This window comes from Roseateles sp. GW821-FHT09B06 (assembly GCF_059418245.1).
The window spans coordinates 1-54,662 of sequence record NZ_JBWKPM010000012.1 but is presented as its reverse complement, the minus strand read 5'-3'; the positions used below and the strand labels follow the sequence as shown (position 1 = coordinate 54,662).

Annotated in this window: 55 protein-coding genes, 1 tRNA gene, 1 other RNA gene and 1 pseudogene (1 of these 58 running past the window's edge); 41 read left to right on the top strand and 17 right to left on the bottom strand. The window is 67.2% G+C overall.

What is annotated here, in order from left to right; genetic code table 11:
• The 3 genes from rpsU to AC07OQ_RS12610 all read right to left on the bottom strand — a co-directional run.
• Positions 1–165 carry the 5' portion of a 30S ribosomal protein S21 gene (rpsU, locus tag AC07OQ_RS12620; RefSeq protein WP_007833691.1) on the bottom strand. The gene continues 48 nt to the left of window position 1, outside the view, so only the first 165 of its 213 coding nucleotides appear in the window; it begins with the start codon at positions 163–165; the stop codon falls past the left edge of the window.
• A gap of 145 nt (positions 166–310) precedes the next feature.
• On the bottom strand, positions 311–1,537 hold the full coding sequence (locus AC07OQ_RS12615; RefSeq protein ID WP_495053477.1) for a BaiN/RdsA family NAD(P)/FAD-dependent oxidoreductase: 1,227 nt from the start codon (positions 1,535–1,537) through the stop codon (positions 311–313).
• Between the two features lie 6 nt (positions 1,538–1,543).
• On the bottom strand, positions 1,544–1,990 hold the full coding sequence (locus tag AC07OQ_RS12610) for an OsmC family protein (protein WP_495053476.1): 447 nt from the start codon (positions 1,988–1,990) through the stop codon (positions 1,544–1,546).
• A 301-nt stretch (positions 1,991–2,291) separates the two neighbouring features.
• Here AC07OQ_RS12610 and AC07OQ_RS12605 point away from each other — a divergent pair, with 301 nt between their 5' ends.
• A complete protein-coding gene (locus tag AC07OQ_RS12605; protein WP_495053475.1) occupies positions 2,292–3,326 on the top strand; it encodes a GGDEF domain-containing protein in 1,035 nt (344 codons plus the stop codon).
• A 10-nt stretch (positions 3,327–3,336) separates the two neighbouring features.
• On the opposite strand, the gene AC07OQ_RS12600 is transcribed toward AC07OQ_RS12605, so the two are convergent.
• The 9 genes from AC07OQ_RS12600 to AC07OQ_RS12560 all read right to left on the bottom strand — a co-directional run bounded on the left by AC07OQ_RS12600 (position 3,337) and on the right by AC07OQ_RS12560 (position 9,413).
• The gene (locus tag AC07OQ_RS12600; RefSeq protein WP_495053474.1) at positions 3,337–4,152 is read right to left on the bottom strand and encodes a sulfite exporter TauE/SafE family protein; all 816 of its coding nucleotides are present in this window, start codon (positions 4,150–4,152) and stop codon (positions 3,337–3,339) included.
• Entirely contained in the window at positions 4,149–4,622 is a 474-nt protein-coding gene (locus AC07OQ_RS12595) for an EVE domain-containing protein (RefSeq protein ID WP_495053473.1), read from the bottom strand. Before AC07OQ_RS12595 ends, AC07OQ_RS12600 begins: the two co-directional genes overlap by 4 nt.
• Positions 4,623–4,643: 21 nt before the next feature.
• Positions 4,644–4,822, bottom strand: a non-coding RNA gene (ssrS, locus tag AC07OQ_RS12590) — 6S RNA.
• A 14-nt stretch (positions 4,823–4,836) separates the two neighbouring features.
• On the bottom strand, positions 4,837–5,172 hold the full coding sequence (locus AC07OQ_RS12585) for a cell division protein ZapA (protein WP_495053472.1): 336 nt from the start codon (positions 5,170–5,172) through the stop codon (positions 4,837–4,839).
• Entirely contained in the window at positions 5,169–5,387 is a 219-nt protein-coding gene (locus tag AC07OQ_RS12580) for a DUF904 domain-containing protein (RefSeq protein ID WP_495053471.1), read from the bottom strand. The genes AC07OQ_RS12585 and AC07OQ_RS12580 overlap by 4 nt, the downstream gene beginning before the upstream one ends.
• An 11-nt stretch (positions 5,388–5,398) precedes the next feature.
• Positions 5,399–6,046, bottom strand: a complete 648-nt coding sequence (gene nth / locus AC07OQ_RS12575) for an endonuclease III (protein WP_495053470.1) — start codon at positions 6,044–6,046, stop codon at positions 5,399–5,401.
• Positions 6,047–6,086: 40 nt separating this feature from the next.
• Positions 6,087–6,779 (bottom strand): electron transport complex subunit RsxB, encoded by a 693-nt coding sequence (rsxB, locus tag AC07OQ_RS12570; RefSeq protein WP_495053469.1) that lies wholly within the window; start codon positions 6,777–6,779, stop codon positions 6,087–6,089.
• Complete coding sequence (locus AC07OQ_RS12565; protein ID WP_495053468.1) at positions 6,776–8,068, bottom strand: polyhydroxyalkanoate depolymerase; 1,293 nt, start codon at positions 8,066–8,068, stop codon at positions 6,776–6,778. Before AC07OQ_RS12565 ends, rsxB begins: the two co-directional genes overlap by 4 nt.
• A 142-nt stretch (positions 8,069–8,210) precedes the next feature.
• Complete coding sequence (locus AC07OQ_RS12560; RefSeq protein WP_495053467.1) at positions 8,211–9,413, bottom strand: amino acid aminotransferase; 1,203 nt, start codon at positions 9,411–9,413, stop codon at positions 8,211–8,213.
• 147 nt (positions 9,414–9,560) lie between these two features.
• Here AC07OQ_RS12560 and uvrB point away from each other — a divergent pair, with 147 nt between their 5' ends.
• The 9 genes from uvrB (at position 9,561) to tsaD (ending at position 18,423) form a co-directional block, all read left to right on the top strand.
• Positions 9,561–11,690, top strand: coding sequence for an excinuclease ABC subunit UvrB (gene uvrB / locus AC07OQ_RS12555; RefSeq protein WP_495053466.1), 2,130 nt, complete (start codon positions 9,561–9,563; stop codon positions 11,688–11,690).
• A 237-nt stretch (positions 11,691–11,927) separates the two neighbouring features.
• Complete coding sequence (gene iscR / locus AC07OQ_RS12550; RefSeq protein ID WP_495053465.1) at positions 11,928–12,461, top strand: Fe-S cluster assembly transcriptional regulator IscR; 534 nt, start codon at positions 11,928–11,930, stop codon at positions 12,459–12,461.
• Between the two features lie 18 nt (positions 12,462–12,479).
• Positions 12,480–13,700, top strand: coding sequence for an IscS subfamily cysteine desulfurase (locus AC07OQ_RS12545; RefSeq protein WP_495053464.1), 1,221 nt, complete (start codon positions 12,480–12,482; stop codon positions 13,698–13,700).
• A gap of 24 nt (positions 13,701–13,724) precedes the next feature.
• Positions 13,725–14,111: a Fe-S cluster assembly scaffold IscU gene (gene iscU / locus AC07OQ_RS12540; protein ID WP_495053463.1), complete on the top strand. Its 387-nt coding sequence runs from the start codon at positions 13,725–13,727 to the stop codon at positions 14,109–14,111.
• A 10-nt stretch (positions 14,112–14,121) separates the two neighbouring features.
• The gene (gene iscA, locus AC07OQ_RS12535) at positions 14,122–14,445 is read left to right on the top strand and encodes an iron-sulfur cluster assembly protein IscA (RefSeq protein ID WP_495053462.1); all 324 of its coding nucleotides are present in this window, start codon (positions 14,122–14,124) and stop codon (positions 14,443–14,445) included.
• 62 nt (positions 14,446–14,507) lie between these two features.
• Positions 14,508–15,026 carry a Fe-S protein assembly co-chaperone HscB gene (gene hscB, locus AC07OQ_RS12530; RefSeq protein WP_495053461.1) on the top strand — a complete coding sequence of 173 codons (519 nt, stop codon included), beginning with the start codon at positions 14,508–14,510 and terminating at the stop codon, positions 15,024–15,026.
• A 4-nt stretch (positions 15,027–15,030) separates the two neighbouring features.
• Entirely contained in the window at positions 15,031–16,887 is a 1,857-nt protein-coding gene (gene hscA / locus AC07OQ_RS12525) for a Fe-S protein assembly chaperone HscA (RefSeq protein ID WP_495053460.1), read from the top strand.
• A gap of 14 nt (positions 16,888–16,901) precedes the next feature.
• The gene (gene fdx, locus AC07OQ_RS12520) at positions 16,902–17,240 is read left to right on the top strand and encodes an ISC system 2Fe-2S type ferredoxin (protein WP_495053459.1); all 339 of its coding nucleotides are present in this window, start codon (positions 16,902–16,904) and stop codon (positions 17,238–17,240) included.
• Between the two features lie 139 nt (positions 17,241–17,379).
• Positions 17,380–18,423 (top strand): tRNA (adenosine(37)-N6)-threonylcarbamoyltransferase complex transferase subunit TsaD, encoded by a 1,044-nt coding sequence (gene tsaD / locus AC07OQ_RS12515; protein WP_495053458.1) that lies wholly within the window; start codon positions 17,380–17,382, stop codon positions 18,421–18,423.
• Here tsaD and AC07OQ_RS12510 read toward each other — a convergent pair.
• Positions 18,420–18,839 carry an Hsp20/alpha crystallin family protein gene (locus AC07OQ_RS12510; protein ID WP_495053457.1) on the bottom strand — a complete coding sequence of 140 codons (420 nt, stop codon included), beginning with the start codon at positions 18,837–18,839 and terminating at the stop codon, positions 18,420–18,422. The genes tsaD and AC07OQ_RS12510 overlap by 4 nt on opposite strands.
• A 118-nt stretch (positions 18,840–18,957) precedes the next feature.
• Here AC07OQ_RS12510 and AC07OQ_RS12505 point away from each other — a divergent pair, with 118 nt between their 5' ends.
• The 27 genes from AC07OQ_RS12505 (at position 18,958) to AC07OQ_RS12375 (ending at position 47,535) form a co-directional block, all read left to right on the top strand.
• On the top strand, positions 18,958–20,241 hold the full coding sequence (locus tag AC07OQ_RS12505) for a branched-chain amino acid ABC transporter substrate-binding protein (RefSeq protein ID WP_495053456.1): 1,284 nt from the start codon (positions 18,958–18,960) through the stop codon (positions 20,239–20,241).
• A 39-nt stretch (positions 20,242–20,280) separates the two neighbouring features.
• Positions 20,281–21,441, top strand: a complete 1,161-nt coding sequence (locus tag AC07OQ_RS12500) for a pyridoxal phosphate-dependent aminotransferase (protein WP_495053455.1) — start codon at positions 20,281–20,283, stop codon at positions 21,439–21,441.
• A gap of 163 nt (positions 21,442–21,604) precedes the next feature.
• A complete protein-coding gene (gene rpsO, locus AC07OQ_RS12495) occupies positions 21,605–21,865 on the top strand; it encodes a 30S ribosomal protein S15 (RefSeq protein WP_495053454.1) in 261 nt (86 codons plus the stop codon).
• A gap of 235 nt (positions 21,866–22,100) precedes the next feature.
• Positions 22,101–24,245: a polyribonucleotide nucleotidyltransferase gene (pnp, locus tag AC07OQ_RS12490; protein WP_495053453.1), complete on the top strand. Its 2,145-nt coding sequence runs from the start codon at positions 22,101–22,103 to the stop codon at positions 24,243–24,245.
• Positions 24,246–24,258: 13 nt separating this feature from the next.
• A complete protein-coding gene (locus AC07OQ_RS12485) occupies positions 24,259–25,245 on the top strand; it encodes an NAD(P)H-quinone oxidoreductase (protein ID WP_495053452.1) in 987 nt (328 codons plus the stop codon).
• A gap of 15 nt (positions 25,246–25,260) precedes the next feature.
• On the top strand, positions 25,261–26,001 hold the full coding sequence (gene tpiA, locus AC07OQ_RS12480) for a triose-phosphate isomerase (RefSeq protein ID WP_495053451.1): 741 nt from the start codon (positions 25,261–25,263) through the stop codon (positions 25,999–26,001).
• 34 nt (positions 26,002–26,035) lie between these two features.
• Entirely contained in the window at positions 26,036–26,419 is a 384-nt protein-coding gene (gene secG / locus AC07OQ_RS12475) for a preprotein translocase subunit SecG (protein WP_495053450.1), read from the top strand.
• Between the two features lie 152 nt (positions 26,420–26,571).
• Positions 26,572–26,656: transfer RNA gene (locus AC07OQ_RS12470), tRNA-Leu, on the top strand.
• 196 nt (positions 26,657–26,852) lie between these two features.
• The gene (locus tag AC07OQ_RS12465; protein WP_495053449.1) at positions 26,853–27,212 is read left to right on the top strand and encodes an NADH-quinone oxidoreductase subunit A; all 360 of its coding nucleotides are present in this window, start codon (positions 26,853–26,855) and stop codon (positions 27,210–27,212) included.
• A 27-nt stretch (positions 27,213–27,239) separates the two neighbouring features.
• The gene (locus AC07OQ_RS12460) at positions 27,240–27,716 is read left to right on the top strand and encodes a NuoB/complex I 20 kDa subunit family protein (protein WP_046113908.1); all 477 of its coding nucleotides are present in this window, start codon (positions 27,240–27,242) and stop codon (positions 27,714–27,716) included.
• A gap of 8 nt (positions 27,717–27,724) precedes the next feature.
• Positions 27,725–28,327, top strand: a complete 603-nt coding sequence (locus AC07OQ_RS12455) for an NADH-quinone oxidoreductase subunit C (protein WP_495053448.1) — start codon at positions 27,725–27,727, stop codon at positions 28,325–28,327.
• 3 nt (positions 28,328–28,330) lie between these two features.
• Positions 28,331–29,584 carry an NADH-quinone oxidoreductase subunit D gene (locus AC07OQ_RS12450; protein WP_495053447.1) on the top strand — a complete coding sequence of 418 codons (1,254 nt, stop codon included), beginning with the start codon at positions 28,331–28,333 and terminating at the stop codon, positions 29,582–29,584.
• A gap of 8 nt (positions 29,585–29,592) precedes the next feature.
• Positions 29,593–30,111: an NADH-quinone oxidoreductase subunit NuoE family protein gene (locus AC07OQ_RS12445; RefSeq protein ID WP_495053446.1), complete on the top strand. Its 519-nt coding sequence runs from the start codon at positions 29,593–29,595 to the stop codon at positions 30,109–30,111.
• Positions 30,112–30,123: 12 nt separating this feature from the next.
• On the top strand, positions 30,124–31,470 hold the full coding sequence (gene nuoF / locus AC07OQ_RS12440; protein WP_495053445.1) for an NADH-quinone oxidoreductase subunit NuoF: 1,347 nt from the start codon (positions 30,124–30,126) through the stop codon (positions 31,468–31,470).
• A gap of 23 nt (positions 31,471–31,493) precedes the next feature.
• On the top strand, positions 31,494–33,848 hold the full coding sequence (gene nuoG / locus AC07OQ_RS12435; RefSeq protein WP_495053444.1) for an NADH-quinone oxidoreductase subunit NuoG: 2,355 nt from the start codon (positions 31,494–31,496) through the stop codon (positions 33,846–33,848).
• A 16-nt stretch (positions 33,849–33,864) separates the two neighbouring features.
• The gene (gene nuoH, locus AC07OQ_RS12430; protein ID WP_495053443.1) at positions 33,865–34,962 is read left to right on the top strand and encodes an NADH-quinone oxidoreductase subunit NuoH; all 1,098 of its coding nucleotides are present in this window, start codon (positions 33,865–33,867) and stop codon (positions 34,960–34,962) included.
• 7 nt (positions 34,963–34,969) lie between these two features.
• A complete protein-coding gene (gene nuoI / locus AC07OQ_RS12425) occupies positions 34,970–35,452 on the top strand; it encodes an NADH-quinone oxidoreductase subunit NuoI (RefSeq protein ID WP_495053442.1) in 483 nt (160 codons plus the stop codon).
• A gap of 142 nt (positions 35,453–35,594) precedes the next feature.
• A complete protein-coding gene (locus AC07OQ_RS12420; RefSeq protein ID WP_495053441.1) occupies positions 35,595–36,251 on the top strand; it encodes an NADH-quinone oxidoreductase subunit J in 657 nt (218 codons plus the stop codon).
• A 1-nt stretch (position 36,252) separates the two neighbouring features.
• Positions 36,253–36,573, top strand: a complete 321-nt coding sequence (gene nuoK, locus AC07OQ_RS12415) for an NADH-quinone oxidoreductase subunit NuoK (RefSeq protein ID WP_495053440.1) — start codon at positions 36,253–36,255, stop codon at positions 36,571–36,573.
• A gap of 7 nt (positions 36,574–36,580) precedes the next feature.
• Entirely contained in the window at positions 36,581–38,638 is a 2,058-nt protein-coding gene (nuoL, locus tag AC07OQ_RS12410) for an NADH-quinone oxidoreductase subunit L (RefSeq protein ID WP_495053439.1), read from the top strand.
• A 20-nt stretch (positions 38,639–38,658) separates the two neighbouring features.
• On the top strand, positions 38,659–40,137 hold the full coding sequence (locus tag AC07OQ_RS12405; RefSeq protein ID WP_495053438.1) for an NADH-quinone oxidoreductase subunit M: 1,479 nt from the start codon (positions 38,659–38,661) through the stop codon (positions 40,135–40,137).
• Between the two features lie 20 nt (positions 40,138–40,157).
• Positions 40,158–41,639, top strand: coding sequence for an NADH-quinone oxidoreductase subunit NuoN (gene nuoN, locus AC07OQ_RS12400; protein WP_495053437.1), 1,482 nt, complete (start codon positions 40,158–40,160; stop codon positions 41,637–41,639).
• 10 nt (positions 41,640–41,649) lie between these two features.
• Positions 41,650–41,955, top strand: coding sequence for a DUF2818 family protein (locus AC07OQ_RS12395; protein ID WP_495053436.1), 306 nt, complete (start codon positions 41,650–41,652; stop codon positions 41,953–41,955).
• Entirely contained in the window at positions 41,948–42,538 is a 591-nt protein-coding gene (locus AC07OQ_RS12390; RefSeq protein ID WP_495053435.1) for an NUDIX domain-containing protein, read from the top strand. Before AC07OQ_RS12395 ends, AC07OQ_RS12390 begins: the two co-directional genes overlap by 8 nt.
• Positions 42,539–42,562: 24 nt before the next feature.
• Entirely contained in the window at positions 42,563–42,988 is a 426-nt protein-coding gene (locus AC07OQ_RS12385) for a DUF1178 family protein (RefSeq protein WP_495053434.1), read from the top strand.
• A gap of 220 nt (positions 42,989–43,208) precedes the next feature.
• On the top strand, positions 43,209–44,318 hold the full coding sequence (locus tag AC07OQ_RS12380; RefSeq protein ID WP_495053433.1) for an efflux RND transporter periplasmic adaptor subunit: 1,110 nt from the start codon (positions 43,209–43,211) through the stop codon (positions 44,316–44,318).
• 1 nt (position 44,319) lies between these two features.
• Entirely contained in the window at positions 44,320–47,535 is a 3,216-nt protein-coding gene (locus tag AC07OQ_RS12375) for an efflux RND transporter permease subunit (protein ID WP_495053432.1), read from the top strand.
• A 3-nt stretch (positions 47,536–47,538) separates the two neighbouring features.
• On the opposite strand, the gene AC07OQ_RS12370 is transcribed toward AC07OQ_RS12375, so the two are convergent.
• A complete protein-coding gene (locus tag AC07OQ_RS12370; RefSeq protein ID WP_495053431.1) occupies positions 47,539–48,945 on the bottom strand; it encodes an FAD-binding oxidoreductase in 1,407 nt (468 codons plus the stop codon).
• The gene (locus AC07OQ_RS12365; RefSeq protein ID WP_495053552.1) at positions 48,942–49,358 is read right to left on the bottom strand and encodes a DUF2069 domain-containing protein; all 417 of its coding nucleotides are present in this window, start codon (positions 49,356–49,358) and stop codon (positions 48,942–48,944) included. The genes AC07OQ_RS12370 and AC07OQ_RS12365 overlap by 4 nt, the downstream gene beginning before the upstream one ends.
• Before the next feature lie 10 nt (positions 49,359–49,368).
• Here AC07OQ_RS12365 and AC07OQ_RS12360 point away from each other — a divergent pair, with 10 nt between their 5' ends.
• Entirely contained in the window at positions 49,369–50,601 is a 1,233-nt protein-coding gene (locus AC07OQ_RS12360) for a YihY family inner membrane protein (RefSeq protein ID WP_495053430.1), read from the top strand.
• Here AC07OQ_RS12360 and AC07OQ_RS12355 read toward each other — a convergent pair.
• Positions 50,578–51,156: a helix-turn-helix domain-containing protein gene (locus tag AC07OQ_RS12355; RefSeq protein WP_495053429.1), complete on the bottom strand. Its 579-nt coding sequence runs from the start codon at positions 51,154–51,156 to the stop codon at positions 50,578–50,580. The two genes, AC07OQ_RS12360 and AC07OQ_RS12355, sit on opposite strands and share 24 nt — an antisense overlap.
• Before the next feature lie 108 nt (positions 51,157–51,264).
• On the opposite strand from AC07OQ_RS12355, the gene kbl reads away from it, so the two are divergent.
• A complete protein-coding gene (kbl, locus tag AC07OQ_RS12350; RefSeq protein ID WP_495053428.1) occupies positions 51,265–52,470 on the top strand; it encodes a glycine C-acetyltransferase in 1,206 nt (401 codons plus the stop codon).
• 12 nt (positions 52,471–52,482) lie between these two features.
• Positions 52,483–53,430 carry an NAD-dependent epimerase/dehydratase family protein gene (locus AC07OQ_RS12345; RefSeq protein ID WP_495053427.1) on the top strand — a complete coding sequence of 316 codons (948 nt, stop codon included), beginning with the start codon at positions 52,483–52,485 and terminating at the stop codon, positions 53,428–53,430.
• A 135-nt stretch (positions 53,431–53,565) separates the two neighbouring features.
• Here the strand turns inward: AC07OQ_RS12345 and AC07OQ_RS12340 are convergent, their stop codons facing one another.
• Positions 53,566–53,892, bottom strand: a complete 327-nt coding sequence (locus AC07OQ_RS12340; RefSeq protein WP_495053426.1) for an Mpo1-like protein — start codon at positions 53,890–53,892, stop codon at positions 53,566–53,568.
• A 174-nt stretch (positions 53,893–54,066) separates the two neighbouring features.
• Between AC07OQ_RS12340 and AC07OQ_RS12335 the strand changes: the two are divergent.
• Positions 54,067–54,662: pseudogene (locus AC07OQ_RS12335) on the top strand (hypothetical protein); the annotation flags it as partial.

Genomic DNA, 54,662 nt, shown 5'->3' with positions numbered 1-54,662 from the left:
GCGCTTGACGGCGGCGGCCTTCTTGCGCTTGCGCTCGGCGGTGGGCTTCTCGTAGAACTCGCGGGCGCGCAGATCGGTCAGCAGGCCCAGCTTTTCGATGGTGCGCTTGAAGCGGCGCAGGGCAACATCAAACGGCTCGTTCTCTTTGACGCGAATGGTGGTCATGAAACTCAGTTTCCTTCATTAAGCGCTCGGTGTTCGCTAAGCCTTGGTACTCGGTTCGAGCAGGCCTTAAGCAGAAGTATCCGGATTCTGCTTCCGAATCGACGCGCAGGGTTTGCTAGCAAAGACGGCGAGTATAACCATAATTTCAGGACGTGGCCAGGGTTTCTGTCTGGGGTGCCAGCGCGCGGGCGCAGGCGGCAGCGCTGGACCATGCCCATTGGAAGTTGTAGCCGCCCAGCCAGCCGGTCACGTCCACCACCTCGCCGATGAAATGCAGGCCTGGCACCTTTTTGCTTTCCAGGGTCTGGGAGCTGAGTTCGCGGGTGTCGACGCCGCCACGCATCACCTCGGCCTTGCGCCAGCCCTCGCTGCCGTCGGGCGCCAGTTGCCAGGCCTGCAGCTGTTCGGCCAGGCGCAGCAGGTCCTTGTCCTTGCTTTCGGCCATCGGCCGGTTGCCGGGCAGCTCCAGCCGGGCCAGCCAGGCCTGGGCCAGGCGGGTCGGGAGCAACTCGGCCAGCTCGTTGCCGAGCTGGCGCTTCGAGCCGTTCTTGGCCGCCAGCAGGGCCGGGGCCAGTGCCTGCTCGGGGGCCAGGTCGAGGTTCAGGGCCTGGCCTTCCTGCCAGAAGCTGGAGATCTGCAGGATGGCCGGGCCGCTCAGGCCGCGGTGGGTGAACAGCAGATCCTCATGGAAGCGGCCGCGCTGCTTGCCGGTGCCGGTGCTGACGACGACCGGTAGCGACAGACCGGCCAGTTCGGCGAACGGCGCCCAGTCGGCCGGTGCGAAGGTCAGCGGCACCAGGGCCGGACGCGGCTCGACGATGCGGTGGCCCCAGCGCTGGGCCAGGCGCAGGCCCCAGTCGCTGGCGCCGATCTTCGGGATCGACAGGCCGCCGGTGGCAACCACCAGCCGGCTGGTGAGCAACGGCCCGGCGCTGCTGTCCAGCTCGAAACCGCCACTTGCCAGCGGGCGTACGTCGGCCACGCTGCAGGGCTGCCAGCGCTGCACGCCGCCCGCCTCGCATTCGCGCAGCAGCATCTGGATGATCTGCTCGCTGGAGTCGTCGCAGAACAGCTGGCCCTTGTGCTTCTCGTGAAAGGCGATGCCGTGCTGCCTCACCAGCGCGATGAAGTCCTGCGCGGTATAGCGGGCCAGTGCCGAGCGGCAGAAACTCGGGTTCTCCGACAGGAAATTGGCCGGCCCGGCCTCGCGGTTGGTGAAGTTGCAGCGCCCGCCGCCCGAGATACGGATCTTCTCGGCCAGGCGCGGCGCGTGGTCCAGCAGCAGCACGCGCAGGCCCCGTTGTCCAGCAATGCCGGCGCAGAGCAGGCCGGCCGCGCCGGCGCCGACCACGATCAGATCGAAACGTTGCATGCCGGGCTACTTCAGCTGCACGCCGTCGGCGTCGAACACGCTGACCGTGACGGGAATGGCGGTGCGCACGCTTTGCGTCACCGTGCAATAGCTTTCGAACTGCTCCAGCACCCGGTCCAGGTGCGCCAGGCTGGCGGCGGGCACGCCCAGGCGCAGGCGCGCAACAATGGCCAGCACGCGCACCCGGCCCTCGGCGTTGCGGCCGACGCTTGTCTCCAGTTCGCAACCCACCGGCTCGGGAGCCTGCTTGAACTTTCGCAGAGCGAACAGCAACGAATTGCTCAGGCAGCTGCCGACGGCCGAGCTCAACAGCTGCACCGGCGACGGGCCGCCGGCCTGACCCAGCGGTGGCGCTTCATCGGACAGCAGGGGCGGCACGCTGCCGTCGAACTGGGCTTCGAACTGGTGATCGCGGTGCTGCTGCAGGCGCACATGGATCGTCTCATCGGCCATGGTTTTCCTTCATCCTCGGTGCTGGGCGAGCGCGGATTGTAGTTTTGCGCCGTTCCGGTCGCCTTGCTGGACGGAGGTGGCCGGTGCCCTACCATTCGGGAGAGCCGCCCCCACGGATAGGGTGAGCCAGGCCGCAGAGCGCCGGGTTCTTCGCTAACATCACTCTTCAAGCTAGGGAGGGATTGTCGAACAGGGGGTGCCGCGCACTTGCCGCTGTTTGGGCTCGCCCTCTACATTGCTCGAAACCCAACCGAATCCAAGCCGCGACCGGCTCCGCATCTTGCCCGCCAGCCAGGACCCCATGCAAACACCCGCAGCCACGCACCCCGGTGCCCCGCCCCAAGCCGGCACTCCCGAGGGGTGGCTGGCAGGATTGAACCTGACCCCCGGTGAACTGGCCGGCGGCCTGCCGGGCCTGGTCGAGCCCCTGGGTCTGTTCGCGGCAGTCAAGTCGCTGGCCACCGGTCGCTATGTCCATGCCAGTCCGGCGATGAATGCCTTGTTCGGGCGCGTCGAGGCCGGCATCGTCGGCTGCAACGACGGTGAGCTGATGCGTGCCGACGAGGTGCTGGCGATGCGCCGGGCCGAGCAGGCCGTGATGGCGCAGCGTACGGTGGTGCTGAGCGAGCACCGGCTGGAGCTGGACGGGCGGCGGCGCGAATTCGCGGTCACGCGCATGCCGCTGGGCGGCGAACACCTGATGGCCCTCTGGGTGGAGCGCACCGAGGAACGCCACCGCGAGACGCATCTGCAGCGCGCGCTGACCCAGATCGAGCAGCAGCAGAAGGCGCTGGAGCAGGCCCGTCGCGAGATGCAGCAGGGCAGCGGCCGGGACGAGGTATCGGGCCTGTATCTGCGCGCCCAGTTCGACGACCAGCTGCTGCGCGAGATCGACCTGTCGACCCGCGAACATCGGGAGTTCGCGCTGGTGCTGATTGCGCTGGATCCGGCCCCGGCCGCCGTGCAGGAATTGGGGCCCGAGGCGCATCAGCGCATGCTGGAAGGCTTGGGTCGCATGCTGCGCGCCAACACGCGGGCGATGGACGCGGCCTGCCGCATCGGTGAACAGACCTTCGCGGTGCTGCTGTCGGGCGTGGGTCTGGCGACGGCCCATGCGCGCATGGAGCAGTTGCGCCGCCAGTGCACCGCGCAGATCGTGGTGCTCAACGGCCAGGACCTGGGCCTGTCGCTGTCGATGGGCGTGGCCAGCTTCCCGCATACCGCGGCCAAGCAGGAAGAGCTGCTGAGTGCCAGCGAGACGGCGGTGCAGGAAGCCCAGCGCCGCGGCGGCAATCAGGTGGTGCTGGCGCCCATTCCCTTCGGGAATCTGGCCTGAGGGCCAAGGATCAGGCCGCGAGGCCCTTGTAGAACATATAGGCCGCGAGCACGAAGAGCAGCAGCGCGAAGATGCGCTTGAGCTGCTTCACGTTCATCGCGTGGGCCGCCTTCGCACCCAGCGGCGCCATCGTGATGCTGGCCGCGCCAATCACCACCAGCGCGGGCAGGAACAGGTAGCCCAGCGCGCCCGGCAGGGCCGGCGGCAGGTGCCAGCCCCCGACCACATAGCCGAGGGTGTTGGCCAGCGCGATCGGGAAGCCCAGGGCGGCGCTGGTGGCCACCGCGTTATGCATGGCCACATTGCACCAGGTCATGAAGGGCACCGAGACGAAGCCGCCGCCCGCGCCGACCAGGCCGGACAGCAGGCCGATGCCGGTGCCGGCACCGATCTGGCCCGCGGTGCCCGGCATCTGGCGGCTGGGTGCAGGCTTCTTGTCCCGCAGCATCTGGAAGGCCGAGAAGCTGACGAAGCCGGCGAAGATCAGCGCCAGCCAAGCGCCCTTGAGCAGGGCGAAGATGCCGGCGCCGGCGATCAGGCCGCCGATCAGGATGCCCGGCGCCAGGCCGCGCACCAGGTCCCAGCGCACCGCGCCGCGCTTGTGATGGGCGCGCACGCTGGAGATCGAGGTGAACATGATGGTGGCCATCGAGGTGGCGATCGCCATCTTGACCGCAAGGTCGGCGCTCACACCCTGCGTGGACAGCATCCAGGTCAGGAAGGGCACCATCAGCATGCCGCCGCCGATGCCCAAGAGGCCGGCGAGGAAACCGGAGCACAGGCCGAGTGCCAGCAGCTCGGCCAGAAACAAGGGGTCGAGATTCATCGGGAAGGGACGGCTAGCAGTTGCAGGATCTGGGCCCATTCGGCCGGCGTTACCGGCGTGATCGACAGCCGGTTGCCGGGCCGCAGCACGCGCATCTGCGCCAGACCGGGTTCGGCGCGCAACTCTGCGAGGCTCAGCAGCCGGGTCTTGCGCAGGAAGCGCACGTCCACATGCAGCCAGCGCGGCGCCTCGGGATCCGACTTGGGATCGTGATACGGGCTGGCCGGGTCGAACTGGGTGGCGTCCGGGTAGGCGGTGCTGCAGACCTCGGCCAGGCCGGCTATTCCAATGTCAGCGGGCTGGGGGCAGGAGGAGTGATAGAACAGCACGCCATCGCCGATGCGCATGCCGTCGCGCATGAAGTTGCGGGCCTGGTAGTTGCGGACCCCGGTCCAGGGCACGCTGCCGAGCCGGGCCAGATCGTCGATCGAGACCTCGTCGGGCTCGGACTTCATCAACCAGTAGTTCATGCGCCCCGTTGTTCTTATGAGGGTGTCCACCGCAAACCGTGAGCCGCATTCCTGAACCCAGGGGATTCAGGTGGGCGAGGTCAACCGGGCTTCGGGTTCATCTGACGCGAGACGATCACGCCCGCCGGGTATTTTCCAAGCCCTTGCTCGTAGAGCATCGGTTCAAGGAACTATAGAACTCACGCGAATGCGATGGACGCGTTCATTCTAAGCCTCAGAGCAGTTGGCCGTCGTGTCCCAATGCTTCATCCAGGCGGCGAATCAGGGCTTCCAGTTCGGGCGACGAGGCCTCGGTGGAGGCTTCGGTCTTGGCGGCCGCCGGAGCCGCGGCCGTGGCCGGTGCGGCGCTCGGGCCTTCGGCCAGCTGGTAGGCCAGGTTCAGCGCGGCCAGCACGGCGATGCGCTCGCGCGCCTTCACCTTGCCGGCGTCGCGGATCGCACTCATCTCGCGGTCCACCTGGGCCACGGCGCGCGTCAGCGTCGCCTCACCGCCTTCGGGGCAACCGAGCAGATAGCTCTGACCCATGATGGTGACTTCCATTTGTTTCATGACTTCTCGTTCTTTGCAGGTTCGCCTTCGACCGGCAGCCGCTCCAGCAGCGCATCGATGCGCTGGCGTGCCGCGCCCAGGCGCGAGCGCAGGCTGTCACGTTCCTGCGTCACGATGTGCAACTGCTCTTGCAGCAGGTCATTGGTGCGCTTGAGTTCATCGTGGCGCAGCAGCAGGCGCTCAACCCGCTCGAGCAGATCGGTGATGCTAGGCATGGCTTCCTATGTCAAGACGCAGTGCGGCCCATTGTAGAGGCCGGGTAGTCGCAGTACGGCCGCACCTGGCAGCGTTCGCACAGCGGCTTGCGGGCCTGGCAGATATAGCGGCCGTGCAGGATCAGCCAATGATGCGCGTCCACCAGATACTCGGCCGGCACGCGCCGCATCAGCGCCTGCTCGACCGCCAGCGGCGTCTTGCCCGGCGCCAGGCCGGTGCGGTTGCCGAGGCGGAAGATGTGCGTGTCCACCGCCATCGTCGGCTCGCCGAAGGCGACGTTGAGCACCACGTTGGCGGTCTTGCGGCCGACGCCCGGCAGGGCCTCCAGCGCCTCGCGCGAGCGCGGCACCTGGCCGCCATGCTGCTCCAGCAGGATGCGGCAGGTCTTGATCAGATTGGCCGCCTTGGTGCGGTACAGACCGATGGTCTTGATGTGCCGGGCCAGGCCCTCCTCGCCCAGCGCCAGAACCTTGGCCGGCGTGTTGGCCACCGGAAAGAGCTTGCGCGTGGCCTTGTTGACGCCCACGTCGGTGGCCTGGGCCGACAGCAGCACGGCGGCCAGCAGCTCGAACACGCTGCTGTATTCCAGCTCGGTCTGCGGCGAGGGATTGGCGGCCTTCAGGGTGGCGAAGAAGCCCTCGATGTCTTGCTTGTTCATGCGGACATTGTGCCCGCTGATCCAGGGCAGGGTGCGGGGGTCAGGTCTTGCCTTGGTCGTCACCGCGCTTGGCGCGGGCGCGCGCCAGCGCGGCCTCGATCACGGCGCGCTTGGCCGCCAGCGCGGCCGGATCGCTCAGCTTGCTGGCTTCGGCCAGGTTGGCGAGCTTGGCCTCTGCCTTGGTCTGCAGGCGCGCGTCGTTCTCGCGCTTGTCGCGCAGCAGGCGCTGCTGGCGGAAGCGGTAGCGATCCCGCGCCTCGTCGGCCTGGCGCTGGCTCCAGGCCTGCCAGCCGGAGGCGTCGCCGCTGGCATTGACCAGCGAGATGCAGTCCACCGGGCAGGCGGGAATGCAGAGCTCGCAACCGGTGCACTGGCTGGCCACGATCAGGTGCATGGCCTTGGGGGCGCCGACGATGCAGTCGGCCGGACAGGCCTTGATGCACAAGGTGCAGCCGATGCACCAGTCCTCGTCGATCACCGCCAACTGGCGCGGCGCCTCCGGCCCGTACTCGGGGTTCAGCGGCAGGGCGGGGCGGCCGGTCAGTGCGGCCAGGCGCGCGACGCCTTCGGCCCCGCCGGGCGGGCATTGATTGATTTCGGCGCTGCCCGCGGCGATCGCCTCGGCATAGGCCTGGCAATCGGGGTAGCCGCAGCGGGTGCACTGGGTCTGGGGCAGGGCTCGAGCAAGGCGCTCGGCCAGGCCCGTGGCTGTCTCGGTCGTGGTGGGGCTCAAGCGCTCCTCTTGCTGCGCGACTTGCGCGTCGCCGGCACGGCCTGCGCATGGTCGTACTTGGCGATGAAGTCGCGGATGGCCGGATAGACCTTCTCGCGCCAGCGGCGGCCCGAGAAGATGCCGTAATGGCCGGCGCCGATCGCGTCGTAGTGGTACTGGTGTTCGGGCAGGATGCCCGAGCAAAGCTCGTGCGCGGCGCGGGTCTGGCCGGCGCCGGAGATGTCGTCCAGCTCGCCTTCGACGGTCAGGAGGGCCGTGCCCTGGATGTCCTGCGGGCGCACCAGCTGGCCGTCCACCTCCCAGGTGCCGTTGACCAGCGCGAAGTCCTGGAACACGGTCTTGATCGTGTCCAGGTAATACTCGGCCGGCATGTCCAGCACGGCGTTGTACTCGTCGTAGAAGGTGCGGTGGGCCTCGGCGCTGTCGTCGTCGCCGCGCACCAGGTCCAGGAAGTAGTCGTAGTGCGAGCTCAGGTGGCGGTCGGGGTTCATCGCCACGAAGCCCGTGTGCTGCAGGAAGCCGGGATAGACCGCGCGACCGGCGCCCGGGTAATTGGTGGGCACGCGATAGATCACATTGGTCTCGAACCAGCCGAAGCTGCGGTTCATCGCCAGGTTGTTCACCGCGGTGGGGCTCTTGCGAGCGTCGATCGGGCCGCCCATCATGGTCATCGAGCGCGGCGTGGTTTCGCCGCTCGAGGCCATTAGCGAGATCGCGGCCAGCACCGGCACGGTGGGCTGGCAGACCGAAATCACGTGGCAGTCGTCGGCGCCGACATGGCGGATGAATTCCTGCACATAGGCGATGTAGTCGTCCAGATGGAAGGGGCCGGCCTCCAGCGACACCATGCGGGCGTCGGTCCAGTCGGTGATGTAGACCTTGTGGTCCTTCAGCAGCTGGCGCACGGTGTCGCGCAGCAGCGTGCTGTGGTGGCCCGACAGCGGTGCCACCACCAGCACGGTGGGCTGATCCTTCATCTTGGCCAGCACGGCCAGATCGTCGGTGTAGCGCTTGAAGCGCAGCAGCCGGCAGAAGGGCTTTTCCAGCGGCACCAGTTCCTGCACCGCCACTTCCACGCCGTCGACCTCGACGCCGCGGATATCGAACTCCGGCTTCTCGTACTCCTTGGCCAGACGGTGCATCAGATCCAGACCGGCCGAGACGCGCTGCGACACCGGGGTATGTGCGAACGGCGACAGCGGATGGCTGTAGAGCTTGGCCGAGGCGCTGGCGAATTCCGAGAACGGACTCATCAGCGCGCGCTGGGTTTCATAAAGCTGATACAGCATGGTCGGACCTCGGGTGGCTTAGGGCTTGTAGTAGCGACAATACTGCCAGAAATTGTGCGGCGCAGCAGGGACGGGTGCCGCCGGCCGGCAAACCCGTCAAGATTGCGCGGCCGGGCCGGCCTTGTCGGCCCTTGTCGGCCTGTCAGCCCTTCAGCACCGTCGCCATCGCCTGGGCGACCGCCGGCAGGTTCTTTTCGTTGAGCGCGGCGACACAGATGCGGCCCGAATCCACGCCGTAGACGCCGAATTCGGCGCGCAGGCGCTGCATCTGGGCGGCCGTCAGGCCCGAATAGCTGAACATGCCCTTCTGGCGGGTCACGAAGCTCAGATCCTGGCTGACGCCGGCGGCCTGCAAGGCCTTGACCAAGGCCTCACGCATCGCGCGGATGCGCAGGCGCATGCCGGCCAGCTCCTCTTCCCACATGGCGCGCAGCGCCGGGGTCGACAGCACGCTGGCCACCACCTGGGCGCCATGCGTCGGCGGGTTGGAGTAGTTGGTGCGGATCACGATCTTCAGCTGGCTCAGCACCTTGACGGTCTCCTCGGCCGAGGCGCAGACCACGCTCAGCGCGCCGACGCGCTCGCCATACAGCGAGAAGCTCTTCGAGAAGCTGGTCGAGACGAAGAAGTCCAGGCCGGCCGCCAGGAACTGCTGGATCACCGCGCCGTCCTCGGCGATGCCTTCGCCGAAGCCCTGGTAGGCCATGTCCAGGAAGGCGACCAGATCGCGCGCCTTGACGGCGGCGACCACCCGATCCCACTGGGCCGGCGTCAGGTCGTAGCCGGTCGGGTTGTGGCAGCAGGCATGCAGCACGACCACGGTGCCGGCCGCGGCGCCGTTCAGAGCGGCGAGCATGCCCTCGAAGTTGATGCCCAGCTTGGCGGCGTCGTAATAGGGGTAGGTCTCGACCGGGAAGCCGGCGTTGGTGAACAGGGCGCGGTGGTTTTCCCAGCTGGGGTCGGAGATCAGCACCTTGGCGCCGGGGTTCAGGCGCTTCAGGAAGTCGGCGCCGATCTTCAGGCCGCCGGTGCCGCCCAGGGCCTGCACGGTGGCAACGCGCTTGGCGGCCAGGATGGCGCTGTCGGCGCCGAACACCAGGGCTTGCACGGCCTTGTCGTAGGCGGCGATGCCGTCGATCGGCAGGTAGCCGCGCGCCTTCGGGTCGGCCTGCATCTGGGCCTCGGCCTGGGCCACGCACTTCAAGAGGGGCAGCTTGCCGTTCTCGTCGTAATACACGCCCACGCCCAGGTTCACCTTGGCGGGGTTGGTATCGGCGTTGAACTGCTCGTTGAGGCCCAGGATGGGGTCGCGGGGGGCCATTTCGACGGCGGCAAACAAGCTCATGGGGGCTTTCCTGACAAGACGGTGGCAGTAAATCGGGGTAGGGCGGGCGCTGCCGGGGCGGCGCGGACGGGACGCCTGCGCTACCCTGTCGGATTGCGCGGCCCGTGAATTCTAGGCGGGCTGGCGCGATCATCCAGGGATTACCCCATGCAAGAAGCTTCTAACGTCACACCGGTCCCCGCGGCAGACAACGATGCGCCGAAGGGCGAGTTCGTGTCTTTCGAAGGCTCGCCGTTCCAACTGTTCCAGCCCTTCCCGCCGGCCGGCGACCAGCCGAGCGCGATCGCCCAGCTCTGCGAGGGCATCAACGACGGCCTGAGCTTCCAGACCTTGCTGGGCGTCACCGGCTCGGGCAAGACCTACACGATGGCCAATGTGATCGCCCGGCTGGGCCGGCCGGCCATCATCTTCGCGCCCAACAAGACCCTGGCGGCCCAGCTCTACAGCGAGTTCCGCGAGTTCTTCCCGAAGAACGCGGTCGAGTATTTCGTCAGCTACTACGACTACTACCAGCCCGAGGCCTATGTGCCGCAGCGCGACCTGTTCATCGAGAAGGACAGCGCGATCAATGAACAGATCGAGCAGTTGCGCCTGTCCTGCACCAAGAGCCTCTTGGAGCGGCGCGATGTGGTGATCGTGGCCTCGGTGTCGGCGATCTACGGCATCGGCAACCCCAGCGACTACCACCAGATGGTGATGACCCTCCGGGTGGGCGACAAGATGGGCCAGCGCGACGTGATCGCCCAGCTGATACGCATGCAGTACACGCGCAACGAGATGGAATTCAGCCGCGGGGCGTTCCGGGTGCGCGGCGACACCATCGACGTCTTTCCCGCCGAGCATTCCGAGCTGGCCCTGCGCATCGAGCTGTTCGATGACGAGGTCGAGCAGTTGCAGCTGTTCGACCCGCTGACCGGGCAGGTCCGGCAGAAGATCCCGCGCTTCACGGTCTACCCGAGCAGCCATTACGTGACGCCGCGTGAGAAGGTGCTGGAGGCGCTGGAGGGCATCAAGACCGAGCTGCGCGAGCGGGTCGGCCAGTTCGTTGCCGACGGCAAGCTGGTCGAGGCCCAGCGCCTGGAGCAGCGCACCCGCTTCGACCTGGAGATGCTGCAGGAGGTGGGCCATTGCAAGGGCATCGAGAACTACACCCGCCATCTCTCGGGGGCCGCGCCCGGCGAGCCGCCGCCGACCCTGGTGGACTACCTGCCGAGCGACGCGCTGATGTTCCTGGACGAGAGCCATGTGCTGATCGGCCAGTTCGGCGGCATGTACAACGGCGACCGGGCGCGCAAGACCACCCTGGTTGAGTATGGCTTTCGCCTGCCCTCGGCGCTGGACAACCGGCCGCTGAAGTTCGCCGAGTTCGAGCGCAAGATGCGCCAGGCCGTGTTTGTCTCGGCCACGCCGGCCCAGTACGAGAAGGACAACGCCGGCCAGGTGGTCGAGCAGGTGGTGCGCCCCACCGGCCTGGTGGATCCATCGGTCGAGGTGCGGCCGGCCACGCAGCAGGTGGACGATGTGCTGCAGGAGATCCGGCTGCGGGTCGAGGCCAAGGAGCGGGTGCTGATCACCACGCTGACCAAGCGCATGGCCGAGCAGCTGACCGACTATCTGTCGGACAACGGCGTCAAGGTGCGCTATCTGCACTCGGACGTGGACACGGTGGAGCGGGTCGAGATCCTGCGCGATCTGCGCCTCGGCACCTTCGACGTGCTGGTGGGCATCAACCTGCTGCGCGAAGGCCTGGACATCCCCGAGGTGTCCCTGGTGGCGATCCTGGATGCCGACAAGGAGGGCTTCCTGCGCGCCGAGCGCAGCCTGATCCAGACCATCGGCCGCGCGGCGCGCAACCTGAACGGCAAGGCCATCCTCTACGGCGACCGCATCACCGACTCGATGCGCCGGGCCATCGACGAAACCGAGCGCCGCCGCGCCAAGCAGATCGCCTTCAATACCGAGCATGGCATCACGCCGCGCGGCCTGAACAAGCGCATCAAGGAGCTGATCGAGGGAGTCTATTCCGACAAGCCGGGGCGCGACGATCAGAAGCTGCTGCGGGCCGCCCAGGTGGAGGAACTGTCCGAGAAGGATCTGGGCAAGCGCATCGCCCAGCTGGAGAAGCAGATGCTGGAGCATGCCCGCAATCTGGAGTTCGAGAAGGCGGCCCGGGTGCGCGACCAGCTGGCGCAACTGCGCGAGCAGGCCTTCGGTGCGGCGGTGCACGACAATATCGTGCCGATCCAGCCGGAGCTGCGGCCAGCCAAGCGCGCCTGAGGGCCGGGCGCCGCTCTCGCCTCGGCGATGCAGGGGAAACCCGCAAGGGTTTCCGCCCCTCGCGTCGGCGCTCCGGGAGGGCGCGCCGGCAAGCTTTCCGATAATTGAGTAAAATGGTCGGGCATACCCAAGGGTTAACCCGTGAGCCTCGCTCGGCGCGCCCCGGTCTGTCCAGTTCGCTGGCCCATTTTGCTGTTGCCGAGGCCGTTGGTCCGATTGGACCGAAGGAGTTGTTTCATGCGTCTCACCACCAAAGGTCGTTTTGCCGTCACCGCGATGATCGACTTGGCCCTGCGCGAGAACAGTGGCCCGGTGGCGCTGGCGGCCATCAGCCAGCGCCAGCAGATTTCGCTGTCCTATCTGGAGCAGCTGTTCGGCAAGCTGCGCCGCCACGAGTTGGTCGAGAGCACGCGCGGCCCGGGCGGCGGCTATTCGCTGGGGCGCAAGTCGGAGGAGATCACCGTCGCCGACATCATCGTCGCCGTGGATGAGCCGATCGATGCCACCGGCTGCGGCGGCAAGGAAAACTGCATGGGCGAGGACACCGGCCGCTGCATCACGCACGAGCTCTGGACCAGCCTGAACGCCAAGATGATCGAGTACCTGGATTCCGTCTCGCTGCGCAAGCTGGTGGAAGACCAGCTCGCCAAGGGCGTGACCATCGAGGAAGCGCCGATCAAGCGAGCAATCTCCTCCACGCCGGTGGTCAAGCCGATCCGCATCACCGCGCCCAACTCGGTCTTCGCCCTCGGCAACGCTTTCACCAAATAAGACGAAGTCAAGAACACAATGGATATGACGCCTCACTTTCCCATCTATCTGGACTATGGCGCGACGACGCCGGTCGATCCGCGCGTGGTCGATGCGATGGTGCCCTGGTTGCGCGAGCATTTCGGCAACCCGGCATCGCGCAGTCATGCCTGGGGCTGGGAAGCGGAAGCCGCGGTGGAAAAGGCGCGCGAGCAGGTGGCGGAACTGATCAATGCCGATCCGCGCGAAATCGTCTGGACCTCCGGCGCCACCGAGTCGATCAATCTGGCCATCAAGGGCGCGGCGCAGTTCTACAAGACCCGTGGCAAGCACATCATCACGCTGAAGACCGAGCACAAGGCCACGCTGGACACCTGCCGCGAGCTGGAGCGCCAGGGCTTCGAGCTCACCTACCTCGACGTGCAGGACAACGGCCTGCTGGACCTGGAGGCCTTCAAGGCCGCGCTGCGCGAGGACACCATCCTGGTCTCGGTGCTGTTCGTCAACAACGAAATCGGCGTGATCCAGGACGTGACCGCGGTCGGCAACATCTGCCGCGAGAAGGGCATCATCTTCCATGTCGATGCGGCCCAGGCCACCGGCAAGATCGCGATCGACATGACCCAGCTGCCGATCGATCTGATGAGCCTGGCCTCGCACAAGACCTATGGCCCCAAGGGCATCGGCGCGCTGTTCGTGCGCCGCAAGCCGCGCGTGCGCCTGGAGGCCCAGATGCACGGCGGCGGCCATGAGCGGGGCATGCGCTCGGGCACGCTGGCCACGCACCAGATCGTCGGCATGGGCGAGGCCTACCGCATCGCCAAGGACGAGATGGCCATCGAGGGCGAGCGCATCCGCATGCTGCACCAACGCCTGCTGGACGGGCTGACCGGCATCGAGCAGGTGTTCGTCAACGGCGACCTGCAGCAGCGCGTGCCGCACAACCTGAATATCTCGTTCAACTATGTCGAGGGCGAGTCCCTGATCATGGGCGTCAAGGGTCTGGCAGTCTCGTCCGGTTCGGCCTGCACCTCGGCCAGCCTGGAGCCCAGCTATGTGCTGCGCGCGCTGGGCCGCAGCGACGAACTGGCGCATTCCTCGCTGCGCATGACGATCGGCCGCTTCACGACCGTCGAGGAAATCGATTACGCGGTGACGGTGCTGAAGGACCGTGTAGCCAAGCTGCGCGAACTCTCGCCGCTGTGGGACATGTACAAGGACGGCATCGACATCAGCACCATCCAGTGGACCGCCCACTGAACCGAACATCGTTGGAGAAACATCATGGCATACAGCGAAAAAGTCGTTGATCACTACGAGAACCCCCGCAACGTCGGCGCCTTCGAAAAGGGTGACGAGTCGGTGGGCACCGGCATGGTGGGCGCGCCGGCCTGCGGCGATGTGATGAAGCTGCAGATCAAGGTCAATCCGGCCACCGGCCTGATCGAGGACGCCAAGTTCAAGACCTATGGCTGCGGCTCGGCCATCGCCTCCAGCTCGCTGGTGACTGAATGGGTCAAGGGCAAGAGCCTGGATCAGGCGCTGGAGATCAAGAACACCCAGATCGCCGAGGAACTGGCGCTGCCGCCGGTGAAGATCCACTGCTCGATCCTGGCCGAGGATGCGATCAAGGCCGCGGTGGACGATTACCGCACCAAGCACGCTCAGTGAGGTATCTGGTATGTCCGTGACCGTGACCGAAGCCGCAGCACGCCACGTGACGCGCTACATCAGCAAGCGCGGCCGTGGCGTCGGCGTGCGCCTGGGGGTCAAGACCACCGGCTGCTCGGGCCTGGCCTACAAGCTGGAGTATGCCGACGAGGTGGCGCCCGAGGACGTGGTGTTCGAGGGCCATGGCATCAAGATCCTCATCGATCCCAAGAGCCTGCCCTATCTGGACGGCACCGAGCTGGACTTCGTGCGCGAAGGGCTCAACGAGGGCTTCAAGTTCCGCAACCCGCGCGAGAAGGATCGCTGCGGCTGCGGCGAGTCCTTCCGCGTCTAGCGTCCCGCTTTTTCGCATGGGCGCGGCTTGGGCCGCGCTTTTTTCATGATGGTTTCCCTCCGATGAAACTCGACGACGACGATTTCAGCCTGTTCGGACTGCCGCCGCGCCAGGCCCAGGAGCGTGCCGAGATCGACGCGCGCTGGAAGGCCCTGCAGGCGCAGGTGCATCCGGACAAGTTCGCCGCCCAGGGAGCCTCGGCCCAGCGCCTGGCGATGCAATGGGCGCTGCGCGTCAACGAAGCGCACCAGCGCCTGCGCGACCCGCTCAGGCGCGCCGCCTACCTGTGCGAGCTGCGCGGTGCGGCCTTGCGGATGGAGAGCAACACCCGCATGCCGGCCAGTTTCCTGATGGAGCAGATGGCCTGGCGCGAGGCGCTGGACGAGGCTGCCGGCGTCGCGGCGGTGCAGGCCTTGGACGAGGAGGTGGCGGCACGCGAGCGCGCCTTGCTGGCCGATACCGCACGCCTGCTGGACGAGGCCGATGACGCGTCCGCCGCCGCCGAGCAAGTGAGAGCCCTGATGTTCATTGCGCGCTTTCGCGCCGACATCGACCGGCGCCTGGAAGCGCTAGGACAATAACGACATGGCCCTGCTACAGATTTCCGAACCCGGGCAATCGCCCAACCCGCACGAGCGCCGCATCGCGGTGGGCATCGACCTCGGCACCACGCATTCGCTGGTGGCCGCGGTGCGCCACGGCGTGGCCGAATGCTTGGCCGACGAGCAGGGTCGCGTGATCCTGCCCTCCGCCGTGCGCTATCTGCCGGAGGGCCGGCGCCAGATCGGCGCCGAGGCGCTGGCCGCGCAGGCCGACGATTCCGAGAACACCGTGGTGTCGGTCAAGCGTTTCATGGGCCGTGCGCTGGCCGATGTCGAGGGCCGCGACAAGCTGCCCTACCGCTTCGAGGACACGCCCGGCATGCTGTCGATCGCCACGCGCGAGGGCCTGAAATCCCCGGTGGAGGTCTCGGCCGAGATCCTGGCCACCCTGCGCTTCCGTGCCGAGGACAGCTTTGCCGACGACGTCTTCGGTGCCGTGATCACGGTGCCGGCCTACTTCGACGATGCCCAGCGCCAGGCCACCAAGGACGCCGCCCAGCTGGCCGGTCTGAAGGTGCTGCGCCTGATCAACGAGCCGACGGCCGCGGCCATCGCCTACGGCCTGGACAATGCCAGCGAAGGACTCTACGCGGTCTACGACCTGGGCGGCGGCACCTTCGACATCTCGCTGCTGCGCCTGGCCAAGGGCGTGTTCGAGGTGGTGGCCACCGGCGGCGATGCGGCCCTGGGCGGCGACGATTTCGACCGCGCGCTGGCCGACTGGGCCTTGGCCGAGGCCGGCCGCACGGCCGTCAGCGCCCACGACAAGCGCGCCATGCTGGTGGCGGCGCGGGCCGCCAAGGAAGCCCTGTCCGCTGCCGAAGGCGCGACCCTGGTCGCCCGGCTGGATGGCGGCGAGCTGCGTGCCGAGGTGACGCGCGAGCGCTTCGAACAACTGATCAAGCCCCTGGTCGACAAGACCCTGGCCTCGGTGCGCCGGGTGCTGCGCGATGCCAAGCTCAAGGCCGACGAGGTGCAGGGCACGGTGATGGTGGGGGGCTCCACCCGCATGCCCTGCGTGCGCGCCGCGGTCGGCCAGCTCTTCGGTCGCGAGGTGCTGACCAATCTGAATCCCGACGAGGTGGTGGCCCTGGGGGCCGCCATCCAGGCCAATCAGCTGGCCGGCAACAGCGCCGACGGCGACATCCTGCTGCTGGACGTGATCCCGCTGTCCCTGGGACTCGAGACCATGGGCGGCCTGGTCGAGCGCGTGATCGAGCGCAATGCAACGATTCCGGTGGCCAAGGCCCAGGACTTCACCACCTTCAAGGACGGCCAGACCGCGATGGCCATCCATGTGCTGCAGGGCGAGCGCGAGCTGGTCGGCGAGTGCCGCTCGCTGGCGCGCTTCGAGCTGCGCGGCATTCCGCCGATGGTGGCCGGCGCCGCCCGCATCCGCGTCACCTTCCAGGTCGACGCCGACGGCCTGCTGAGCGTCTCGGCCAGGGAGTTGACCTCGGGCGTCGAGGCGGCGGTGCAGGTCAAGCCCAGCTACGGCCTCAGCGACGAGCAGATCGCCGGCATGCTGCGGGATGGCTTTGCCAGCGCCGAGGCGGACATGGGGGCCCGCAAGCTGCGCGAGGCCCAGGTCGAGGCCGAGCGCATGACCCTGGCCACCCATTCCGCGCTGGCCGCCGACGGCGACCTGCTGAACGCCGGCGAACGGGCCGCGATCGATGTGCTGCTCAAGGCCCTGGCCGTGGCGGCCGAGGGCGAGGATGCGCATGCCATCGACGCCGCCGTCGAGGCGCTGGCCAAGGGCACCGAGGCCTTTGCCGCCGAGCGCATGAACCGCGGCATCCAGCAGGCCCTTACCGGCCGCAGCATCGAACAGGTCTGAAGACCCCGAACACCATGCCCATCATCAAGATTCTTCCGCACAGCGAGTACTGCCCCGAGGGCGCCGAGATCGAGGCGCCCGCCGGCACCTCGATCTGCGAGGCCCTGCTCGACAACAAGATCGAGATCGAGCATGCCTGCGACCAGGTCTGCGCCTGCACCACCTGCCATGTGATCGTGCGCCAGGGAGGGCGTTCGCTGTCCGAGATGGAGGAGGGCGAGGAAGACATGCTGGACCGCGCCTGGGGCCTGGAGCCCGACTCGCGCCTGTCCTGCCAGGCCATCCTGGGGCAGCAGAACGTGACGGTCGAGATTCCCAAGTATTCGATCAACCACGCCAAGGAAAAGCACTGAATGGGCAGGGCCCACCCCCTACGCGCTGCGCGCGCCCCCTCAAGGGGGCGAGCCCGCAGGACCGGCGGAGCCGGGTCCTCGGGCTCCGCTGGGCTGGGTTCTCCGCATGCCGCGTGTGTGCCGCAGCGCTGAGAAAAAGATGATCGTTCTTGGTTTTGAGTCCTCCTGCGACGAAACCGGCGTGGCCCTGGTCGAGGTGCCTGCCGCCGGTGAGCCTGGCGCCCCGACCCTGCTCGCCCAGGCCCTGCACAGCCAGATCGCAATGCACCAGGCCTATGGCGGCGTGGTGCCGGAGCTGGCCTCGCGCGACCATATCCGTCGCGTGCTGCCGCTGACCCGCGAGGTGCTGGCCGAGGCCGGCGTGACCCTGGCCGATATCGACCTGATCGCCTATACCCAGGGCCCGGGTCTGGCCGGCGCGCTGCTGGTCGGCGCGGGCGTGGCCGTGTCGCTGGCCGCGGCCCTGGACAAGCCGACCCTGGGCATCCACCACCTGGAAGGGCATCTGCTGTCGCCCTTTCTCTCCAGCGACGCGCCGGAGTTTCCCTTCGTGGCGCTGCTGGTGTCGGGCGGGCACACGCAGCTGATGCGGGTCGACGACGTGGGTCGGTACGAGATCCTCGGCGAGACCATCGACGATGCCGCCGGCGAGGCCTTCGACAAGAGTGCCAAGCTGCTGGGCTTGCCGTATCCCGGTGGCCCGCATCTGTCGGCACTGGCGCTGCAGGGCGATGCCAAGGCCTTCGAGCTGCCGCGGCCGCTTTTGCACAGCGGCAAGCCCGATTTCAGCTTCGCCGGCCTGAAGACCGCGGTGCTGACCCGGGTGAAGAAACTCGGCGATGCCCCGACCGCGCAGCAGCGCGCCGATCTGGCGGCGGCCACGCAGGCCGCGATCGTCGAGGTGCTGGTGAAGAAGTCGCTGCTGGCGCTGAAGGAGACCGGGCTGAAGCGCCTGGTGGTGGCCGGCGGCGTGGGGGCCAACAGCCTGCTGCGCGAACAGCTGAATGCGGCCTGCGCCAGGCGCGGCGTGCGCGTGCATTACCCGGAATTGAGCCTGTGCACCGACAACGGCGCGATGATCGCGATGGCCGCCGCGCTGCGGCTGCAGCGCGGCATGGCCGATCCGCAGCCGCCGGGCGGCGGCTTCGAGGTGCGGCCGCGCTGGCCGCTGGGCACGGCTTAGCTGACGCTCAACTCGCCCGAGCCTTCCAGCTGGCGCTTGGCCAGGGTCAGGGTCAGCACGCCGTTCTCCAGCTTCGCGATGGAATCGGCCTGGGTCACTTCCTTGGGCAAGGCCACGCTGCGCGAGAAGCGGGTGACGGCGCGCTCGCGGTACAGGCTCTTCGGCTCGCCTTCCTTGGCTTCGCTGCGGGCCTGTTCGGCATCGATGCTGACCTTGCGGCCCTCGATGCGCACCTTGACCGCTTCCTTGGCCACGCCGGGCAGGTCCAGCTGCAGGATGTAGCGGCTCTCGGTCTCGCTGACGTCCAGCGCCGGGCTGCGCAGCGCCACGGCGTCCTGGTCGACATTGAACAGGCGCTCGATGCGGCGGCTCAGCTCGGCGGAATGGGCGTGGCGGGCAACGGGAATCACGAACATGACAGGCTCCTAGAATTTGAGGGATCGATGCTGCTCGGATCGGTGGGGAGCAGCGCCCATGACACCGAATTTGGAGCGCCCGACGCGCTTTCAAGACCCTTAAAAATTAGAGTTCCCGATGACTTGGAATCCCCATTCCCGCCACTATCTGCGCCGCCTCGCCGCGGCCGCGCTGTTGCTTGCTGCCGGCCTGGCGCAGGGCGCCGAGCCGATCAGGCTGGCCCTGATCGAGGGCCTGTCCGGCCCCTTCGGCAATGCCGGCGAGGCGGTCTACCGCAATCTGGTCTGGGCCACCGAGCGCGTCAATGCGCGCGGTGGCGTCGGCCTGCCCGGCGGCGCCCGGCCGCTGCAGCTGCTGCGCTTCGACAGCAAGGGCGCCACCGAGGAGGCGCTGTCGATGCTGCGCTCGGCCGTCGATCAGCGGGCCGGCTTCATCCTGCAGGGCAACAGCTCCGCGACCGCCGCGGCCCTGATCGACGCGCTGAACAAGCACAACGAGCGCGAGCCCGCTCGGCGCGCGCTGTTCCTGAACTATTCGGCGGTCGACCCGGCACTGACCAACGAGAAGTGCAGCTTCTGGCATTTCCGCTTCGACGCCCATGCCGACATGCGCCTGGCCGCGCTGACCGACGAACTGGCCGAGGACCACTCGGTGCGCAGGATCTACCTGATCGGCCAGGACTACAGCTTCGGCCAGCATGTGCTGCGGAAGGGGCGCGAGATGATCGCGACCAAGCGCCCCGACATCCAGATCGTCGGCGACGAGCTGCACCCGGTGGGGCGGGTGAAGGACTTCATTCCCTATGTGACCAAGATCAAGGCCAGTGGCGCCCAGGCGGTGCTGACCGGCAACTGGGGCAATGACCTGACCCTCCTGATCAAGGCGGCGCGCGACATCGGCCTGGATGCGCGTTTCTACACCTTCTACGGCAATGGCCTGGGCGCGCCGGCGGCACTGGGCGATGCCGGTATCGACCGCGTGCTGGCGGTGGCCGAGTGGCACCCCAATGTCGGCACGCCGAGCTCGGACAGGTTCTACGCGGCCTTCCGCCAGCGCTTCCCGCGCCCCGAGGACGACTATGTGCACGCCCGCATGCAGGCCCTGGTGGAGGTGCTGGTGGCCGGCATGGAGCGCGCGAAGAGCGTCGACCCGACCGCCGTGGCGCGGGCGCTGGAGGGCCTGCGCTATGACGGCAGGACCCTGGGCGGCATGCATTCGGGCCAGATGCGCGCGGCCGACCATCAGTTCATCCAGCCGCTCTATGTCAGCGTGATGAAGAAGGCCGGCACCGCCGGCGTGCGCTTCGACAACGAGGGCTCGGGCTACGGCTTCCGCACGGTGCGATTCGTGGAGGCGGCGCGCGCCGAGCAGCCGCATCAATGCCGCATGCAGCGGCCCTGATGCGGCGGTGACACGGCGGTGATGCGGCACACTGGGCCCATGCGAGACCTGATCACCCATCTGCCTGCCTCCAAGATCCGCGAGGTGGCCAACGCGGCCCTGGACAGCCCCCGTCGCGAGGACATACTGGCCTTCTGGTTCGGCGAGAGCGACGAGGTCACGCCGCTGGCGGTGCGCGAGGCGGCGGCGGCATCGCTGGCGCGCGGCGAAACCTTCTATTCCCACAACCTGGGTCTGCCGGAGTTGCGCGAGGCGCTGGCGGGCTATGCCGGTGCGCTGCATCCGGGCGTCGGCAGCGAACGCATCGCTGTCACCTCGTCGGGCGTCAGCGCCTTGATGATCGCGATGCAGGCGCTGGTGTCGCCGGGCGACGAGGTGGTGGCGGTGGTGCCGCTGTGGCCGAACCTGACGGCGCAGGCCCAGATCATGGGCGCGCGGCTCAAGCGCGTGGCGCTGAAGGCGGAGCGGGGCGCCTGGAGCCTGGATCTGCAGGCGCTGCTGGATGCGGTGACACCCGCCACCCGGGTGCTGATCGTCAATGCGCCGAACAATCCGACCGGCTGGACCCTGAGCCGCACCGAGCAGCAGGCGCTGCTGGAGCATTGCCGGCGCACCGGCACCTGGATCGTGGCCGACGAGGTCTATGAGCGGCTGTACTACGCCGAAGGCGCCCGCGCGGCGCCCAGCTTCCTCGATCTGGCGGCGCCGGACGACCGCGTCATCGTCGTGCACAGCTTCTCCAAGAGTTTCCTGATGACCGGCTGGCGCCTGGGCTGGCTGGTGCTGCCTCCGGCGCTGCTGGATGGGGTGGCCAAGCTGATCGAGTTCAATACCTCCTGCGCGCCGGTGTTCGTGCAGCGTGGCGGGCTGGCCGCGGTGGCGGCCGCCGCGGCCGAGGTGCCGGCCCTGGTGGCGCGCCTGAAGGCCTGCCGCGACACCCTGCTGCCGGCGCTGGCCGCGCTGCCGCGCGTGCAGGTGCGCACCCCGCTGGGCGGCATGTACGCCTTTTTCCGCATCGAAGGGCAGGACGACTCCCTGGCCCTGGCCAAGCGCCTGGTGCGGGAGGCCGGCCTGGGGCTGGCGCCGGGCGCCGCCTTCGGCGACGAAGGCGAGGGCTGGCTGCGCTGGTGCTTCGCCTCCCGCGATCCGCAGCGTCTGCTGGCCGGGGTCGATCGCCTGGCCGGCGCACTTGGTCTATAATCATCGTGTTTTGCGGCTCCGGGTCTGTTTCGGGGCGGCAAAACAAGGCACGGCTCGGGTCGGTTTCACCCGCGACCGCAAGTAAACCCCAGGAAACCGTCTGTGTGTGCCGCAGGGATAGTTGATCCCGTTGCCCCAGCGGAATCCATATTCAGGAACACACATGTCGATCAACAAGGCAGAAATCGTTCAAGCCAACGCCCGCAGCGCCAACGACACCGGATCTCCGGAAGTCCAGGTCGCCCTGCTGACCGCCCGCATCAACGCGCTGACCCCTCACTTCAAGGCCAATGCCAAGGACCACCACGGTCGTCGCGGCCTGCTGAAGATGGTCAACTCGCGCAAGAGCCTGCTGGCCTATCTGAAGAACAAGGACGCCGCTCGCTACACGGCCCTGATCCAGAAGCTGGGCCTGCGCAAGTAAGCTGTACCCGATGACGAGGAGCCTGTCTGGACTTTGACCAGCACAGGCTCTTTGTCTTTTTACCCGACCCACTGGAGTCGAGCTGACGTGGCGCTGCTGTGTCATTCCAACAGGGCTTGAGGCCGATCGATCGATGACGAGGCCTAGCTTTACTGGAATGGCATCCCGCCAAACCCAGCCCCATTCCCGGTTCTTCGCGGCACCGCAAGCCGCTTGCGACAAGAGGAGATAGAACATGAGCATGTTCAACAAAGTCACCAAGACCTTCCAATGGGGCCCCCACAGCGTCACGATGGAAACGGGCGAGATCGCCCGCCAGTCCAGCGGCGCCGTGCTGGTGAACATCGAGGACACCGTGGTGCTGGCCACCGTCGTGGCCAAGAGCGCTCCCAAGGCCGGCCAGGATTTCTTCCCGCTGACCGTCGACTACATCGAGAAGACCTATGCCGCCGGCAAGATCCCCGGCAGTTTCTTCAAGCGTGAAGGCCGTCCCAGCGAGTTGGAGACCCTGACCTCGCGCCTGATCGACCGCCCGATCCGCCCGCTGTTCCCCGAAGGCTTCTTCAACGAAGTGCAGGTGGTCATCCATGTGCTGTCGCTGAACCCCGAGGTGCAGGCCGACATCGCCGCGATGATCGCGACCTCCGCCGCGCTGTCGATTTCCGGTATCCCGTTCAACGGCCCGATCGGCGCCGCCCGCGTGGGTTATGTGAACGGCGAGTACGTGCTGAACCCGGGCAAGACCCAGCTGCTGGATTCCAAGATGGATCTGGTCGTGGCCGGCACCGAGGCCGCCGTGTTGATGGTCGAGTCGGAAGCCGACCAGCTGAGCGAAGAGCTGATGCTGGGCGCCGTGGTCTATGGCCATGAGCAGGGGCAGATCGCCATCAACGCCATCCATGAGCTGGTGCGCGACGCCGGCAAGCCGGTGTGGGATTGGAAGGCTCCGGCCAAGGACGAGCCCTTCATCGCCAAGGTCAACGGTCTGGCCGAGGAGGCGCTGCGCGCCGCCTACCAGATCCGCTCCAAGCAGGCCCGTACCGAAGCCTGCCGCGCCGCCTACGCCAACGTCAAGGACGCGCTGAAGGCCGAGGGCGTGGAGTTCGACGGCGTCGAAGTGGATGGCCTGCTGTTCGAGATCGAGGCCCGCATCGTGCGCAGCCAGATCCTGGCCGGCGAGCCCCGCATCGACGGCCGCGACACCCGCACCGTGCGCCCGATCGAGATCCGCGCCGGCGTGCTGCCGCGCGCTCATGGCTCCTCGCTGTTCACCCGCGGCGAGACCCAGGCCCTGGTGGCCGCCACCCTGGGCACCGAGCGCGATGCACAGACCATCGACGCGCTGGCCGGCGAGTACAGCGAGCGCTTCATGCTGCACTACAACATGCCTCCGTTCGCCACCGGCGAAACCGGCCGCGTGGGTTCGCCGAAGCGCCGCGAGATCGGCCATGGCCGCTTGGCCAAGCGCGCCCTGGTGGCCGTGCTGCCCAGCAAGGAAGACTTCCCGTACTCGATCCGCGTCGTCTCGGAGATCACCGAGTCGAACGGCTCCTCCTCGATGGCCTCGGTGTGCGGCGGCTGCCTGTCGCTGATGGACGCCGGCGTGCCGATGAAGGCCCATGTGGCCGGCATCGCGATGGGCCTGATCAAGGACGGCAACCGCTTCGCCGTGCTGACCGACATCCTGGGCGACGAAGATCATCTGGGCGACATGGACTTCAAGGTGGCCGGTTCGACGACCGGCATCACCGCCCTGCAGATGGACATCAAGATCCAGGGCATCACCAAGGAAATCATGCAGGTCGCCCTGGCCCAGGCCAAGGAAGCCCGTCTGCACATCCTGGCCAAGATGGTCGAGGCCGTGTCGGGTGCATCCACCGAGGTGTCGCAGTTCGCGCCGCGTCTGTACACGATGAAGATCAATCCGGAGAAGATCCGCGACGTGATCGGCAAGGGCGGCGCCACCATCCGCGCGCTGACCGAAGAGACCGGCACGCAGATCGACATCGCCGAAGACGGCACGATCACGATCGCCTCGACCGACGCCGACAAGGCCGACCTGGCCAAGAAGCGCATCCAGGAGATCACGGCCGAGGCCGAGATCGGCAAGGTCTACGAAGGCCCGATCACCAAGATCCTGGACTTCGGTGCCCTCGTCAACATCCTGCCCGGCAAGGACGGTCTGCTGCACATCAGCCAGATCGCCCATCAGCGCGTCGAGAAGGTCACCGACTTCCTGCAGGAAGGCCAAGTGGTCAAGGTCAAGGTGCTGGAGACCGACGAGAAGGGCCGCATCAAGCTGTCGATGAAGGCCCTGATCGACCGCGACGCGGCTCCCGCTCCGGTGGCGCCTGCCGCCGAAGAAGGCGCGGCTGAGTAAGCCGAGCGGCGCCATGAAGGCCATCGCCATCAGCCGCCCCGGCGGCCCCGAGGTGCTGCAGCCGATCGAGCGTCCCGACCCCGTCGCCGGGGTCGGCGAATGCCTGATCGCGGTCGAAGCCTATGGCATCAACCGCCCCGACGTGCTGCAGCGCAAGGGCGCCTATCCGGCGCCCGCCGGTGCCAGCGATCTGCCCGGCCTGGAAGTGGCCGGCCGCATCGTCGCCGGCGATGTCGCCGGGCTGGCTGCTGCCGGCCTGAAGCTCGGCGATGCCGTGTGCGCGCTGGTGGCGGGTGGCGGCTATGCCGAGCTGTGCGTGGCGCCGGTCGGGCAATGCCTGCCGGTACCGGCAGGCTGGTCCATGGCCGAGGCCGCGAGCCTGCCCGAGACCTTCTTCACCGTGTGGAGCAATGTTTTCGAGCGCGCGCGCCTGGCGGGCGGCGAAAGCCTGCTGGTGCATGGCGGCAGCAGCGGCATCGGTGTCACGGCGATCCAGCTGGCCAAGGCCTTCGGGTCCCGGGTGCTGGTGACGGTGGGGAGTGCCGACAAGGCCGCAGCCTGCCTGAAGCTGGGCGCCGACGTGGCGATCAACTACCGCGAGCAGGATTTCGTGGTCGAGGCCAAGGCCGCCACCGGCGGACGCGGCGTCGACGTGATCCTGGACATGGTGGCGGGCGACTATGTGGCGCGCAATGTGCAGTGCCTGGCCGACGACGGTCGGGCGGTGATCATCGCGGTGCAGGGTGGGGTGAATGCGGAGTTCGATGCGGGGCAGGTCTTGCGCCGGCGCCTGACGATCACCGGCTCGACCCTGCGGCCGCGCTCGCTGGATTTCAAGGCCGGCATCGCCCGTGCGCTGCGTGACAAGGTCTGGCCCCTGCTGGTCGAGCGCCGCATTGCGCCGGTCATCTATCGCGAGCTGCCTGCGGCCGATGCCGCCCGGGCGCATGCGCTGATGGAGTCGGGCGAGCATGTCGGCAAGATCGTGCTGAGCTGGTAAGACGAAAAGAAAGCTATGCGCAAGAAGCTTGTTGTTGGCAACTGGAAGATGCATGGCAGCCGTGCCGCGAACGCGGTGCTGCTGGCCGGGTTGAAGGAGGCGGGGCCGTGGAATGCCGATGTGGCGGTCTGTGTGCCCTTTCCCTATATCACCGAGACCGCGCTGGCGCTGACCGGCACGACCGTGGCCTACGGCGCGCAGGATTGCTCGGCGCAGGAGCAGGGCGCCTTCACCGGCGAAGTGTCGTCGGCGATGCTGCACGACATCGGTTGCCGCTACGTGATCGTCGGCCACTCGGAGCGTCGCGCCTATCACCATGAAGGTGATCAGCTGGTGGCCGACAAGGCCAAGGCGGCGCTGGCGCATGGCGTGACGCCGATCGTCTGCGTCGGCGAAACGCTGGCCGAGCGCGAAGCCGGGCGTACCGAGGAGGTGGTGAAACGCCAGCTGGCCGCCGTGATCCATACGCTGACGCATTGCATCGGCGAGATCGTCGTGGCCTACGAGCCGGTCTGGGCCATCGGCACCGGACTGACCGCCACGCCCGAACAGGCCCAGGCGGTGCACCATGTGCTGCGCCAGCAGCTGCAGGCGGCGACGCAGAAGGCCGACGCGATGCGTGTCCTGTATGGCGGCAGCGTCAAACCCGACAACGCGGCTCAGTTGTTCGCCCAGGCCGACATTGATGGCGGCCTGATCGGTGGTGCGGCGCTGAAGGCGGCGGACTTCGCCGCCATTTGCCGAGCCGCCGGCTGATCCAACAAGAAGCAAGTTACTGGAGTGTTTTGAGATGCAAGTTCTGATGAATCTGGTGCTGGTGGTGCAACTGCTGAGCGCGCTGGTCATGATCGGTCTGGTGCTGGTGCAGCATGGCAAGGGCGCCGACATGGGCGCATCCTTCGGCAGCGGCGCCTCGGGCAGCTTGTTCGGTGCCACCGGCAGTGCCAACTTCCTGTCGCGCAGCACCGCGGTCTGCGCCACGCTGTTCTTTGTCTGTACCCTGGCGCTGGCCTATATGTCCAACAACCGCGCAAGCGGGCCGGTCGGCGACAGCGTGCTGGATCGTGCCGTGCCTGCATCGGCATCGGCGCCGGCTTCCGGGGCAGCGGCCATTCCGGGTGCCGCGCCGGTCGTGGTCGTGCCGGCGCCGACCGCGTCCGCGGCCTCCAACTGAGGTCGCTGGCATGCAGGGCGCACAAGCCTGTGCGCTCCGTGCCTGCCCGAGCTAAATCCTGCCGCTTCTCCCCTGAACCTAGGGATTTTCGGTATAGAATTCAAGGCTGTTTGGGAAGCAATCCTCACGCGAACAGACAGCAAGCATGACGAGCCGTCGTGGTGAAATTGGTAGACACGCTATCTTGAGGGGGTAGTGGCGAAAGCTGTGCGAGTTCGAGTCTCGCCGACGGCACCAGAATAATATTCGGCTGGCAACAGACCGGGATCCCGAGGGTTTCGAGTCGCTGGTCGATGCGCCCTGTCGCAACGGTCGTGACCGCTGCAGGGGACAGGCGGGCGCGTTCCGTGAGCGATATGGTTTCGCTGGCGGCGCGCCCGTTGCTTTTGGCGAAAGCCAAATGCGTTTAATTCGCAATTGCGGAGCGTCAGACATGAACTTGGATCAGTACCTGCCCGTCATCCTCTTCATCTTGGTCGGCGCGGGTGTCGGCATCGCGCCGCAAGTCCTGGGCTACCTGCTGGGTCCGAATCGGCCCGATGCGGCCAAAAACTCCCCCTACGAATGCGGCTTCGAGGCCTTTGAAGACGCGCGCATGAAGTTCGATGTGCGCTATTACCTCGTCGCCATTTTGTTCATTTTGTTTGACCTGGAAATCGCCTTTCTATTCCCCTGGGCGGTGGCGTTGCGCGAGATCGGTGCGGCGGGTTTCTGGGCCATGATGATTTTCCTGGGCATTCTGGTCGTGGGCTTCGCCTACGAGTGGAAAAAAGGTGCCCTGGATTGGGAATAAATCAAGCTTGACCCGAAGGCAGATCCCATGGGTATCGAAGGCGTTTTGAAGGAAGGCTTTGTCACCACCTCGGTGGACAAGCTGATCAACTGGTCCAAGACCGGTTCGTTGTGGCCGATGACGTTCGGTCTGGCTTGCTGCGCGGTGGAGATGATGCACGCCGGCGCGGCGCGCTACGACATCGACCGTTTCGGCATGCTGTTCCGGCCCAGTCCGCGGCAGTCCGATCTGATGATCGTGGCCGGCACCTTGTGCAACAAGATGGCACCGGCGCTGCGCAAGGTCTACGACCAGATGGCCGAGCCGCGTTGGGTGCTGTCAATGGGCTCCTGCGCCAACGGCGGCGGCTACTACCACTACAGCTATTCCGTGGTGCGCGGTTGCGACCGCATCGTGCCGGTCGATGTCTATGTGCCCGGCTGCCCGCCCACCGCGGAGGCGTTGCTGTACGGCATCCTGCAACTGCAGGCCAAGATCCGTCGCGAGAACACGATCGCGCGCTGAAGAGACCCATGAGCAAACTCGATACCCTGCAAGCGGCCCTGGAAGCCGCCCTCGGCGGCAAGATCGTTGAACTCAAGCGTGAACTCGGCGAGATCACGATCCGCGTCAATGCGGCCGACTATGCCGATGTCGCCCTGACCCTGCGCGATCATTCCGAGCTCAAGTTCGAGCAGCTGATCGACCTGTGCGGCCTCGACTACAGCGACTACGGCAATGGTGCCAGCCCGGTGGCGGAAGGCCCGCGCTTCGCGGTCGCCACGCAGCTGCTGTCGGTCAGCAAGAACTGGCGCGTGCGTCTGAAGGTCTTCTGCCCCGATGATGATCTGCCCCAGGTGGCGGCCCTGACCCCGATCTGGAACTCGGCCAACTGGTTCGAGCGCGAGGCGTTCGACATGTACGGCATCATCTTCGAGGGTCACGAAGACCTGCGCCGCATCCTGACCGACTACGGCTTCATCGGCCATCCGATGCGCAAGGACTTCCCGACCTCGGGTCATGTCGAGATGCGCTACGACGCCGAGCAGAAGCGCGTGATCTATCAACCGGTGACGATCGAGCCGCGTGAGATCACGCCGCGCATCATCCGCGAAGACAACTACGGCGGTCTGTGAGCCATGGCTGAAATCAAGAACTACACGCTGAACTTCGGCCCCCAGCACCCGGCTGCTCACGGCGTGCTGCGCCTGGTGCTGGAGCTGGACGGCGAGGTGATCCAGCGCGCCGATCCGCATATCGGCCTGCTGCACCGCGCCACCGAGAAGCTGGCCGAGAGCAAGACCTACATCCAGTCGCTGCCCTATATGGACCGCCTCGACTATGTGTCGATGATGGCCAATGAGCAGGCCTACTGCATGGCGATCGAGCGGATGATGGGCATCGAGGTGCCGATCCGCGCGCAGTACATCCGCGTGATGTTCGCCGAGATCACCCGCCTGCTGAACCATCTGATGTGGCTGGGCGCGCATGGCCTGGACTGCGGCGCGATGAACGTGCTGATCTACGCCTTCCGCGAGCGCGAGGACCTGTTCGACATGTACGAGGCGGTGTCGGGTGCACGCATGCACGCGGCCTATTTCCGTCCGGGCGGCGTCTACCGCGACCTGCCGGACAGCATGCCGCAGTACAAGGTCAGCAAGATCAAGAACGCCAAGGCGATCGCCCAGCTCAACGCAAACCGTTCGGGCTCGCTGCTGGACTTCATCGAGGATTTCTGCAAGCGCTTCCCGAAGAACGTCGACGATTACGAGACCCTGCTGACCGACAACCGGATCTGGAAGCAGCGCACCGTCGGCATCGGCGTGGTGACGCCCGAACGCGCGCTGAACATGGGCCTGACCGGCCCGATGCTGCGCGGCTGCGGCATCGCCTGGGACCTGCGCAAGACCCAGCCCTACGACGCCTACGCCAACGTCGACTTCGACGTGCCGGTGGGCACCAACGGCGACACCTACGACCGCTACGTGGTGCGCGTCGAGGAAATGCGCCAGTCCAACCGCATCATCCAGCAATGCGTGGACTGGCTGCGCAAGAACCCAGGCCCGGTCATCACCGACAACCACAAGGTGGCGCCGCCCGCCCGTGTCGACATGAAGTCGAACATGGAGGAGCTGATCCACCATTTCAAGCTCTTCACCGAAGGTTTCCGCGTCCCCGAGGGCGAGGCCTATGCGGCGGTCGAGCATCCCAAGGGCGAGTTCGGCATCTACATGGTCAGCGACGGCGCCAACAAGCCCTACCGCCTGAAGATCCGCGCGCCGGGCTTCTCGCACCTGGCGGCGCTGGACGAGATGGCCCGCGGCCACATGCTGGCCGATGCGGTGGCCATCATCGGCACGATGGACATCGTGTTCGGTGAGATCGATCGATGAGTGAAGCGATGAGCACCAGTACCGAATATGTTCTGAGCGCAGCCACCGCCGCGCGCTTCGCGCGCGAAGTGGCCAAGTACCCGGCCGAGCAGAAGCAGTCGGCCGTGATGGCCTGCCTGGCCATCGTGCAGCAGGAGGAAGGCTTCGTGTCGCGCGCCAGCGAGGACGCGATCGCCCATTACCTGGGCATGCCCGCGATCGCGGTGTACGAGGTCACGACCTTCTACAACATGTACAACCAGCGCAAGCTGGGCCAGTTCAAGCTGAACGTCTGCACCAACCTGCCGTGCCAGCTGCGCGACGGCCAGACCGCGCTGGACCATCTGTGCCACAAACTGGGCGTGGAAGAGGGCGGCACCACGGCCGACGGCCTGTTCACCGTGCAGAAGAGCGAGTGCCAGGGTGCCTGCGCCGATGCGCCGGTGCTGCTGGTCAACGACCGCCAGATGTGCAGCTTCATGAACGAGCAGCGCCTGGACGAGCTCGTGGATACGCTGCGTGCTCACGCCGCTGTGAGCAAGAACTGAGGGATGGGAAGCATGCTGGACCTTTCCAAATTCCAGGCCACCGGTGCCGAGACCTGTTTCCATGACCGCCATATCGGCGCGCAGATCTATGCCGACCTGAACGGCAAGAACTGGAGCCTGAAGGACTACGAGGCGCGCGGCGGCTATCAGGCGCTGCGCAAGATCCTCAAGGGCGAGGGCACGGCCGACGGCGCGCCGCTGACGGCCGACCAGGTGATCGCCGAGGTCAAGGCCTCGGGCCTGCGCGGCCGCGGCGGCGCCGGTTTCCCGACCGGCCTGAAGTGGAGCTTCATGCCGCGCCAGTTCCCGGGCCAGAAATATCTGGTCTGCAATTCGGACGAGGGCGAGCCGGGTACCTGCAAGGACCGCGACATCCTGATGTTCAACCCGCATATCGTCATCGAAGGCATGGCGATCGCGGCGTTCGCGATGGGCATCACGGTCGGCTACAACTACATCCACGGCGAGATCTTCGAGGTCTACGAGCGCTTCGAGGCCGCCCTCGAGGAAGCCCGCGCGGCCGGCCTGCTGGGCGACAACATCCTGGGTTCGGGCTTCAGCTTCCAGCTGCACGCCCACCACGGCTTCGGCGCCTATATCTGCGGCGAGGAAACCGCGCTCTTGGAATCGCTGGAAGGCAAGAAGGGCCAGCCGCGCTTCAAGCCGCCGTTCCCCGCCAGCTTCGGCCTCTACGGCCGGCCGACCACGATCAACAACACCGAGACCTTCGCGGCGGTGCCCTGGATCATCCGCAACGGCGGCCAGCCCTATCTGGAGATCGGCAAGCCTAACAACGGCGGCACCAAGATCTTCTCGATCAGCGGCGACGTCGAGCGTCCCGGCAACTACGAGATCCCGCTGGGCACGCCCTTCAGCAAGCTGCTGGAGCTGGCCGGCGGCATGCGCAAGGGCCGCAGCCTGAAGGCCGTGATCCCCGGCGGCTCGTCCGCCCCGGTGCTGCCGGGCGAGGTGATGATGAACTGCACGATGGACTATGACTCCATCGCCAAGGCCGGCTCGATGCTGGGCTCGGGCGCGGTCATCGTGATGGACGACTCGCGCTGCATGGTCAAGAGCCTGCTGCGCCTGGCCTACTTCTACGCCCACGAATCCTGCGGCCAGTGCACCCCCTGCCGCGAAGGCACGGGCTGGATGCACCGCGTGATCGAGCGCATCGCCAACGGGCAGGGCAGGGCCGAGGACATCGCCTTGCTGAACTCGGTGGCCGACAACATCCAGGGGCGCACCATCTGCGCGCTGGGCGACGCGGCGGCCATGCCGGTGCGGGCCATGATCAAGCATTTCAAGCACGAGTTCGTGCACCTCATCGAACACAAGACGGCCCTGGTGGCGGCCTGAGAAAGACTGAGCCAGGACAAGCTATGGTTGAAATCGAACTCGACGGTCAGAAGGTGGAGGTCAAGGAAGGCAGCATGGTGATGCATGCCGCCGACAAGGCCGGCACCTACATCCCTCACTTCTGCTACCACAAGAAACTCACCATCGCCGCCAACTGCCGCATGTGCCTGGTGGACGTGGAGAAGGCGCCCAAGCCCATGCCCGCCTGCGCCACGCCGGTGACCCAGGGCATGATCGTGCGCACCAAGAGCGAGAAAGCCATCAAGGCCCAGCAGGGCGTGATGGAGTTCCTGCTGATCAATCACCCGCTGGATTGCCCGATCTGCGACCAGGGCGGCGAATGCCAGCTGCAGGATCTGGCCGTCGGCTATGGCGGCGGCAAGTCGCGCTACTCGGAAGAGAAGCGCGTCGTGTTCCACAAGAACGTCGGCCCGCTGATCTCGATGGAGGAGATGAGCCGTTGCATCCATTGCACCCGTTGCGTCCGTTTCGGCCAGGAGATCGCCGGCCAGATGGAACTGGGCATGGCGCACCGCGGCGAGCACAGCGAGATCCAGACCTTCGTCGGGCGTACCGTCGATTCCGAGCTGTCGGGCAATATGATCGACATCTGCCCGGTCGGCGCGCTGACCAGCAAGCCCTTCCGCTACAGCGCCCGCACCTGGGAACTGTCGCGCCGCAAGAGCGTGTCGCCGCATGACAGCACCGGTGCCAACCTGATCGTGCAGGTCAAGGGCAACGAGGTGATGCGCGTCGTGCCGCTGGAGAACGAGGCCGTCAACGAGTGCTGGATCGCCGACCGCGACCGCTTCTCCTATGAAGCCCTGAACAGCGACGCCCGCGTCACCCAGCCGATGATCAAGCAGGGCGGTGCCTGGAAGAACGTCGACTGGACCACGGCGCTGGAATACGTGGCCAACGGCCTGAAGCTGATCAAGGCCGAGCATGGCGCGAACGCCATCGGTGCCCTGGGCTCGGCCCATAGCACGGTGGAAGAGCTGCACCTGCTGGCCAAGCTGGTGCGCGGCATCGGCAGCCAGAACGTCGACCACCGCCTGCGCCATGCCGATTTCGGCAATCTGGCCGAGGCCGGCAAGGCACAGTGGCTGGGCCTGCCCATCGCCGCGCTGTCCGAGCTGGATCGCGCCCTGGTGATCGGCTCGCAGCTGCGCAAGGACCACCCGCTGTTCGCCCAGCGCCTGCGCCAGGCCGCCCGCCGCGGCGCCAAGATCCTGGCCGTCGGCGCCAGCGAGGACGACTGGCTGATGCCGATCGCCGCGCGCATCACGACAGCCCCGCTGTCCTGGCCGCAGGCCCTGGCCGATGTGGCCGCCGCCGTGTCGGCGACGACCGGCGCCGCCGCGCCCGTCACGGGCAACGCGACCGACGCCGCCAAGGCGATCGCCGGCGCGCTGCTGTCCGGCCAGAAGAAGGCCGTGCTGCTGGGCAATGCCGCCGCGCAGCATCCGCAGGCCGCCGGCCTGCTGAGCCTGGCCAACTGGATCGCCGCGCAGACCGGCGCCACGGTCGGCTATCTGACCGAGGCCGCCAACACCGTCGGCGCTCAGCTGGTCGGCGCGCAGCCGAATGGCCATGGCGGTGACGGCGGCCTGAACGCCGCCCAGATGCTGACCGAGGGTGCGCTGAAGGGCGTGCTGCTGCTGAACACCGACCCGGTGCTGGACAGCGCCAACGCGGCCGCGGCCGCCAAGGCCCTGGCCGCGGCCGAGATGGTCGTCGTGATGAGCCCCTTCAAGACCGGTCTGGAGTATGCCGACGTGCTGCTGCCGACCGCGCCCTTCACCGAGACCTCGGGCACCTTCGTCAATGCCGAGGGCCGCGCGCAGAGCTTCGTCGGCGTGGTCAAGCCGCGCGGCGACACCCGCCCGGGCTGGAAGATCCTGCGCGTGCTGGGCAATCTGCTGGCGCTTCCCGGCTTTGAGCAGGAAAGCTCGGAGCAGGTCAAGAGCGAGGCTCTGGGTGTCGATGCGGCCGATCTGAGCGCGCGCCTGTCGAACCAATCGATGGCCGGCTCGGCCGCGGTGCAAGCCACCGCCGCGAGCAACGGCCTGGAGCGCCTGGCCTCGCTGCCGATTTATGCGACCGACGCGCTGGTGCGCTGCTCGACCTCGCTGCAGCTGACCACCGATGGCCGCCAGGCCGCCGTGGCCGGTCTGCCCAAGGTGCTGTGGTCGCAGCTGGGCCTGGCTTCGCCGGGCGCGCGCGTGCGCATCACCCAGGACGGCGCCGGCGCCGCCGAGCTGAGCGCCAAGCTGGAACCGGGCCTGCCCGCCAATGTGGTGCGCGTGCCGGCCGGCCTGGCCGAGACCGCCGGCCTCGGTGCGCTGTTCGGCACCCTGACCGTGACCAAGGCCTGAGGAACAAGCGAGCATCATGATCGATACCCTCTACACCTCCGGCGCCTCGCTGCTGGGCGGCTTCTGGCCCCTGGTCTGGAGCCTGATGAAGATCATCGCGGTGATCGCGCCGCTGATGATCTGCGTCGCCTACCTGACCCTGTGGGAGCGCAAGGCCATCGGCTGGTCGCAGATCCGCCCGGGCCCGAACCGCGTCGGCCCCTACGGCCTGCTGACCCCGATCGCCGATGCGGTGAAGCTGATCTTCAAGGAGATCATCGTCCCGACGGCCGCGAACAAGGGCCTGTTCTTCCTCGGCCCCATCATGACCATCATGCCGGCCCTGGCCGCCTGGGCGGTCGTGCCCTTCGGTCCGGAGGCCGCGGTGGCCAACGTCAACGCCGGCCTGCTGTTCGTCATGGCCATCACCTCGCTGGAGGTCTATGGCGTGATCATCGCCGGCTGGGCCTCCAACTCGAAGTACGCCTTCCTGGGCGCGCTGCGCGCCTCGGCCCAGATGGTCAGCTACGAAATCGCCATGGGCTTCGCCCTGGTGGTGGTGCTGATGGTGACCGGCAGCCTGAACATGACCACGGTCGTGCAGGTGCAGGAGAAGGGCATGTTCGCCGCGATGGGCTTGAACTTCCTGTCCTGGAACTGGCTGCCGCTGCTGCCCATCTTCATCGTCTACTTCATCTCCGGCCTGGCCGAGACCAACCGCCATCCCTTCGACGTGGTGGAAGGCGAGTCGGAGATCGTCGCGGGCCACATGATCGAGTACTCGGGCATGTCCTTCGCGATGTTCTTCCTGGCCGAGTACGCCAACATGATCCTCGTCTCGGCCCTGGCCGTGGTGATGTTCCTGGGCGGCTGGAGCGCGCCGATCTCCTGGAGCCTGCTTGGCATGGAGACGCCGAGCTTCATCCAGAACACGATGGCGTTCTGGAACTGGGCCTGGCTGTTCGGCAAGACCTTCTTCGTCGTGACCCTGTTCCTCTGGGTGCGCGCCACGTTCCCGCGCTTCCGCTATGACCAGATCATGCGCCTGGGCTGGAAGATCTTCATTCCCGTGACCCTGGTCTGGCTGGTCGTCGTCGGCCTGTGGATCCAGTCGCCGCTGAATATCTGGAAGTAAAGCCGAAATGGTTAAAGACTTCATCAAGAGCTTCATGCTCACCGAGCTGTTCAAGGGCATGGCCCTGACCGGCCGGCATTTCCTGTCGCGCAACATCACCGTGCAGTTCCCCGAGGAGAAGACGCCGCTGTCGCCGCGTTTCCGCGGCCTGCATGCGCTGCGCCGCTACGAGAACGGCGAGGAGCGCTGCATCGCCTGCAAGCTCTGCGAGGCGGTCTGCCCCGCGATGGCCATCACGATCGAATCCGACGTGCGGGCCGACGGCTCGCGCCGCACCACGCGCTACGACATCGACCTGACCAAGTGCATCTTCTGCGGCTTCTGCGAGGAAAGCTGCCCGGTGGACTCCATCGTCGAGACCAACATCTTCGAATACCACGGCGAGAAGCGTGGCGATCTGTACTTCACGAAGGACATGCTCCTGGCCGTGGGCGACCGCTACGAACCCGAAATCGCCGCCACCAAGGAGGCCGACGCCAAATATCGCTGACCCCTCGTCCGGGAGTACCCGGCCGGTCCCCCGAGGGGACGCAGATGAACGACGGCCAGGCCGTCACTCATCTGCCCGAGTCGTCCTTGGGGCGGCCCGGCGGACGCCTCAAGGTCGAGAGCCACGAGTTTGCTGGAATCGCATGGATACCATCACCGCGCTCTTCTATGTTTTCGCCGCCGTGCTGCTCGGCGCTTCGTTCCGTGTGATCACGGCGCGCAGCACCGTGCATTCGGCGCTGTTCCTGATCCTCGCCTTCTTCAACGCCGCCTGCATCTGGATGCTGCTGAAGGCCGAGTTCCTGGCCATCGCCCTGGTGCTGGTCTATATCGGCGCCGTGATGGTGCTGTTCCTGTTCGTCGTGATGATGCTGGACATCACCTCGGGCGAAGGTGTGACCAATCTGCGCGAAGGCTTCTGGAAGCATCTGCCGCTGGCCGGCCTGGTCGGCGCGCTGATCGCGCTGGAGATGGCTGCCGTGCTGATGGGCGGCTTCCGGGTCTCCGAGGCGCCCGAGCTGAGCGCCGCCGCGGCCAAGCTCGGCAACACCAAGCTGCTGGGCATCGAGGTCTACACCCGCTACCTGTACCCGCTGCAGATCGCCGCCGTGCTGCTGCTGGTGGCCATCGTCGCCGCGATCGCGCTGACCCTGCGCCGCCGCAAGGACTCGCGCTACCAGGACCCGTCGGAGCAGGTCAAGGTCAAGAAGAGCGACCGCCTGCGCATCGTCAAGATGCAGCCGACGCTGGACGTGCCCGCGGTGGCTCCCGCCGAGAACAACACGCAAGGAGGCGCTTGAGATGGCTGCGCTGAGTGGATTGACTTTGGGCCATTTCCTGACGCTGGGCGCGATCCTGTTCGCGCTGTCGGTGATCGGCATCTTCCTGAACCGCAAGAACCTGATCGTGCTCCTGATGGCCATCGAGCTGATGCTCTTGGCCGTCAACCTGAACTTCGTGGCCTTCTCCCATTACCTGGGTGACATGGCCGGCCAGGTCTTCGTGTTCTTCATCCTGACGGTGGCCGCGGCCGAATCGGCCATCGGTCTCGCGATCCTGGTCGTGCTGTTCCGCAACCGCGCCAGCATCAATGTGGAAGAACTGGACGCGCTGAAGGGCTAAGAAGAAGATGTCCGCAACACTCTCACAGAACATGCTGCTGGCGGTGCCGCTGGCCCCGCTGGTCGGCGCCATCGTCGCCGGTTTCTTCGGCAAGCAGGTGGGCCGCCGCGGCGCCCACTCGATCACCATCCTCGGGGTGCTGATCGCCTTCATCATCTCGGCGATGACCTTGAAGTCGGTGGCCGTCGACGGCGCCCGCTTCAATCAGACCGTCTACGAATGGATGGTGCTGGGCGGCCTGAAGATGGAGGTCGGCTTCCTGGTCGACGGCCTGACCGCGATGATGATGTGCGTCGTGACCTTCGTGTCGCTGATGGTGCACATCTACACGATCGGCTACATGGAGGAAGACCCGGGCTACCAGCGCTTCTTCAGCTACATCTCGCTGTTCACCTTCTCGATGCTGATGCTCGTGATGAGCAACAACATGCTGCAGCTGTTCTTCGGCTGGGAAGCGGTGGGCCTGGTGTCCTATCTGCTGATCGGCTTCTGGTACACCAAGCCGACCGCGATCTTCGCCAATATGAAGGCCTTCCTGGTGAACCGGGTCGGCGACTTCGGCTTCATCCTGGGCATCGGCCTGCTGGTGGCCTACGGCGGCACGCTGAACTATGGCGAAACCTTCGCCAAGGCGCAGGAACTGTCCCAGATCAAGTTCGACGCCCCGCTGTGGGGCAGCGACTGGATGATGCTGACGGTGGCCTGCATCTGCCTGTTCATCGGCGCGATGGGCAAGTCGGCGCAGTTCCCGCTGCATGTCTGGCTGCCGGACTCGATGGAAGGCCCGACCCCGATTTCCGCGCTGATCCATGCCGCCACGATGGTGACGGCCGGCATCTTCATGGTCGCCCGCATGAGCCCGCTGTTCGAACTCTCGGACACCGCGCTGAACTTCGTGCTGGTGATCGGCGCGATCACCGCGCTGTTCATGGGCTTCCTGGGCATCATCCAGAACGACATCAAGCGCGTGGTTGCCTATTCCACGCTGTCGCAGCTGGGCTATATGACCGTGGCGCTGGGTGCCTCGGCCTACTCGGTCGCGGTGTTCCACCTGATGACGCACGCCTTCTTCAAGGCCCTGCTGTTCCTCGGCGCCGGCTCGGTGATCATCGGCATGCACCACGACCAGGACATCCGCAACATGGGCGGCCTGCGCAAGTACATGCCGATCACCTGGATCACCTCGCTCCTGGGCTCGCTGGCCCTGATCGGCACGCCGCTGTTCGCGGGCTTCTACTCGAAGGACTCGATCATCGAGGCCGTGCACGCCAGCCACCTGCCCGGCGCCGGCTTCGCCTATTTCGCCGTGCTGGCGGGCGTGTTCGTGACCGCCTTCTATTCGTTCCGGATGTACTTCCTGGTCTTCCACGGCAAGGAGAACTTCCATCACAAGCCCTTCCCGCAGGAAGACGCGGCCGAGCATGACGCGCACCACGCCCATGACGAGGACCACACGCCGCACGAGTCGCCCTGGGTGGTGACCGCGCCGCTGATCCTGCTGGCCATCCCCTCGGTCGTGATCGGCTTCCTGGCGATCCAGCCGATGCTGTTCGGCGATTTCTTCAAGGACTCGATCTTCGTCAACCACGAGGTCCACCACGCGATGAAGGAACTGGCTTCCGAGTTCCACGGTGCCGGCGCGATGGCGCTGCACGGCCTGCAGACCGCGCCGTTCTGGCTGGCGCTGGCCGGCGTCGTGACCGCCTACCTGTTCTACCTGATCTGGCCGGCGATTCCCGCCACCCTGGCCAAGCTGCTGCGGCCGCTGATCGTGGTCCTGGAGAACAAGTACTTCATGGACTGGTTCAACGAGAACGTGCTGGCCCGTCTGGCCCGCGGTCTGGGCCTGACGGCCTGGAAGGTGGGCGACCAGGGCCTGATCGACGGTGTGCTGATCAACGGCTCGGCCCGTACCGTGGGCGGCATCGCCGCCGCCGTGCGCCGCGTCCAGACCGGCCACCTGTACTGGTATGCGCTGGTGATGATCCTGGGCGTGATCGGTCTGATGACCTGGAAGCTCTGGCCTTATATCGGGCCCCAATTCAAGGCCCTGGCGGGCTTCTGAGCGGCGGGCGGAGAACAAGAATGTTGCTAAGTCTTGCCATTTGGTTGCCCATTGCTTGCGGCTTGCTGCTGCTGGCCCTGGGTCGTGACGATCAGGCCAACACCGTGCGCTGGCTGGCGCTGGTGGCGGCCGTGATCGGTTTCCTGGTCACCCTGCCGCTGATCACCGGTTTCGACACCGGCTCGGCCGCGATGCAGTTCGGCGAGAAGCTGCCCTGGATCGAACGCTTCAATGTCTTCTACCACCTGGGTGTCGACGGCATCTCGATGTGGTTCGTGCCGCTGACCGCCTTCATCACGGTGATCGTCGTGATCTCCGCCTGGGAGGTCATCACCGAGCGCGTCAATCAGTACATGGGCGCCTTCCTGATCCTGTCGGGTCTGATGATCGGCGTGTTCTCGGCGCTGGACGGGCTGCTGTTCTACGTCTTCTTCGAGGCCACGCTGATCCCGATGTACATCATCATCGGTGTCTGGGGCGGTCCGAAGCGCGTCTATGCGGCCTTCAAGTTCTTCCTGTACACGCTGGCCGGCTCGCTCTTGATGCTGATCGCGCTGCTCTATCTGTACCTGAAGTCCGGTGGCAGCTTCGACATCCAGACCTGGCACCGTCTGCCGCTGGGCATGCCCGCGCAGATCCTGCTGTTCATCGCCTTCTTCGCTGCCTTCTCGGTCAAGGTGCCGATGTGGCCGGTGCACACCTGGCTGCCGGACGCCCACGTGGAGGCGCCCACCGGCGGCTCGGTGGTGCTGGCCGCCATCATGCTGAAGCTCGGTGCCTATGGCTTCCTGCGCTTCTCGATGCCGATCGCGCCGGATGCCGCGCGCGAGTACGCCTGGGTCATCATCGCGCTGTCGCTGATCGCCGTGGTCTATATCGGCCTGGTGGCCCTGGTCCAGCAGGACATGAAGAAACTGGTGGCCTACTCGTCGGTGGCCCACATGGGCTTCGTGACCCTGGGCTTCTTCATCTTCAACGAGCTCGGCGTCTCCGGCGGTCTGGTGCAGATGATCTCGCATGGTTTCGTCTCCGGCGCGATGTTCCTGTGCATCGGCGTGCTCTACGACCGCGTGCATTCGCGTGAGATCGCTTCCTACGGCGGCGTGGTCAACACCATGCCCAAGTTCGCCGCGCTGGCGCTGTTCTTCGCGATGGCCAATTGCGGCCTGCCCGCCACCGCCGGCTTCGTCGGCGAGTGGATGGTGATCCTGGGCACCGTGAAGCACAGCTTCTGGCTGGGCGCGCTGGCCGCCACCGCGCTGGTGTTCGGTGCTGCCTACACGCTGTGGATGTACAAGCGCGTCTATTTCGGCGCCGTCACCAACGACCATGTGCGCGCGCTGACCGACATCAACGCCCGCGAGTTTCTGATGCTGGGCGCGCTGGCCGTGGCCACGCTGTGGATGGGCATCTATCCCAAGCCCTTCACCGACGTGATGCACCACTCGGTCGACGGACTGCTGAAGCATGTGGCCCAGTCCAAGCTGGTCGCACCTTGACGCTTGAGGGCCATCCAACAATGAACACTATGAACTGGCTCGCGGTTTATCCCGAAATCATTCTCCTGCTCATGGCCTGCGTCGTGGCCCTGGTGGATCTGTTCGTCACCGATCCCGAGCGCCGGCCGACCTACTGGCTGACGCAGCTCAGCGTGGCCGTGGTCGGCGCCATGCACCTCAGCTACTTCAACGGCGGTCAGACCGAGATCGCCATGCAGGGCATGGTGGTGTCCGACCCGATGGGGCATCTGCTGGGCTTCTTCGCCTGCATCGCGACCATCGTGACCCTGGTCTATGCGCGCCCCTACGCCGCGCACCGCGACATCCTCAAGGGCGAGCTGTTCACCCTGAGCCTGTTCTCCCTGCTGGGCATCATGGTGATGCTGCAGGCCAACAACTTCCTGGTCATCTATCTCGGCCTGGAGCTGATGACCCTGTCGCTCTACGCCCTGGTGGCGCTGCGGCGCGACCATGCGGTCTCGACCGAGGCCGCGATGAAGTACTTCGTGCTCGGCGCGCTGGCCAGCGGCTTCCTGCTCTACGGCCTGTCGATGATGTACGGCGCCACCGGTTCGCTGGCCATCCCGCGCGTCTTCGAGGTGATCGCCACCGGCGCGGTGAACAAGTCGGTGCTGGTGTTCGGCGTGGTCTTCGTGGTGGCCGGCCTGGCCTTCAAGCTGGGCGCCGCTCCCTTCCATATGTGGGTGCCCGACGTCTACCACGGCGCCCCGACGGCCGTGACCCTCTTGATCGGCGCCGCGCCCAAGCTGGCCTCCTTCGCCATCACGATCCGCCTGCTGGTGGAGGGCATGCTGGGTCTCGCGGTCGACTGGCAGCAGATGCTGCTGGTGCTGGCCCTGGTGTCGATGATCGTCGGCAACCTGGCGGCCATCGCGCAGAGCAACCTGAAGCGCATGCTGGCCTATTCGACCATCGCGCAGATGGGCTTCATGCTGCTGGGCATGGCCTCGGGCGTGGTGGGCGACAGCAAGGATCTGACCGCCAACGCCTACAGCTCCTCGCTGTTCTTTGCGGTCACCTATGTGCTGACCACGCTGGGCAGCTTCGGCATCATCCTGCTGCTGTCGCGCCAAGGCCATGAGGCCGAGGAGATCAAGGACCTGGCCGGCCTGGCCAAGCGCAGCCCCTGGTATGCGCTGGTGATGACCATCTTCATGTTCTCGCTGGCCGGCATTCCGCCCACCGCGGGCTTCTATGCCAAGCTGGCCGTGCTGCAGGCCATGGTCGCGACCAATGTGCCGTTCTATATCGGCCTGGCCGTGGTGGCGGTGCTGCTGTCGCTGATCGCCGCCTTCTACTACCTGCGCGTCATCAAGGTGATGTTCTTCGAGGAGCCGACCGACGGCGCGCCGCTGACGGCCCCGGCCGACGTGCGCACCGTGCTGTCGCTGAACGGCGCCGCCGTGCTGCTGTTCGGTCTGCTGCCGGGTGGACTGATGGCGATGTGCGCACAGGCCATCGTCAAGCTGCTGGCTCAGTAAGAACCGGCGGATGGATCAGTCCGCTGCGGTCTGGCTGGTGCTGCTGGTCGCCCTGGTGGCGGCCAATGCGCCCTATTTCAGCAACCGGGTGCTGCTGCTGGGGCCCGTGCGCCGGCCCAAGCCCTTCGGTTGGCGCTTGCTTGAGCTGCTGCTGCTGGCGGCGCTGACCCTGGGGCTGGGCGTGTTCCTGGAGTCGCGCCTGGGCCAGCGCCAGCCGCAGGGCTGGGAGTTCTACGCGGCCGCCCTGTGCCTGTTCATCACGCTGGGCTTCCCCGGCTTTGTCTGGCGCTATCTGAGGCGCCACCGCCATGCTTGACGATCGGGACGAATTGCGGCGCCTGGCCGAGCTGAAGATCGAGAGCCGGCAGGTCTACCGCGGCCACTTTCTCGATGTGCGGCGCGACACCGTGCGCCTGCCCGACGGCAAGGAATCGGCGCGCGAGTACATCGTCCACCCCGGGGCGGTGATGGTCGTGCCCCTGCTGGACGACGGCCGCCTGCTGATGGAGCGCCAATACCGCTATCCGATGGGGCGGGTGATGCTGGAATTTCCGGCCGGCAAGCTCGACGCCGGCGAGGACAGGCTGGCCTGTGCCCAGCGCGAGCTGCTGGAGGAAACCGGCTACCGCGCGCGCGAATGGGCCCATGCCGGCGTGCTGCACAACGCCATCGCCTACTCGGACGAGGGCATCGAGATCTTCTTCGCCCGCGGCCTCACCCAGGGCGAACGTCGGCTCGACGAGGGCGAGTTCCTCGATCTGGTCATCCACACGCCGTCCGAGCTGGAACTGCTGGCCGCACGCGGTGAGCTGACCGACGCCAAGACCCTGATCGGCCTGCTGTGGCTGTCGCGCTGGCAGTCCGGCGCATGGGCTTTGGACTGGCGCCCGGCGGCCTGAGCCGGCTCGCGTCACAATTCCGTCATGCTCGTACTCAACCTCGGCTGCGACAAGGGCCACCGCTTCGAAGGCTGGTTCGGCTCGGCCGATGACTTCGAATCCCAGCAGGACCGCGGTCTGGTCAGCTGCCCGGTCTGCGCCAGCGGCCGGGTGCAGCGCCTGCCCAGCGCGCCGCGCCTGAATGTCTCGAAGCAGCGCGAGCCCGTGGCCGCGGCGCCCGCGGCGCGCCCCGACCCGCAGCTGACGGCGTTGCAGCTGGTGCGCCAGATGCTGGCCGGGACCGAGGACGTCGGCGAACGCTTCGCCGAGGAAGCCCGTCGCATCCATTACGGCGAGGCCGAGGAGCGCGGCATCCGTGGCAGCGCCAGCCGCGAGGACGCGCTGGCGCTGGTGGAGGAGGGCATCGAGGTCATCGCGCTGCCCGAGCCGCTGAAGGGCACGCTGCAATAGCCGCCCCCGGCGTGCAGCCCCCCGCGCCCGCCACCGCTCATCCCCCGTTTCTGCTGCTCAGCGGCACCAGGCTTGCGTTCGTCGCAAGCGGCTTGGGCGCCGCTCATGCCGCATGGCAAGATGCCCGGATCTGTGCCCAGGGAGGCGCAGCGTAAAACAATCCCGGAGCCCCTTGATGATGCGCCATCGCCTGCATGCCCTCGTAGTTGCCAGCTCTCTTGTGCTTCTCCTGTCGGCCTGCGGCAAGCCCGGCAACGGGGCCGCCCAGGCCGCCAAGGCACCGGCCGCGGCCAAGCCGCTGCTGCTGTCGCCCGAGGATCTGCAGGCCATGGGCCTGTCCAGCTATGCCAGCGGCCCGGTCATCACCGGCTCGATCCAGCCGGAGAAGCGCGCCGACCTGCGCGCCGAGGTCCAGGCCGTCGTGCTGCAGGTGTTCAAGGAGAATGGCGAGAAGGTCAAGCGCGGTGAGTTGCTGGTGCGGCTGGACGACAGCGCCATCCGCGAGAGCCTGTCCTCCGCCGAGGAGGCCGCGCGCGCCGCCAGCCAGGCCTTCGAGCAGGCCGAGCGCCAGTTCCAGCGCATGAAGACCCTGCAGGGGCAGGGCATGACCTCGATGCAGGCGATGGAAGACGCCGAGGTCCGGCGCAACAACACCCAGAGCGACTGGGTCGGGGCCAAGGCCCGAGCCGCCACCGCGCGCCAGCAGCTGCAGCGCACCGAGGCGCGCGCGCCCTTCGACGGCATCGTCTCCGACCGCAAGGTCTCGGCCGGCGACACCGCCCAGATCGGCAAGGAGCTGGTCAAGGTGATCGACCCGGCCAGCATGCGCTTCGAGGGCCTGGTGTCGGCCGACCGCATGTCCGAGCTGAAGCTGGGCCAGACGGTCTATTTCAAGGTCAACGGCTATGCCCAGACCGACTTCCAGGGACAGGTGCGTCGCATCGCCGCCGCGGCCAACGCCACCACCCGCCAGGTGGAGGTGCTGGTGAGCTTTGCCGGCGCGCAGCAGCCCGGCGTGGCCGGCCTCTATGCCGAGGGCCGCGTGCTGAGCCAGAGCGTCAACGCGCTGATGCTGGCCGACAGCGCGATCCAGCGCGAGGGCGACCAGGCCTTCGTCTGGCGCGTGCAGGACGGCAAGCTGGCGAAGGTGGGCATCAAGCTCGGCGAGCGCGACGAGCGCCAGGGCCTCTACCAGGTCACCGCCGGACTGAAGCAGGGCGACCAGGTGCTGCGCCATCTGAACACCGCGCTGGCCGACGGCCGCGCGGTGCAACTGGCCAAGGCCGCCGCCAGCGCGCCCGCCGCCTCCGCCGCCCAGAACGGAGGCTGAGATGTTTCTGTCCAACTTCAGCGTCAAGAAGCCGGTCGCGACCGTCGTCATCATCATCGCGCTGATGGCCCTCGGGCTGCTGGCGCTCAAGAAGCTGCGCGTCAACCAGATTCCGGACGTCGAGCAGCCGGTGATGGTGGTCAGCATCAACTACCCCGGCGCCTCGCCCGAGACCAGCGAGCGCGAGATCATCAACCGCATCGAGAAATCGCTGCAGAGCATCTCCGGCGTCACCGAGGTGCGCGCCACCGCCAACGAGGGCAATGCCCAGCTGGTGCTGATCTTCGAGTTCAGCAAGAACATGGTGGAGGCCGCCGACGAGGTGCGCAATGCCATCGGCGCGGTGCGTCACAAGCTGCCGGTCGAGATGCGCGAGCCGGTGCTGCGCCGCATCGACCCCGCCACCCAGCCCATCATGCAGCTGGCGCTGTCGTCCACCGGCCAGAGCCATGCCGAGATCTCGCGCCTGGCCGAGGATCAGCTGGCCGACCGCTTCCGCAGCATCAGCGGCGTGGCCACGGTGGAGGTCAACGGCGCGCTGACCCGCGAGCTCTCGGTGCTGCTGCACGCCCAGAAGCTGCGCGAGTTCAACGTCTCGGTGACCGAGGTCGTCAACGCGCTGCGTGCCCAGAACACCACGGCCCCGGTGGGCAAGGTGCGCGGCACGCTGGAAGACCAGAGCATCCGCCTGCTGGGGCGCATCGAATCGCCGGCCGAGTTCGAGCAGATCGTGGTCAAGCGCCTGGGCGGCGAGCTGGTGCGCCTGGGCCAGGTGGCCAGCATCCGCGACGGCTTCGCCGAGCGCACCAGCATCAGCGTGCGCAACGGCTCGCCCAATGTCGGCATGTCGGTGACCCGTTCGCGCGACGCCTCGACCGTCAGCGTCGCCAACGACGTGCGCAAGCTGGTCGACGAGATTGCCAAGACCCTGCCGGCCGGCACCAAGCTGGAGGTCACGCAGGACGGCGGCCGGGACGCTCAGAACAGCCTGGACAACGTGATCCACGCCCTGGTGTTCGGCGCCGGCCTGACCATCCTGGTGGTCTATGTGTTCCTGAACTCCTGGCGCTCGACCCTGATCACCGCCACCTCGCTGCCGACCTCGGTGATCGCGGCCTTTATCGCGGTGTGGCTGTGCGGCTTCACGCTCAATTTCATGAGCCTCCTGGGCCTGTCGCTGGCGATCGGCGTGCTGATCGACGACGCCATCGTGGTGCGCGAGAACATCGTGCGCCATATGGAGCGCGGCGCCGACCGGCGCAGCGCGGCACTCAACGGCACGGCCGAGATCGGCATGGCCGTGGCCGCCACCACCTTCTCGATCGTCGCGGTGTTCGTGCCGGTGGCCTTCATGCCCGGCGTCTCGGGTGAATGGTTCCGGCCCTTCGGCCTGACCGTGGTGGCCTCGGTGCTGGTGAGCCTGTTCATCTCCTTCACCCTGGACCCGATGCTGTCGGCCTTCTGGGGCGACCCGCCGGGGCATCACGAGGCGCCGAAGAAGGGCCTCTCCAGGCTGCTGCAGCGCTTCAACGACTGGTTCGATCACCAGGCCGATCGCTATGGCCTGGTGATCGCCTGGGCCCTGCATCATCGGCGCTGGATGGCCTTCTTCGCCGTTGCCAGCTTCGTCGCGGCCATCGCGCTGCAGAACATGTTCGGCGGCACCAGCTTCCTGCCGGCCTCGGACTCCGGCACCATCGCCGTCGAGGTGCGCACCCCCGCCAGCGCCAGCCTGGAATATGCCAAGCTGAAGATGGAGGCCGCGGCCAAGCTGGCGCGCGAGATCCCGGAGACCAAGGCCACCAACAGCTATGTGAACGTCAGCGGCGGCCGCATCTATGTGGACCTGGGCAAGAGCACCGAGCGCAAGCGCAGCGCCGCCGAGATCGCCCGGGAGCTGCGCGAGCGCGTCGCCACCCTGGTCGGGGCCGAGTATGTGGTGCTGGACGACCTCAACAACGGCGCGCAGAAGCCGGTGCAGATCCGCTTCCACGGCACCGACTCGCGCAAGCTGCTGGAGATCACCAACGACTACATGGCCAAGCTGCGCGAGGTCAAGGGCGCGGTCGACGTGGGTCTGTCGGAACAGGATCCGCAGAACGAGCTGCAGATCGAGCTGAACCGCGGCCTGGCCAATGCGATGGGCATCTCGGTCGGCGATGCCGCCACCGCCTTGCGCGTGGCCTTCGCCGGCGTCGAGGTGGGCGACTGGGTCGACCCGAGCGGCGAGACCCGCGATGTGGCGGTGCGCCTGGCGCCGCAGGACCGGGTGGATGCCAGCAATATCGAGCGCCTGCCGATCACCGTGGCCGGCAGCGGCATGATGGTGCCGCTGGAGCAGATCGCCACCGTCACGATGGGCAAGGGCCCGGCCAAGATCCAGCATGCCGACGGCAAGCGCATGATCGCGGTCTCGGCCAACGCCCAGGGCCGCTCGCCCGGCGAGGTGACCAAGGACGCGCTGGCGCTGGCCAAGGCGATCAACTTCCCGCCCGGTTACGGCATCGAGCTGGCGGGCGCGTCGAAGGACCAGGAGGAGGTGTTCGGCGCGATGGCCATCGCCCTGGTCTCGGGCATCGGCCTGATGTACCTGATCCTGGTGATGCAGTTCGGCAGCTTCACCGCACCGCTGGGCGTGATGCTGTCGCAGCCGCTCTCCCTGATCGGCGTGGTGCTGGCGCTCTTGCTGACCAAGGGCACGCTGAACCTGATGAGCTTCATCGGCATCATCATGCTGGCCGGCCTGGTGGCGAAGAACGCGATCCTGCTGCTGGACGCGGCGCGCCAGGAGGAGGCCAACGGCGTGCCGCGCGAGGAGGCGCTGATGCACGCGGGCCGCAAGCGCTTCCGCCCGATCCTGATGACCACCTTCGCGCTGATCGCCGGCATGCTGCCGGTGGCCATCGGCGTCGGCGAAGGCGGCGAGTTCTACCGCCCGATGGCCGTGGCCATCATCGGCGGCACGATCACCTCGACCTTCCTGACCCTCTTGATGGTGCCGAGCTTCTACGACAGCATCGAGATCGCCAAGGACCGCATGATCGCCAAGTTCCAGCGCCGCGATGCGCGCTGGAACACCGCGCTGGCCTTCCTGCTGACCTTCGTCGAGGCGATCCTGACCCTGGTGGGCATCCGCATGCTCTGGCGCGGCCTGGCCAGGCTGGTGAAGCTGGCGCGCGGCCGTCGCGGGCCGGCATTGCCACAGGGCGCGGACTGATCGCTACAGCACGCGTCCCGGATTGAGCAGGCCCTGGGGATCCAGGGCCTTTTTGATGGCCCGCATCATGTCCAGCGCCACCGGGCTGCCGCGCCGCGCCAGTTCCTCGCGCTTGAGCCGGCCGATGCCATGCTCGGCCGAGATCGAGCCGCCCAGCGCCTGCACCGCGTCGAACACCAGCGCGTTGACCGCGGCCTCGCGCTCGCGCAGGAAGGCGGCGGGATCGACGCCCTCGGGCGCCTGCACGTTGTAGTGCAGATTGCCGTCGCCCAGATGGCCGAAGTCCACCAGGCGCACGCCCGGGAAGGCGGCCTGCAGCGCCGCGTCGGTGCTTTCCACGAAGGCCGGGATGCGCGAGACGGGCAGGGCGATGTCGTGCTTGATGTTCAGGCCTTCCTCGCTCTGCGCCAGCGGGATCGATTCGCGCAGATGCCACATGGCCCGCGACTGCGCGACGCTCTCGGCCACCGCGGCATCGGCGATCAGGCCCTGTTCCAGCGCCGTCTCCAGCAGGCCCTCGAACAGCGCGCGGGCATGGGCCTCGCTCCCGCTGTCGGACAGCTCCAGCAGCACGGTCCAGGGCGAAGGCGGCAGCGGCTGGACCAGCTGCGGGAAATGGCGGCGCACCAGGCTCAGCGAGAAGGCGTTCATCAGCTCGAAGCCGGTCAGGCCCGAGCCGGCGCGTGCCTGTGACAGCGACAGCAGCGCCACCGCGGCGTCCGGGCTGGCGCAGGCGGCCAGCGCGGTCATGCGCGCGACCGGCTGCGGATAGAGCTTCAGCGTGGCGGCGGTGATCACGCCCAAGGTGCCCTCGCTGCCGACGAAGAGATCGCTTAAGGAGTAGCCGGTGTTGTTCTTGCGCAGGCCCGATAGCCCGTCCCAGACATCGCCGGCCGCCGTCACGAGCTCCAGCCCCAGACACAGCTCGCGCGCATTGCCGTAGCGCAGCACCTGGGTGCCGCCGGCGTTCGTCGCCAGATTGCCGCCGATCGTGCAGCTGCCCTCGGCCGCCAGGCTCAAGGGGAACAGCAGGCCCTGGGCGGCGGCCGCCTCCTGCACGGCCTGCAGCACGCAGCCGGCCTCGACGGTCATCGTCAGGTTGGCGGCGTCGATCTCGCGCACCTTGTTCAGCCGCGTCAGGCTCAGCAGCAGCTGCCGGCCGCTGTCGTCCGGTGTCGAGCCGCCCACCAGACCGGTGTTGCCGCCCTGCGGCACCACGGCCACGCGATGCGCGGCGCAGAGCTTCAGCAACGCGGCCACCTCGGCCGTGCTGCCGGGGCGGGCCACCGCGAGCGCGCGGCCGACATAGCGCTTGCGCCAGTCGCGCTCGAAGGCCATGGCGTCGGCACCGCTCAGCACCTGGCCCGGGCCGATCGTGGCCCGCAGCGCATCGAGGAACGCGCTTGTCATGGCGCCGCCTTGGCGGCGCGCAGGCGCTGCCGCACATGCAGGGCGCAGGCCGTGAAGATCAGGCCGCTGAGCAGCAGCTCGATCCAGGCCAGCGGCACCGAGGGGCCGCGGTCGCTGGTGGCGCGCACCGCGCCCTCGGCGGCGTAGAGCCAGATCATCAGGCTCAGCCAGCGGAAGGTGTAGAGCCGGTAGCGCCACAGGCCGACGAAGGGGATCAGCAGCGGCAGGGCCTTGATGGCCAGGGTGCCGCGCCCGGTCGGCGCGAGCCACAGCTCCCAGGCCAGGCACAGCACGAAGAGGGCGGCCAGGCCCGCCAGGGCGAGGTTGCGCGACAGGGTTTCCTGGGCCGAGGCCCGGCTGCGGCCGCTGTTCGGGCTCGAGATTTCGGGAGAGGGGGACGACATGGCTGGCATCATAGCCAGCATGACTGTTTCCCCGAGCCTCTCCAAGAACGAGCCCCTGTTGCAGCGCCTGTTGCACTGGCCCTGGCTGGCCACCCTCCACACGCTGCGCCTGCGCTTTGCCGAGGCGCGCCTGGGCCAGACCGCCGGCAGCCTGACCTTCACCACCCTGATCTCGCTGGTGCCGCTGCTGACGGTGATGTTGGCCCTGTTCACCGCCTTCCCGATCTTCGCCAGCTTCCAGCAGGCGCTGGAGAAGTACTTTCTGCAGAGCCTGATCCCGGCCAATATCGCCAAACCGGTGCTGGGCGCGCTGACCCAGTTCGCCGCCAAGGCGAACCGCCTGGGCCTGGTGGGCCTGGTGGTGCTGGGCCTCACGGCGCTGACCCTGATGTTCACGATCGACCGCACCCTGAACACGATCTGGCGGGTCAAGCGGCCGCGCCCGATGGTGCAGCGGGTGCTGGTCTACTGGGCCGCACTGACCCTGGGGCCGCTGCTGCTGGGCGCGAGCCTGACCCTGACCGGCTACGCGGTCTCGGCCGGCAAGGGCCTGGTCGGCGGCCTGCCGGGCGGGCTGGCCGCGGTGCTGAACGGCATCGAGCTGGTGGTGCTGAGCGCCGCGGTGGGCGGCCTGTTCCATTACGTGCCCAACACCCATGTGCGCTGGCGCCATGCGCTGGCCGGCGGTCTGTTCGTCGCGATCGCCTTCGACCTGGCCAAGAGCCTGCTCGCCTGGTACGTCAAGCAGGTGCCGACCTACTCGACCTTGTACGGTGCCTTCGCCACCGTGCCGATCTTCCTGATCTGGATGTACCTGGGCTGGGTCATCATGCTGCTGGGGGCCTTGCTGGCGGCGAACATTCCCGCGCTGGGCGGTCGCATGCTGCACCGCGCCGAGGCCCCGGGACTGCCGCTGGAACTGGCGCTGGAGGCGATCCGTGAGCTCTGGCGTGGCCAGAAGCTGGGGCAGCCCGGCCTGTCGGCGCAGGAACTGGCACTGCGCCTGCGCATTGACCCGCTGCAGCTGGAACCCTCGCTCGACGCCCTGCTGGCGATGGACTGGCTGGGCCGACTGGAGGAGGCCGGCGCGCAGCGCCTGGTGCTGCTGGTGGCGCCAGACGTCACGCCCGCAGCGCCGCTGCTGCAGGCCCTGCTGGCCCAGCGCAGCGGCGCGCTGACGCCGCTGTGGCGCCATGGCGATTGGGCGCGCTGCAGCGTGGCGGAATTGTTAGGGATGCAGGACGACCAGTAGCGCCGTGGCCGGCTCGCCGCCGTGGTTGCGGATCGCATGCGGCCCGTCCACCGCATAGCGGGCGGTCTCGCCTGCCTTCAGCGCCTGGCTGACCTGTCCCGCCGTCACCTCCAGTGCGCCGCTCAGCACCGACAGATGCTCGCGCGAACCGGGCTCATGGGCCGCCGACTCCAGCGCGCCGCCGGGCTGCACCGTCAGCTCGTACCACTCGAACTGCCCGGCCAGGTCGATAGGCCCGAGGATGCGCAAGGTGCACAGCCCGTCCGGGCTGGCCAGGCTGGGCGTGGCATGCGAGGCCACGGTCTCGATCGCCGGCGCCGCCGGCTTCTCGCCGCCCAGCAGCTCCGACAGTTCGACCCGCAGCGCATTGGCCAGGCGCCAGACCACGGCCACGGTCGGGTTGGCCTGGTTGCGCTCGATCTGCGACAGCATCGACTTGCTGACGCCGGCGCGGCGCGACAACTCGTCCAGCGACAGGCCCTGGGCCTGGCGCAGGGCTTGCAGCGTGGCGCCGACGCGTGGCGGTTCCAGGGATTCGGCGGGATTGGCGCTCATGCTGGGTGGCGGGCTTGACCGTGAAAAGCAATTCTCAGATACTGCACGAAAGTTCGATATATCGAACTGTGTTCTGTTTAGTGAATTGTGCACCAGGAGTCGCCCGACATGACCACCGCCCAAGACTTTTATGCGCACCTGCAGGCCGAGCTGGCCGGCATCCGCGAGGCCGGGCTCTACAAGAGCGAGCGCGTCATCACGACTCCGCAGGGCGCGATGGTGAAGACCGCCGATGGGCGCGAGGTGATCAATCTCTGCGCCAACAACTACCTGGGCCTGTCCTCCCATCCCCAGGTGATCGAGGCGGCCCACGAGGCCCTGCGCACGCATGGCTACGGCCTGTCGTCGGTGCGCTTCATCTGCGGCACCCAGGACCTGCACAAGACCCTGGAGCAGCGCCTGGCCAAGTTCCTCGGCACCGAGGACACCATCCTCTACGCGGCGGCCTTCGATGCCAATGGCGGCCTGTTCGAGCCGCTGCTCACCGAGCAGGACGCGATCATCAGCGACGAGCTGAACCATGCCTCGATCATCGACGGCATCCGCCTGTGCAAGGCCAAGCGCCTGCGCTACAAGCACAACGATCTGGCCGACCTCGAGGCCCAGCTGCAGGCCGCCAAGGCCGCCGGCGCGCGCTTCACCCTGGTGTTCACCGACGGCGTGTTCTCGATGGACGGCACGATCGCCCAGCTCGACAAGATCCGCGAGATCACCGACCGCTACGGTGCGCTGCTGGGCATCGACGAATGCCATGCCAGCGGCTTCCTGGGCAAGACGGGCCGCGGCACGCATGAGCACCGCGGCGTGTTCGGCAAGGTCGACATCATCACCGGGACGCTCGGCAAGGCGCTGGGCGGCGCCTCGGGCGGCTTCACCACCGGCCGCAGGGAAGTGATCGAACTGCTGCGCCAGCGCTCGCGCCCCTATCTGTTCTCGAACACGGTGGCGCCCAGCATCGTCGGCGCCTCGATCGCGGTGCTGGACCTGCTGGAGGCCTCGACTTCGCTGCGCGACAAGCTTGAGGCCAACACGGCCTATTTCCGCCAGGCCATCCAGGCTGCCGGCTTCGAGATCAAGCCCGGCACCCATCCGATCGTGCCCATCATGGTCCACGACGCGGTGCTGGCGCAGCGCTTGAGCGCCCGCATCCTGGAGCTGGGCATCTACGCGGTGGGCTTCTTCTTCCCGGTCGTCCCCAAGGGCCAGGCGCGCATCCGCGTGCAGGTCTCGGCGGTGCACGAGCGCGAGCATCTCGAGCGGGCCGTCGCCGCCTTCACGCAGGCCGGTCGCGAACTGGGCCTGATCAAACAATAAGCAGCAGAAGACATGAGCACGAAGATCCTGATCATCGGCGCGAACGGCCAGATCGGCAGCGAGCTGGCCGTCGAGCTGGCCAAGCGCCACGGCAACGACAATGTCATCACCAGCGATGTCGCCCCGGAGGGCCGCGTCAAGGCCTTGCGCCACGAGATGCTGGACGTGACCGACGCCGCCGCGCTGACGGCCGTGGTCAAGCGCCACGGCATCACCCAGATCTACCATCTGGCCGCCGCGCTATCGGCCACCGGCGAGCAGCACCCGATGTGGGCCTGGGACCTGAACATGAAGGGCCTGCTGAACGTGCTGGAACTGGCCCGGGTGCACAAGCTCGACAAGATCTTCTGGCCCAGCTCGATCGCGGCCTTCGGCCCCAGCACCCCGTCCGTCGACACGCCGCAGACCACGGTGATGGATCCGACGACCATCTATGGCATCTCCAAGCTGGCCGGCGAGCGCTGGTGCGCCTGGTACCACGCCAAGCATGGCGTCGACGTGCGCAGCCTGCGCTATCCCGGGCTGATCAGCTACAAGACCCCGCCCGGCGGCGGCACCACCGACTACGCGATCGACATCTTCCATGGCGCGCTCAAATCGGGCCGCTACAGCTGCTTCCTCGAGGAGGGCCAGGCCCTGCCGATGATGTACATGCCCGACGCCTTGCGCGCGACGATCGAACTGATGGAGGCTCCGGCAGAACAGATCAAGCAGCGCGGCAGCTACAACCTGGCCGGCGTCAGCTTCACGCCGCGAGAAATAGCGGCCGAGATCAGGAGGCACATCCCGGACTTCCGCATCGACTACGCGCCCGACTTTCGCCAATCCATAGCCGCCAGCTGGCCGCAGCGCATCGATGACAGCGCGGCCCAGGCCGACTGGGGCTGGAAGCTGGACTACGACCTGGCCGCGATGGCCGAGGACATGCTGAACCAGTTGCGTCCACAACTGGCCGCCTGATCCTGCCAGCTGCGCCCACTCTTGGCTGCTTGAGTGCATTGACCCAGCGAGGCCCGCGGATCCGGCTCTGCCGGGCCATTGGGCCTGCCCCCTTGGGGGGGCGCGCGCAGCGCTTAGGGGGTGGGCTCCGGCAGATCAGAAGGGAATCCGGCCGGCCCAGATGTCCTTGTACATCACCCAGTCGCCCATGAAGCTGTAGAGCGGGCGCTTGAAGGAGGCCGGCTTGTTCTTCTCGAAGCCGAAATGGCCGAGCCAGGCGAAGGCATAGCCGCACAGCAGGCCGTAGAGCAGGAACTGCAGCTGTCCGCTGTACAGGGTCCAGGCCAGGCACAGCAGGGCCAGGGTCGAGCCGATGAAGTGCAGGCGCCGGCAGGTCCGGTTTTGGTGTTCGCCCAGATAGAAGGGGTAGAACTCGGCGAAGCTGTGGAACTGCTTGACCGTGTCGGCCGGGCTGCTGTTCATGGCGATGGCTCTGATGCTGTCTCCGATGGATCGATTCAATGCGCTGAGCCGCGGCCCAGCCATTGGTGAAAGCCCGGTCCGGTCCATGTTGCGGCGCGGCAGGCCGCTGGGCACACTGCGCGCGTGCTTCTCTCCCTGCCTCTCTCGTCTTCCGCCATGGGCCGCACGAGCCCGATGCCCGTTCCCCTGACCGACCGCAGGCTGGGTCAATGCCTGACCCTGGCCCTGCTGCTGCACATCCTGCTGGTGCTCCTGCTGGGCAACACGCCGGGCGGCAGCGCGCGGCCGGGTGAGGGCGTCTGGGGTTCGCTGAGCGTGCGCCTGCGCGAGGCCGAGCCTGCCGACAAGATGCCGGGCCCACCCCGGCCCGCCCCAGCGGCCCCCGAGGTGGCGCGGCCGGACGTCGGCGCCCCGGGCAGCGCGAAGACCGAGCGCTTTGGCGGCGCGGTGCGGCGCGAGGAGCCCGCGGCGCTGCCGCCGACACCGGGTGCGGCCCGCCTGGGCCAGTGGCGCCAGCAGCCCGGCAGCCTGCCTGACGGCGAGGCCGCGCGTCCGGCCCAACTACCGGCCCAGTTGCCGGCCCCCACTGCCGTTGCCGCGCCGGCCGCGCCGCTGCCCCGGCAGGCCCTGCCCGGCGCCGAAGCGCTGACGTCCGGCCTGCCCGCGCCGCCGAGCTTGGCGCCGCTGCGTACCGCCACCTTGCTGGCCCCCGCCAGCGCGATCGAACGGCGCGCCGCGCCGACGGTCGTGGCGCCGGAGCCGGTCGCGGT

Coding starts and splice junctions, on each gene's coding strand:
- AC07OQ_RS12615 (WP_495053477.1), bottom strand. CDS start 1,537: ATGCAACGTTTCGATCTGATCGTGGTCGGCGCCGGCGCGGCCGGCCTG.
- AC07OQ_RS12610 (WP_495053476.1), bottom strand. CDS start 1,990: ATGGCCGATGAGACGATCCATGTGCGCCTGCAGCAGCACCGCGATCAC.
- AC07OQ_RS12605 (WP_495053475.1), top strand. CDS start 2,292: ATGCAAACACCCGCAGCCACGCACCCCGGTGCCCCGCCCCAAGCCGGC.
- AC07OQ_RS12600 (WP_495053474.1), bottom strand. CDS start 4,152: ATGAATCTCGACCCCTTGTTTCTGGCCGAGCTGCTGGCACTCGGCCTG.
- AC07OQ_RS12595 (WP_495053473.1), bottom strand. CDS start 4,622: ATGAACTACTGGTTGATGAAGTCCGAGCCCGACGAGGTCTCGATCGAC.
- AC07OQ_RS12585 (WP_495053472.1), bottom strand. CDS start 5,172: ATGAAACAAATGGAAGTCACCATCATGGGTCAGAGCTATCTGCTCGGT.
- AC07OQ_RS12580 (WP_495053471.1), bottom strand. CDS start 5,387: ATGCCTAGCATCACCGATCTGCTCGAGCGGGTTGAGCGCCTGCTGCTG.
- nth (WP_495053470.1), bottom strand. CDS start 6,046: ATGAACAAGCAAGACATCGAGGGCTTCTTCGCCACCCTGAAGGCCGCC.
- AC07OQ_RS12565 (WP_495053468.1), bottom strand. CDS start 8,068: ATGCTGTATCAGCTTTATGAAACCCAGCGCGCGCTGATGAGTCCGTTC.
- AC07OQ_RS12560 (WP_495053467.1), bottom strand. CDS start 9,413: ATGAGCTTGTTTGCCGCCGTCGAAATGGCCCCCCGCGACCCCATCCTG.
- uvrB (WP_495053466.1), top strand. CDS start 9,561: ATGCAAGAAGCTTCTAACGTCACACCGGTCCCCGCGGCAGACAACGAT.
- iscR (WP_495053465.1), top strand. CDS start 11,928: ATGCGTCTCACCACCAAAGGTCGTTTTGCCGTCACCGCGATGATCGAC.
- AC07OQ_RS12545 (WP_495053464.1), top strand. CDS start 12,480: ATGGATATGACGCCTCACTTTCCCATCTATCTGGACTATGGCGCGACG.
- iscU (WP_495053463.1), top strand. CDS start 13,725: ATGGCATACAGCGAAAAAGTCGTTGATCACTACGAGAACCCCCGCAAC.
- iscA (WP_495053462.1), top strand. CDS start 14,122: ATGTCCGTGACCGTGACCGAAGCCGCAGCACGCCACGTGACGCGCTAC.
- hscB (WP_495053461.1), top strand. CDS start 14,508: ATGAAACTCGACGACGACGATTTCAGCCTGTTCGGACTGCCGCCGCGC.
- hscA (WP_495053460.1), top strand. CDS start 15,031: ATGGCCCTGCTACAGATTTCCGAACCCGGGCAATCGCCCAACCCGCAC.
- fdx (WP_495053459.1), top strand. CDS start 16,902: ATGCCCATCATCAAGATTCTTCCGCACAGCGAGTACTGCCCCGAGGGC.
- tsaD (WP_495053458.1), top strand. CDS start 17,380: ATGATCGTTCTTGGTTTTGAGTCCTCCTGCGACGAAACCGGCGTGGCC.
- AC07OQ_RS12510 (WP_495053457.1), bottom strand. CDS start 18,839: ATGTTCGTGATTCCCGTTGCCCGCCACGCCCATTCCGCCGAGCTGAGC.
- AC07OQ_RS12505 (WP_495053456.1), top strand. CDS start 18,958: ATGACTTGGAATCCCCATTCCCGCCACTATCTGCGCCGCCTCGCCGCG.
- AC07OQ_RS12500 (WP_495053455.1), top strand. CDS start 20,281: ATGCGAGACCTGATCACCCATCTGCCTGCCTCCAAGATCCGCGAGGTG.
- rpsO (WP_495053454.1), top strand. CDS start 21,605: ATGTCGATCAACAAGGCAGAAATCGTTCAAGCCAACGCCCGCAGCGCC.
- pnp (WP_495053453.1), top strand. CDS start 22,101: ATGAGCATGTTCAACAAAGTCACCAAGACCTTCCAATGGGGCCCCCAC.
- AC07OQ_RS12485 (WP_495053452.1), top strand. CDS start 24,259: ATGAAGGCCATCGCCATCAGCCGCCCCGGCGGCCCCGAGGTGCTGCAG.
- tpiA (WP_495053451.1), top strand. CDS start 25,261: ATGCGCAAGAAGCTTGTTGTTGGCAACTGGAAGATGCATGGCAGCCGT.
- secG (WP_495053450.1), top strand. CDS start 26,036: ATGCAAGTTCTGATGAATCTGGTGCTGGTGGTGCAACTGCTGAGCGCG.
- AC07OQ_RS12465 (WP_495053449.1), top strand. CDS start 26,853: ATGAACTTGGATCAGTACCTGCCCGTCATCCTCTTCATCTTGGTCGGC.
- AC07OQ_RS12460 (WP_046113908.1), top strand. CDS start 27,240: ATGGGTATCGAAGGCGTTTTGAAGGAAGGCTTTGTCACCACCTCGGTG.
- AC07OQ_RS12455 (WP_495053448.1), top strand. CDS start 27,725: ATGAGCAAACTCGATACCCTGCAAGCGGCCCTGGAAGCCGCCCTCGGC.
- AC07OQ_RS12450 (WP_495053447.1), top strand. CDS start 28,331: ATGGCTGAAATCAAGAACTACACGCTGAACTTCGGCCCCCAGCACCCG.
- AC07OQ_RS12445 (WP_495053446.1), top strand. CDS start 29,593: ATGAGCACCAGTACCGAATATGTTCTGAGCGCAGCCACCGCCGCGCGC.
- nuoF (WP_495053445.1), top strand. CDS start 30,124: ATGCTGGACCTTTCCAAATTCCAGGCCACCGGTGCCGAGACCTGTTTC.
- nuoG (WP_495053444.1), top strand. CDS start 31,494: ATGGTTGAAATCGAACTCGACGGTCAGAAGGTGGAGGTCAAGGAAGGC.
- nuoH (WP_495053443.1), top strand. CDS start 33,865: ATGATCGATACCCTCTACACCTCCGGCGCCTCGCTGCTGGGCGGCTTC.
- nuoI (WP_495053442.1), top strand. CDS start 34,970: ATGGTTAAAGACTTCATCAAGAGCTTCATGCTCACCGAGCTGTTCAAG.
- AC07OQ_RS12420 (WP_495053441.1), top strand. CDS start 35,595: ATGGATACCATCACCGCGCTCTTCTATGTTTTCGCCGCCGTGCTGCTC.
- nuoK (WP_495053440.1), top strand. CDS start 36,253: ATGGCTGCGCTGAGTGGATTGACTTTGGGCCATTTCCTGACGCTGGGC.
- nuoL (WP_495053439.1), top strand. CDS start 36,581: ATGTCCGCAACACTCTCACAGAACATGCTGCTGGCGGTGCCGCTGGCC.
- AC07OQ_RS12405 (WP_495053438.1), top strand. CDS start 38,659: ATGTTGCTAAGTCTTGCCATTTGGTTGCCCATTGCTTGCGGCTTGCTG.
- nuoN (WP_495053437.1), top strand. CDS start 40,158: ATGAACACTATGAACTGGCTCGCGGTTTATCCCGAAATCATTCTCCTG.
- AC07OQ_RS12395 (WP_495053436.1), top strand. CDS start 41,650: ATGGATCAGTCCGCTGCGGTCTGGCTGGTGCTGCTGGTCGCCCTGGTG.
- AC07OQ_RS12390 (WP_495053435.1), top strand. CDS start 41,948: ATGCTTGACGATCGGGACGAATTGCGGCGCCTGGCCGAGCTGAAGATC.
- AC07OQ_RS12385 (WP_495053434.1), top strand. CDS start 42,563: ATGCTCGTACTCAACCTCGGCTGCGACAAGGGCCACCGCTTCGAAGGC.
- AC07OQ_RS12375 (WP_495053432.1), top strand. CDS start 44,320: ATGTTTCTGTCCAACTTCAGCGTCAAGAAGCCGGTCGCGACCGTCGTC.
- AC07OQ_RS12370 (WP_495053431.1), bottom strand. CDS start 48,945: ATGACAAGCGCGTTCCTCGATGCGCTGCGGGCCACGATCGGCCCGGGC.
- AC07OQ_RS12365 (WP_495053552.1), bottom strand. CDS start 49,358: ATGCCAGCCATGTCGTCCCCCTCTCCCGAAATCTCGAGCCCGAACAGC.
- AC07OQ_RS12360 (WP_495053430.1), top strand. CDS start 49,369: ATGACTGTTTCCCCGAGCCTCTCCAAGAACGAGCCCCTGTTGCAGCGC.
- AC07OQ_RS12355 (WP_495053429.1), bottom strand. CDS start 51,156: ATGAGCGCCAATCCCGCCGAATCCCTGGAACCGCCACGCGTCGGCGCC.
- kbl (WP_495053428.1), top strand. CDS start 51,265: ATGACCACCGCCCAAGACTTTTATGCGCACCTGCAGGCCGAGCTGGCC.
- AC07OQ_RS12345 (WP_495053427.1), top strand. CDS start 52,483: ATGAGCACGAAGATCCTGATCATCGGCGCGAACGGCCAGATCGGCAGC.
- AC07OQ_RS12340 (WP_495053426.1), bottom strand. CDS start 53,892: ATGAACAGCAGCCCGGCCGACACGGTCAAGCAGTTCCACAGCTTCGCC.